At 65.7% G+C, this 55599-nt stretch carries 53 protein-coding genes, 1 tRNA gene and 1 pseudogene (1 of these 55 only partly in view); 26 read left to right on the plus strand and 29 right to left on the minus strand.

The annotated features are described in order from the left end of the window. Both dnaA and K3M67_RS00010 read left to right on the plus strand, forming a co-directional pair. Positions 1 to 1401 carry a chromosomal replication initiator protein DnaA gene (dnaA, locus tag K3M67_RS00005; RefSeq protein WP_066864598.1) on the plus strand — a complete coding sequence of 467 codons (1401 nt, stop codon included), beginning with the start codon at positions 1 to 3 and terminating at the stop codon, positions 1399 to 1401. A 42-nt stretch (positions 1402 to 1443) separates the two neighbouring features. Then, positions 1444 to 2052, plus strand: a complete 609-nt coding sequence (locus K3M67_RS00010; protein WP_285831948.1) for a peptidylprolyl isomerase — start codon at positions 1444 to 1446, stop codon at positions 2050 to 2052. 3 nt (positions 2053 to 2055) lie between these two features. Here the strand turns inward: K3M67_RS00010 and K3M67_RS00015 are convergent, their stop codons facing one another. Both K3M67_RS00015 and K3M67_RS00020 read right to left on the minus strand, forming a co-directional pair. Then, the gene (locus K3M67_RS00015) at positions 2056 to 3282 is read right to left on the minus strand and encodes a dicarboxylate/amino acid:cation symporter (RefSeq protein WP_285831949.1); all 1227 of its coding nucleotides are present in this window, start codon (positions 3280 to 3282) and stop codon (positions 2056 to 2058) included. A gap of 88 nt (positions 3283 to 3370) precedes the next feature. Beyond that, a complete protein-coding gene (locus tag K3M67_RS00020) occupies positions 3371 to 4531 on the minus strand; it encodes a penicillin-binding protein activator (protein WP_157102668.1) in 1161 nt (386 codons plus the stop codon). Positions 4532 to 4599: 68 nt separating this feature from the next. On the opposite strand from K3M67_RS00020, the gene rsmI reads away from it, so the two are divergent. The 4 genes from rsmI (at position 4600) to K3M67_RS00040 (ending at position 7504) form a co-directional block, all read left to right on the plus strand. After that, a complete protein-coding gene (gene rsmI, locus K3M67_RS00025) occupies positions 4600 to 5442 on the plus strand; it encodes a 16S rRNA (cytidine(1402)-2'-O)-methyltransferase (RefSeq protein WP_285831950.1) in 843 nt (280 codons plus the stop codon). Then, entirely contained in the window at positions 5439 to 5792 is a 354-nt protein-coding gene (locus K3M67_RS00030) for a YraN family protein (protein ID WP_285831951.1), read from the plus strand. The genes rsmI and K3M67_RS00030 overlap by 4 nt, the downstream gene beginning before the upstream one ends. Positions 5793 to 5846: 54 nt before the next feature. Further along, complete coding sequence (gene gshB, locus K3M67_RS00035; RefSeq protein WP_066864581.1) at positions 5847 to 6821, plus strand: glutathione synthase; 975 nt, start codon at positions 5847 to 5849, stop codon at positions 6819 to 6821. 83 nt (positions 6822 to 6904) lie between these two features. Beyond that, a complete protein-coding gene (locus K3M67_RS00040) occupies positions 6905 to 7504 on the plus strand; it encodes a DedA family protein (RefSeq protein ID WP_285831952.1) in 600 nt (199 codons plus the stop codon). Between the two features lie 4 nt (positions 7505 to 7508). Here the strand turns inward: K3M67_RS00040 and K3M67_RS00045 are convergent, their stop codons facing one another. After that, a complete protein-coding gene (locus tag K3M67_RS00045; RefSeq protein WP_285832957.1) occupies positions 7509 to 8411 on the minus strand; it encodes a tyrosine recombinase XerC in 903 nt (300 codons plus the stop codon). Between the two features lie 125 nt (positions 8412 to 8536). Between K3M67_RS00045 and K3M67_RS00050 the strand changes: the two are divergent. The 3 genes and pseudogenes from K3M67_RS00050 to nadA all read left to right on the plus strand — a co-directional run. Beyond that, positions 8537 to 9298, plus strand: a pseudogene (locus K3M67_RS00050) (MBL fold metallo-hydrolase); the annotation flags it as partial. 116 nt (positions 9299 to 9414) lie between these two features. Next, positions 9415 to 10074, plus strand: coding sequence for a DUF4230 domain-containing protein (locus K3M67_RS00055; RefSeq protein WP_502958908.1), 660 nt, complete (start codon positions 9415 to 9417; stop codon positions 10072 to 10074). A gap of 44 nt (positions 10075 to 10118) precedes the next feature. Beyond that, a complete protein-coding gene (gene nadA, locus K3M67_RS00060) occupies positions 10119 to 11105 on the plus strand; it encodes a quinolinate synthase NadA (protein ID WP_066864469.1) in 987 nt (328 codons plus the stop codon). Between the two features lie 6 nt (positions 11106 to 11111). Here nadA and K3M67_RS00065 read toward each other — a convergent pair whose 3' ends face one another. Further along, on the minus strand, positions 11112 to 11540 hold the full coding sequence (locus tag K3M67_RS00065) for a type II toxin-antitoxin system VapC family toxin (RefSeq protein ID WP_066864466.1): 429 nt from the start codon (positions 11538 to 11540) through the stop codon (positions 11112 to 11114). Then, positions 11537 to 11788, minus strand: coding sequence for a type II toxin-antitoxin system Phd/YefM family antitoxin (locus K3M67_RS00070; RefSeq protein WP_066864463.1), 252 nt, complete (start codon positions 11786 to 11788; stop codon positions 11537 to 11539). The genes K3M67_RS00065 and K3M67_RS00070 overlap by 4 nt, the downstream gene beginning before the upstream one ends. Positions 11789 to 11874: 86 nt before the next feature. Here K3M67_RS00070 and nadC point away from each other — a divergent pair, with 86 nt between their 5' ends. Then, entirely contained in the window at positions 11875 to 12723 is an 849-nt protein-coding gene (nadC, locus tag K3M67_RS00075) for a carboxylating nicotinate-nucleotide diphosphorylase (RefSeq protein ID WP_285831955.1), read from the plus strand. Continuing rightward, positions 12716 to 13423, plus strand: a complete 708-nt coding sequence (locus tag K3M67_RS00080) for a ribonuclease T2 family protein (protein ID WP_084439262.1) — start codon at positions 12716 to 12718, stop codon at positions 13421 to 13423. The genes nadC and K3M67_RS00080 overlap by 8 nt, the downstream gene beginning before the upstream one ends. A 3-nt stretch (positions 13424 to 13426) precedes the next feature. Here K3M67_RS00080 and K3M67_RS00085 read toward each other — a convergent pair whose 3' ends face one another. Both K3M67_RS00085 and K3M67_RS00090 read right to left on the minus strand, forming a co-directional pair. Further along, complete coding sequence (locus tag K3M67_RS00085; RefSeq protein ID WP_066864453.1) at positions 13427 to 13849, minus strand: DUF4112 domain-containing protein; 423 nt, start codon at positions 13847 to 13849, stop codon at positions 13427 to 13429. Positions 13850 to 13868: 19 nt separating this feature from the next. Beyond that, positions 13869 to 15365 carry an ABC transporter substrate-binding protein gene (locus K3M67_RS00090; protein WP_084439261.1) on the minus strand — a complete coding sequence of 499 codons (1497 nt, stop codon included), beginning with the start codon at positions 15363 to 15365 and terminating at the stop codon, positions 13869 to 13871. Positions 15366 to 15506: 141 nt separating this feature from the next. On the opposite strand from K3M67_RS00090, the gene K3M67_RS00095 reads away from it, so the two are divergent. The 3 genes from K3M67_RS00095 (at position 15507) to K3M67_RS00105 (ending at position 18866) form a co-directional block, all read left to right on the plus strand. After that, on the plus strand, positions 15507 to 16913 hold the full coding sequence (locus tag K3M67_RS00095; protein ID WP_066865263.1) for an OprO/OprP family phosphate-selective porin: 1407 nt from the start codon (positions 15507 to 15509) through the stop codon (positions 16911 to 16913). Between the two features lie 171 nt (positions 16914 to 17084). Continuing rightward, entirely contained in the window at positions 17085 to 18470 is a 1386-nt protein-coding gene (gene fumC / locus K3M67_RS00100; protein ID WP_285831956.1) for a class II fumarate hydratase, read from the plus strand. Between the two features lie 48 nt (positions 18471 to 18518). Beyond that, positions 18519 to 18866 (plus strand): hypothetical protein, encoded by a 348-nt coding sequence (locus tag K3M67_RS00105; protein ID WP_066864449.1) that lies wholly within the window; start codon positions 18519 to 18521, stop codon positions 18864 to 18866. Here the strand turns inward: K3M67_RS00105 and K3M67_RS00110 are convergent. Beyond that, complete coding sequence (locus K3M67_RS00110; RefSeq protein ID WP_285831957.1) at positions 18863 to 19435, minus strand: DUF2585 domain-containing protein; 573 nt, start codon at positions 19433 to 19435, stop codon at positions 18863 to 18865. The two genes, K3M67_RS00105 and K3M67_RS00110, sit on opposite strands and share 4 nt — an antisense overlap. A gap of 53 nt (positions 19436 to 19488) precedes the next feature. On the opposite strand from K3M67_RS00110, the gene gmk reads away from it, so the two are divergent. Then, complete coding sequence (gene gmk / locus K3M67_RS00115; RefSeq protein ID WP_066864444.1) at positions 19489 to 20154, plus strand: guanylate kinase; 666 nt, start codon at positions 19489 to 19491, stop codon at positions 20152 to 20154. A 44-nt stretch (positions 20155 to 20198) separates the two neighbouring features. Here the strand turns inward: gmk and K3M67_RS00120 are convergent, their stop codons facing one another. The 3 genes from K3M67_RS00120 to K3M67_RS00130 all read right to left on the minus strand — a co-directional run bounded on the left by K3M67_RS00120 (position 20199) and on the right by K3M67_RS00130 (position 23286). Then, positions 20199 to 21263 carry a class I SAM-dependent methyltransferase gene (locus K3M67_RS00120; RefSeq protein ID WP_285831958.1) on the minus strand — a complete coding sequence of 355 codons (1065 nt, stop codon included), beginning with the start codon at positions 21261 to 21263 and terminating at the stop codon, positions 20199 to 20201. Then, positions 21253 to 22155: a prolipoprotein diacylglyceryl transferase gene (gene lgt / locus K3M67_RS00125; RefSeq protein ID WP_198163017.1), complete on the minus strand. Its 903-nt coding sequence runs from the start codon at positions 22153 to 22155 to the stop codon at positions 21253 to 21255. Before lgt ends, K3M67_RS00120 begins: the two co-directional genes overlap by 11 nt. A gap of 72 nt (positions 22156 to 22227) precedes the next feature. Continuing rightward, a complete protein-coding gene (locus tag K3M67_RS00130; RefSeq protein WP_285832958.1) occupies positions 22228 to 23286 on the minus strand; it encodes a phytase in 1059 nt (352 codons plus the stop codon). 120 nt (positions 23287 to 23406) lie between these two features. On the opposite strand from K3M67_RS00130, the gene K3M67_RS00135 reads away from it, so the two are divergent. Continuing rightward, positions 23407 to 25737, plus strand: a complete 2331-nt coding sequence (locus tag K3M67_RS00135; protein ID WP_285831959.1) for a TonB-dependent receptor plug domain-containing protein — start codon at positions 23407 to 23409, stop codon at positions 25735 to 25737. A 67-nt stretch (positions 25738 to 25804) separates the two neighbouring features. On the opposite strand, the gene dmeF is transcribed toward K3M67_RS00135, so the two are convergent. Next, positions 25805 to 26815, minus strand: a complete 1011-nt coding sequence (gene dmeF, locus K3M67_RS00140) for a CDF family Co(II)/Ni(II) efflux transporter DmeF (protein ID WP_285831960.1) — start codon at positions 26813 to 26815, stop codon at positions 25805 to 25807. Beyond that, on the minus strand, positions 26812 to 27084 hold the full coding sequence (locus K3M67_RS00145; RefSeq protein WP_066864430.1) for a metal/formaldehyde-sensitive transcriptional repressor: 273 nt from the start codon (positions 27082 to 27084) through the stop codon (positions 26812 to 26814). The genes dmeF and K3M67_RS00145 overlap by 4 nt, the downstream gene beginning before the upstream one ends. 75 nt (positions 27085 to 27159) lie before the next feature. Between K3M67_RS00145 and crtY the strand changes: the two genes are divergently transcribed. The 4 genes from crtY to K3M67_RS00165 are packed head-to-tail and all read left to right on the plus strand — an operon-like array spanning position 27160 to position 31380. Continuing rightward, on the plus strand, positions 27160 to 28308 hold the full coding sequence (gene crtY, locus K3M67_RS00150; protein WP_066864428.1) for a lycopene beta-cyclase CrtY: 1149 nt from the start codon (positions 27160 to 27162) through the stop codon (positions 28306 to 28308). Next, positions 28308 to 29795 carry a phytoene desaturase gene (locus tag K3M67_RS00155; RefSeq protein ID WP_066865260.1) on the plus strand — a complete coding sequence of 496 codons (1488 nt, stop codon included), beginning with the start codon at positions 28308 to 28310 and terminating at the stop codon, positions 29793 to 29795. Before crtY ends, K3M67_RS00155 begins: the two co-directional genes overlap by 1 nt. Beyond that, on the plus strand, positions 29795 to 30376 hold the full coding sequence (locus K3M67_RS00160; protein ID WP_066864426.1) for an LOG family protein: 582 nt from the start codon (positions 29795 to 29797) through the stop codon (positions 30374 to 30376). Before K3M67_RS00155 ends, K3M67_RS00160 begins: the two co-directional genes overlap by 1 nt. A 53-nt stretch (positions 30377 to 30429) precedes the next feature. Continuing rightward, on the plus strand, positions 30430 to 31380 hold the full coding sequence (locus tag K3M67_RS00165) for a phytoene/squalene synthase family protein (protein WP_285831961.1): 951 nt from the start codon (positions 30430 to 30432) through the stop codon (positions 31378 to 31380). Positions 31381 to 31510: 130 nt separating this feature from the next. On the opposite strand, the gene K3M67_RS00170 is transcribed toward K3M67_RS00165, so the two are convergent. The 13 genes from K3M67_RS00170 to K3M67_RS00230 form a co-directional block, all read right to left on the minus strand. Then, positions 31511 to 32947, minus strand: coding sequence for an ammonium transporter (locus K3M67_RS00170; RefSeq protein ID WP_066864421.1), 1437 nt, complete (start codon positions 32945 to 32947; stop codon positions 31511 to 31513). A 13-nt stretch (positions 32948 to 32960) separates the two neighbouring features. Next, entirely contained in the window at positions 32961 to 33299 is a 339-nt protein-coding gene (locus K3M67_RS00175) for a P-II family nitrogen regulator (protein ID WP_037476545.1), read from the minus strand. 158 nt (positions 33300 to 33457) lie between these two features. Further along, positions 33458 to 34033, minus strand: coding sequence for a DUF924 family protein (locus K3M67_RS00180; RefSeq protein WP_285831962.1), 576 nt, complete (start codon positions 34031 to 34033; stop codon positions 33458 to 33460). Between the two features lie 54 nt (positions 34034 to 34087). After that, a complete protein-coding gene (tldD, locus tag K3M67_RS00185) occupies positions 34088 to 35530 on the minus strand; it encodes a metalloprotease TldD (RefSeq protein WP_285831963.1) in 1443 nt (480 codons plus the stop codon). 44 nt (positions 35531 to 35574) lie between these two features. Next, entirely contained in the window at positions 35575 to 35802 is a 228-nt protein-coding gene (locus K3M67_RS00190) for a zinc-finger domain-containing protein (protein WP_066864413.1), read from the minus strand. Between the two features lie 50 nt (positions 35803 to 35852). After that, positions 35853 to 36017 carry a hypothetical protein gene (locus K3M67_RS00195; RefSeq protein WP_157102651.1) on the minus strand — a complete coding sequence of 55 codons (165 nt, stop codon included), beginning with the start codon at positions 36015 to 36017 and terminating at the stop codon, positions 35853 to 35855. A gap of 115 nt (positions 36018 to 36132) precedes the next feature. Next, positions 36133 to 36208, minus strand: a tRNA-Val gene (locus K3M67_RS00200). A gap of 65 nt (positions 36209 to 36273) precedes the next feature. Next, a complete protein-coding gene (locus K3M67_RS00205; RefSeq protein ID WP_285831964.1) occupies positions 36274 to 37287 on the minus strand; it encodes a MarR family transcriptional regulator in 1014 nt (337 codons plus the stop codon). Positions 37288 to 37519: 232 nt separating this feature from the next. Further along, positions 37520 to 38371, minus strand: coding sequence for a D-amino-acid transaminase (locus K3M67_RS00210; protein WP_066864411.1), 852 nt, complete (start codon positions 38369 to 38371; stop codon positions 37520 to 37522). 485 nt (positions 38372 to 38856) lie between these two features. Beyond that, the gene (locus K3M67_RS00215) at positions 38857 to 39291 is read right to left on the minus strand and encodes a DUF7684 family protein (protein ID WP_285831965.1); all 435 of its coding nucleotides are present in this window, start codon (positions 39289 to 39291) and stop codon (positions 38857 to 38859) included. Between the two features lie 91 nt (positions 39292 to 39382). Continuing rightward, positions 39383 to 40915 carry an RNA polymerase factor sigma-54 gene (gene rpoN, locus K3M67_RS00220; RefSeq protein WP_066864408.1) on the minus strand — a complete coding sequence of 511 codons (1533 nt, stop codon included), beginning with the start codon at positions 40913 to 40915 and terminating at the stop codon, positions 39383 to 39385. A 150-nt stretch (positions 40916 to 41065) separates the two neighbouring features. Next, complete coding sequence (gene lptB / locus K3M67_RS00225; protein WP_285831966.1) at positions 41066 to 41851, minus strand: LPS export ABC transporter ATP-binding protein; 786 nt, start codon at positions 41849 to 41851, stop codon at positions 41066 to 41068. A 155-nt stretch (positions 41852 to 42006) separates the two neighbouring features. Further along, positions 42007 to 42480: an Lrp/AsnC family transcriptional regulator gene (locus K3M67_RS00230; protein ID WP_066864402.1), complete on the minus strand. Its 474-nt coding sequence runs from the start codon at positions 42478 to 42480 to the stop codon at positions 42007 to 42009. A gap of 95 nt (positions 42481 to 42575) precedes the next feature. Between K3M67_RS00230 and phhA the strand changes: the two genes are divergently transcribed. Genes phhA through fahA form a run of 4 tightly spaced genes read left to right on the plus strand, consistent with a single transcriptional unit; the run spans position 42576 to position 47104 of the window. Beyond that, positions 42576 to 43445: a phenylalanine 4-monooxygenase gene (phhA, locus tag K3M67_RS00235; protein WP_285831967.1), complete on the plus strand. Its 870-nt coding sequence runs from the start codon at positions 42576 to 42578 to the stop codon at positions 43443 to 43445. After that, positions 43442 to 44488: a 4-hydroxyphenylpyruvate dioxygenase gene (gene hppD, locus K3M67_RS00240; RefSeq protein WP_066864396.1), complete on the plus strand. Its 1047-nt coding sequence runs from the start codon at positions 43442 to 43444 to the stop codon at positions 44486 to 44488. Before phhA ends, hppD begins: the two co-directional genes overlap by 4 nt. A gap of 13 nt (positions 44489 to 44501) precedes the next feature. Beyond that, positions 44502 to 45806 (plus strand): homogentisate 1,2-dioxygenase, encoded by a 1305-nt coding sequence (gene hmgA / locus K3M67_RS00245; RefSeq protein WP_285831968.1) that lies wholly within the window; start codon positions 44502 to 44504, stop codon positions 45804 to 45806. Further along, the gene (gene fahA, locus K3M67_RS00250) at positions 45803 to 47104 is read left to right on the plus strand and encodes a fumarylacetoacetase (protein WP_285831969.1); all 1302 of its coding nucleotides are present in this window, start codon (positions 45803 to 45805) and stop codon (positions 47102 to 47104) included. Before hmgA ends, fahA begins: the two co-directional genes overlap by 4 nt. Positions 47105 to 47110: 6 nt before the next feature. Here fahA and K3M67_RS00255 read toward each other — a convergent pair whose 3' ends face one another. Further along, positions 47111 to 49138, minus strand: a complete 2028-nt coding sequence (locus K3M67_RS00255; protein ID WP_285831970.1) for a tetratricopeptide repeat-containing sulfotransferase family protein — start codon at positions 49136 to 49138, stop codon at positions 47111 to 47113. A 408-nt stretch (positions 49139 to 49546) separates the two neighbouring features. Between K3M67_RS00255 and K3M67_RS00260 the strand changes: the two genes are divergently transcribed. Continuing rightward, positions 49547 to 52210, plus strand: coding sequence for a TonB-dependent receptor (locus K3M67_RS00260; protein ID WP_285832959.1), 2664 nt, complete (start codon positions 49547 to 49549; stop codon positions 52208 to 52210). 326 nt (positions 52211 to 52536) lie between these two features. On the opposite strand, the gene uvrB is transcribed toward K3M67_RS00260, so the two are convergent. Together uvrB and K3M67_RS21915 are read right to left on the minus strand one after the other, a co-directional pair. Next, positions 52537 to 54720 (minus strand): excinuclease ABC subunit UvrB, encoded by a 2184-nt coding sequence (gene uvrB, locus K3M67_RS00265; protein WP_066864382.1) that lies wholly within the window; start codon positions 54718 to 54720, stop codon positions 52537 to 52539. Between the two features lie 141 nt (positions 54721 to 54861). Beyond that, positions 54862 to 55044, minus strand: coding sequence for a hypothetical protein (locus tag K3M67_RS21915; protein ID WP_353051161.1), 183 nt, complete (start codon positions 55042 to 55044; stop codon positions 54862 to 54864). A gap of 277 nt (positions 55045 to 55321) precedes the next feature. Here K3M67_RS21915 and K3M67_RS00275 point away from each other — a divergent pair, with 277 nt between their 5' ends. Then, a protein-coding gene (locus K3M67_RS00275) for a DUF3617 domain-containing protein (protein WP_285831971.1) crosses the window boundary here: on the plus strand, positions 55322 to 55599 show its start. 292 nt of this gene lie beyond the right edge of the window; the window shows 278 of its 570 coding nt (coding positions 1–278); it begins with the start codon at positions 55322 to 55324; its stop codon lies off the right edge, out of view.

Below are 55599 nucleotides of genomic sequence, written 5' to 3' on the forward strand. Positions count from 1 at the left end.
ATGAAGGACAGGGCAGCAGTGGTTGGTCGACGGGCATTGGAAACGCAGGATATGGCTGGCCTGGAGTCCGCCTGGACTGCCATCCGCGCCGGTTTGCGCCGCGATCTGGGTGCGCGCCTGTTCGACCAGTGGCTGAAGCCCGCCCGCTTGGGTGACTATTGCTCCGAATCGCAGACGCTCGACCTGTTCGTCGCGACCGACTTCAGCGCCAATTTCGTTTCGGGCCAGTTCGGCGATCGCCTGCGCATGGCATGGCGCAGCGCTGGCGTCGGCGTGCGGGAAGTACGCGTGCGGCGCGCACCCGACGCCACTGGCCCGCGCCTGCTGGAAGTCGTGCATCTCGAACCGGCCGCAACCGAGCCGGCCGAATCGCCGATCGCCTCCAATTTCCAGCCGCGCCATGGCTTTGCCGAATTCGTCGTGGGCGAAACCAACCGGCTCGCCTTTTCCGCGGCCCAGGCGATGGCGGGCGAAGCCCAGCCGCGCTTCACCCCGCTCTTCATCCATGGCGCCACCGGCCAGGGGAAGACGCATCTGCTCCACGCGATCGCGGCGGCCTTTTCCGCGCACTCGCCTTCGGAGCCGGTCCTTTACATGTCGGCCGAGCGTTTCATGGTCGAATTCGTGAGCGCGATGCGCGCCAACGAGACGATGGCGTTCAAGGCGCGGCTGCGCGCGGCGCGCCTGCTGCTGATCGACGATGTCCAGTTCATCGCGGGCAAGGGATCGACGCAGGAGGAGTTTCTGCACACGATCAACGACCTGATCGACACGGGCGCGCGGATCGTCGTGACCGCCGACCGGGCGCCGCAGATGCTCGAATCGATCGACGCGCGCATCCTGTCGCGCCTGGCGGGTGGTCTCGTCGCCGACATCCGTCCGGCCGATCTCGACCTGCGACTCGCCATCCTCGAATCGAAGCGCGCCGTCGCCGGCGATCCCCCGGTGCCCGATGCCGTGATCGACTTCCTCGCGCGCTCGATTCGCTCGAACGTGCGCGAGCTGGAGGGGGCCTTCAACAAGCTGGTCGCCTATGGCCAGCTGACCGGCCGCTCGATCGACCTCGACTTCGCGCAGGGGATGCTGGCCGACGCAGTGCGCGCCAACGCCCGCCGCGTTACCGTGGACGAGATTCAGAAGGCCTGCGCGGCCCATTTCAAGATCGATCCGTCCGAGATGCGCTCCAAGCGCCGCGCCCGCGCGGTCGCCCGTCCGCGCCAGGTCGCCATGTATCTCGCCAAGAAGATGACGCCGCGATCGCTGCCCGAAATCGGCCGTATCTTCGGCGGGCGCGATCACAGCACGGTGATTCACGCGGTACGCACGATCGAGGCGCTGCGCGAGAGCAATCCCGACATGGACGCCGACGTCCGCGCGCTGCTGCGCCAGCTGGAGGGCTGACGGCCCTCTGGCGCTGGCCACATGATCGGCTAGGCTGGCGCGATGATTCGCCAGTTCGCCCTTTTCCTGCTCGCCGCCCTCAGCCTGTCCCCTGCGATTGCGCAGTCGGAGCCAGCTGCGCCCAATCCCGCCGACGTCCGGGTCGCGCTCGATACCGAGAGGGGGCGGATCGTCGTCGCCGTCCACATCGACAGGGCGCCGATCACCGCCGGCAATTTCCTGAAATATGTCGATCAGAAGCGGCTCGACGGCACTCAATTCTATCGCGGCGTCGGCGCGGCGGACTATGGCTTCGTTCAGGGCGGGGCGCAGAATGATCCGAAGCGGATTCTTCCGCCCATCCGGCATGAGCCGACGACGCAGACCGGCCTCACCCATGATGAGGGGGCGCTGTCGATGGCGCGCTACGCGCCGGGCAGCGCGACCGGGGATTTCTTCGTGGTGCTGGGCAAGATGCCGGCGATGGACGCGCAGCCGCAATCCGCCGGCGACAATCAGGGCTTCGCCGTCTTCGCCCATGTGGTCGATGGGCTGGACGTGGTGAAGGCGATCCTGGTCGCGCCCAAGTCCCCGACCAGGGGGGAAGGGGTAATGAAGGGGCAGATGCTGGAGACGCCGGTCAAGATCCTCACCGCGCGCCGACTGCCCTGAATATTATTCTCTGTACCCTCGGTCGATGATTCGCGCCGCCGCCATGTCGGCGGTCACATTACCCACGGTGCGGAAGATGTCGGGCACCGTTTCCACGGCCAGCAACAGCGGCAGCGCCTCGACCGGCACCCCCATGGCCAGGCAGATCGGGCCGGTGGTGGTGAAGAAGGTGATCTGGCTGGGCAGGCCCACCGCCGCCAGGCTGACGATCGCCGCTACCGCCACGCCCATGACGAGCTGCGTCGGCCCCAGCGCCACGCCGTTCATGGCGGCCACATAGAGGGCCACGCCCAGATTGGCGGGCGGGCTGGTGATGCGGAACAGCGAGATGGCCAGCGGCAGCACGATGCTGCGGCTGGTTTCGCGCACCGCGAGCGGCCCGTCGCTCGCCTGGATCATGGCGGGCAGGGAGGCGATCGAGCTTTGCGTCGAGAAGGCTATAGCCTGCGCGGGGAAAGCGGCGCGGGCGAAGCGGCCGGGGGCGATGCGGCCCATGATGACGACCAGCGGATAGACCAGCAGCGTCACGATGACGCAGATCAGCACGATGAAGCCGATATAGTGGAGCAGCGCACCTGCCGTGGCCAGGCCCGATCGCGCACCCGCCACCAGCGCCAGTGCGAAGACGCCGATCGGCGCGAGCCACAGCACCCAGTTTACCACCACCAACAGCGCATCGGCCAGAGCGTCGAACAGGCCGGTGAGCTGGCCGCGTCGTTCCTCTGCGATGCGCGTCACCGCAAAGCCGAAGACCAGCGCGAACAGGACGACGGCGACGACCTGCCCATCGGCGGCGGATTTCAGCGGATTGACCGGGATGAAGCCCAGCAGCCATTCGGCCGAGGGCCGCATGTCGGGCACGTCGGTAACGGGCCCGGCGCCTGCAAGCGCGCCGACCGCGCCGGCCGGAACGGGCCAGAGGTGCAGCATCAGCGGTCCGACCAGCGCCGCAACGCCGGCCGACCCGACCAGCAGGATCGCGAACAGGCCGATCGCCCGGCCCGCCATGCCGCTGCTGCGGGCCGTGGTCGCCGCCTGGGCGATGCCCGTCACCAGCAAGGCGAAGATCAGGGGGATGAGCGGCATCTGGAGGCCGCCGAGCCAAGCCTTGCCCACCGGTTGGGCGATGGCCACTACATCCGCTTCCCAGGGTCCGCCCCATTCGGCGAGTGTGATGCCGCAGGCCAGCCCCGCGACGAGGGCGATCAGGATGCGGACGGTCAAGGACATGGACGGCTTTCCCCTTCTCTGGTCCGCATCGCTCAGGGCAGACGGACCGGTCCAGTCTAGGCCGCCATGTCCTTAGAACAACAGAAGATTATTCGCCGAAGCCACGCGGGGCAGGATCGACGACCGACAGGGCGCCCGCCCCCACTTCGCTGACTTCCAGCGCGCGTTCGGCAATGCCGCCACGGGTGAAGCGGAAGGCGCCGTCAATGCCGGAAAAGCCGCCCGCGTCGCGCAGCCGGGCATTGGGGAAGGGGCTGCCCGGCTTCCAGTCCTGCGCGATCCGCACTGTCAGCAGTACGGCGTCATAGCCGAGCGAAGACAGGCGGAAGGGCGCGCTGCCGTAGCGGGCGCGATATTTGTTGGCGAGTTGGCCATAGAGCGTGTCCGACACGCTGGCGAACCAGGCGCCGCGCAGCACTGGGCTGGACGCCAGCGCGGTGTCCGTGTTCCACAGTTCCGTGCCCAACAGCCGGGCGCTCGCGCCGCCATTTTTCCGGACGATCGGCGCGACCTGCAACGCCACCCGGCCGCTGTCGGCGATCAGCAGCGCGTCATAGCTGGACGAAGCCTGCAACTTCTTGACCGCCGCCGTGATCGACGCGGGCGACCGGTCGAAGCTCTGCATCGACACCACCGTTCCGCCGGCCTGCTCGACCGCGCGCAGCAGCGCATTGCCGGCGCGTTCGCCATAGGTGCCGCGCGGCACCAGCGCGCCGAACCGGCTCAGTCCCTTGCCGCGCGCAAAGCCGACGACCCGCTCGATCGACTGGTTGGGATTATAGCCCATGATGTAGACGCCGCTGCCGGCGATGCTGGCGTCGTTGGAAAAGCTGATCACCGGCACATTGGCGCGCGCCGCGATCGGTCCGACCACACGCGCATCCTCCGCCAGCAACGGGCCCAGGATCAGGCGATTGCCCTCGGCCAGCGCCCGGTTCACGGCCGCCGCCGCACCCAGCGCGGTGTCATAGGTGGTGATCCGCACCTTGTCGGTCCGGGTATCGAGCAGCGCCAGCGTCGTGGCGTTGGCGATCGACTGGCCGACCCCGGCATTGGGGCCGCTCATCGGTACCAGCAACGCCACGCGATGGCGGGTCGTGTCGGTGGGCAGGCCCTGCGTCACGTCCGGCCCGGTCGGCTGGGCAGGGCCGCTGGGGGCCGCCGGCGCCGGCCCCTTGGGCACGATCGACTGACAGGCGGCGAGGAACAGGGCTGCCCCCATGAAGGCGATCCGCGCGCCCCGTTTCATTGCGGCGAACACATGGGTTTGCCGGGGGGCTTGCCGGGCGGCATCCGTCTCTGTCATCTGGCGTCCTTATGGAAACTCGAAATTCAGGGCTTGAGCCGGGGCTTTACATTGTTGCGGGGCCGATCGGCAACCTCGGAGACCTTACGCCGCGCGGCGCCGAAGTCCTGCGGCTGGCCGATGTGATCGCCGTGGAAGATACACGGGTGAGCGCACGGCTGCTGCGTCATGCCGGGTCGGATCGGCCGATGATTCCCTATCATGACCATAGCGCCGAAAATGTGCGCCAGCGGTTGGTGGAGCGGATGGCGGGGGAATCGGTCGCGCTGCTGTCGGACGCGGGCACGCCGCTCATCTCCGATCCGGGCTACAAGCTGGTGCGCGATGCGCGCGCCGCCGGGCGCAAGATCACGACCCTGCCTGGTCCCAGCGCGGCGATCGCGGCGCTGACGCTGTCCGGCCTGCCGACCGACCGCTTCCTCTTCATGGGTTTCCTGCCGGCCAAGGCGAAGGCGCGGGGCGATACGTTGAACGAGGTGGCCGCATTGCGGGCGACGCTGGTCTTCTACGAAAGCGGCCCGCGCCTGTCGGAGAGCCTGTCCGCCATGGCTGCGCATCTGGGCGACCGGGACGCGGCGGTCAGCCGGGAGATCAGCAAGGCGTTCGAGGAAACGGCGACCGGCACCCTCACGGACCTGTCCGCCCGCTACGCTGACGCGCCGCCCAAGGGAGAGATTGTCGTCATCGTCGGCCCGCCCGGCGAGTCTCCGCCGCCCAGCCCCGAGGATGCGGACGCCGCGCTGCTGGAGGCGATGGCGCGTCTGCCCGTGTCGAAGGCGGCGGGCGAGGTGGCGAAGAAATTCGGCCTCGACCGTCGGACCCTCTATGACCGGGCGATGGAATTGAAGGGGTGAGCCGCCAACAGGCGGAAAGGCGCGGGCGGCAGGCCGAACGCATCGCCGGCTGGTGGTTGCGCCTGAAAGGCTGGCAGATTGTCGGCCGGCGGATGCGGACACCGGCGGGAGAGGTCGATCTGGTCGCGCGTCGGGGATCGATGCTGGCCTTCGTCGAGGTGAAGGCGCGCGGATCGACGGCGGAACTCGATCAGGCGATCGACGAACGGCGGCTGGCGCGGGTCGCGGCGGCGGCGGACATCCTCTGGCACCAGCTGGCAAAACCCGGTGACGACATGCGAATCGACGTCATCCTCCTTGCGCCGGGCCGCCCGCCACGCCATCTGGCCAATGTCTGGCATGGGGGGTGATCGTCTACCCCGTCAACCATCCCGAAATGTCGTCGTTAGTGGAAGGTTTTCTGAATGACCGAACTCAACCCCCTGACCGTCGCCGTGCAGATGGACCCGATGGAGGGTATCAGGATCGCGGGCGATTCGACCTTTCACATCATGCTGGCGGGGCAGGCGCGCGGGCATCGGCTCTATCATTATCTGGCGCCTGACCTGACCTTGTCCGACGGACGCGTACTGGCCAGGGCGCGGCCGGTGAAGGTGCAGAAGGTGGATGGCGACCATTTCGCTTTCGGCCCGGAGGAGGTGATCGACCTCGGCCGTGACGTCGATGTCGTGCTGATGCGGCAGGACCCGCCATTCGACCTCAGCTATATCACCGCCACCCATCTGCTCGAACGGGTGCAGGAAGAGACGCTGGTGGTGAACGATCCGGCCAGCGTCCGCAACGCGCCCGAAAAGCTGTTCGTGCTCGACTATGCGCGTTTCATGCCGCCGACAATGATCACGCGCGACCTGGCGCAGGTAAGGCGCTTCCTCGCCGAGCATGGCGAGATCGTGGTGAAGCCGCTCTACGGCAATGCCGGCAATGCGGTGTTCCATGTCGGCCAGTCGGGGGCGAACCTGTCCGCGCTGGTGGAACTGTTCAATGCTTCCTGGGTCGAACCCTTCATGGTCCAGGCCTTCATCCCCGGCGTCGCGGAGGGCGACAAGCGCATCGTCCTGATCGACGGAGACGTCGCGGGCGCGGTCAACCGCATTCCCGGCAAGGGCGAGATACGGTCGAACCTGGCCGTCGGCGGATCGGCCGCCAAGACGGAACTGACCGAGAAGGAACGCGAAATCTGCGCCGCGCTTGGTCCGGAACTCAAGGCGCGCGGGCTGCTCTTCGTGGGGATCGACGTGATCGGCGGGCAATGGCTGACCGAAATCAACGTGACTTCGCCCACCGGGATCGTGTCGATCGACGGTTTTGACGGCACCGATACCGGCGGCATGATCTGGGACGCGATCGACGCCCGGCTGGCGCTGCGCGCGGCGGACTAGTCAACGACCTGTATTGAACGGAGGGGGAGGACGCGCGTTATCACCACCGTTCGTGTCCCTGAGAACCGAGTGAGCATATATTCATGACCGACTGGGTTCTCCGCCTGATCGATGCGGGCGGTTATTGGGGCATCTTCGTCCTGATGATCCTCGAAAATGTCTTTCCGCCCATCCCGTCCGAACTCATCATGGGGATCGGGGGCATCCGCGTCGGGCAGGGGCGGATGGAGATGGGCTGGCTGCTCTTCGCCGGGACGCTGGGCACCACGGTCGGCAATTATTTCTGGTATCTGGTCGGCCATGTATTGGGGTTTGCGCGCCTGAAGCCCCTGGTCGACCGCTATGGCCGCTGGGCGACACTGGAATGGCACGATGTCGAGGCGCTCGACCGGCTGTTCGGCAAATATGGGCAGATCGTCGTGTTCGTCTTCCGCTTCATGCCCGCGCTGCGCACCATGATTTCGCTGCCAGCGGGCCTCTTCCGCATGGGCCATGTCCGCTTCCTGCTCTGGACCGCCGGGGGCGCACTGATCTGGAACATCATCCTGGCCTATGCGGGATTCATCCTGGGCCGCAACTTCCGTGAGATCGACGCCTATGTCGGCCCGGCCGCGACTGCCTGCGTCGTCGGCGCGATCATCCTCTATCTCTGGCGGCTGGCGACCTGGCGGCCCAGGGGCTGATCGATCACGCCCTGGGATGGGCGTTGCGATAGATGTCGAGCAGGTGGGCGGCGTCGACCTGGGTATAGATTTGCGTGGACGACAGGCTGGCATGGCCCAGCAGTTCCTGCAAGCTGCGCAGGTCCGCGCCGCGACCCAGCAGATGCGTCGCGAAACTGTGGCGCAGCGCGTGCGGCGTAGTCCGGTCCGACAGGCCCAGTCGCCCGCGTGCGCCCTGCACCGCGCGCCGGATCAGCGCGGGGGACAGCGGTCCGCCCCGCGCGCCCCGGAACAGCGGCTCGTCGCGGGCCATGGGATAGGGGCAGGCGTCGACATAGGCGTAGACCGCCTCGGCCACCTGCGGCAGTAGCGGCACGATCCGGGTCTTGCCTCGCTTGCCGGTGACGCGCAGCGTTTCGCCCAGTGGCAGGATGTCGCCCTTGAGGCCCATCGCCTCGCCGATGCGCAGTCCCGCGCCATAGAGGAGCAGCAGCACCGCCCAGTCGCGCGCGCCGATCCAGCCTTCCCGCGCAGTTTCGGCGATGTCCGCGGCCAGCGCCACCGCCTCGTCGGGGGATATGGGGCGGGGCAGGCCGCGCTTGACCCTCGGTCCCTTGAGCTGCGGCAGTTTCGCGTCCTGGCCGCCGATGAATTTCAGGAAGCCACGCACTGCCGATAATTCGCGCGCCGCCGACAGATTGCCGATCCCGTCCATCCGCCGGCTGGTCAGAAAGGCGCGCAGGTCCGCCTGGTCGAGACTGGCCAGTGCCGCCGCGGTGACGGCCGCGCCGCGATGCTCCGCCAGAAAGGCGATCAGCCGCTCCGCCGTCGCCACATAGGCCCGCACCGTATGGAGGGAGCGCCGCCGGTCGAGCGCCAGATGCTGGCGCCAGCGTTCGACGAGCGATGGGGAGAGGGTGGCGGACATCATGGCACAAGCCTATCAGAGCGTCGAGTGGCAGGACAACCCGCCCTTGAAATCCGCGCCGAAATGGGCACATGGGAAGCATGGCTACCCCCTTCGATCCGGCCGCCCTGCCGACCGGACTCCTGATGCCGCTCAGCCCTCTGGTGGCTCGCGTGCTGGCGCCCAATCCGTCGCCCTTCACCTACACAGGCACCCAGACCTATGTGGTGGGATCAGAAGCGCTCGCGATCGTCGATCCCGGCCCGGACGATGCGGATCATCTGGCCGCGCTGAATGCCGCCATTGCCGACCGCCCGGTCGTCGCGATCCTGTGTACGCACACCCATCGCGACCACAGCCCCGCCGCGCGTCCGCTGAGCGAAGCCAGCGGCGCACCGGTCATCGGCTGCGCACCCCTGACGCTGGAGGATGACGGCCCGCGCGCCGACGCCGCGTTTGACGCCGATTATCGGCCCGACCGCGTGCTGGCCGATGGCGAGCAGGTGCAGGGGCCGGGCTGGACGCTGGCGGCGGTGGCGACGCCGGGCCATACCTCGAACCATCTCTGTTTCGCGCTGCGCGAGGAAAAGGCACTGCTCACCGGCGATCATGTGATGGGCTGGTCGACCAGCGTCATCTCGCCGCCCGATGGCGACATGACCGCCTATATGCGCTCGATGCAGCTGCTGCTCGATCGCGACGACGCGGTCTATTATCCGGCGCATGGCGATCCGATCGACAATCCGCAGCGGCTGGTGCGGGGCATGATGGGCCATCGCAAGCAGCGCGAGGGGCAGATCGTGCGCTTCCTCGAACGAAACGGCGACAGCGCCATCCCGGACATGGTGGCCGAAATGTACAAGGGCGTCGATCCGCGCCTGCATCCCGCCGCCGGCCGCTCGGTGCTGGCGCATCTCATCGATCTGGATGGCCGGGGCATCGCCGCCCCCCTCGGGGACGGGCGATGGCAGATGCGCTGAAGCGCCATGCCGCGCCGGTCGCGCTGGCGCTGCTGATCCTGCTGATGGGGGTAGCGATGCTGGTCGGCTGGCAACGCTATAACCGCGATTATGTGGTGGCGGTCGAGGATGACGGATCGGCGGTGACGAAGATCATCGCGGAGAAGATCGCTGGCTCGGCCAGTCTGCGCGTCTCGCAGCTCAACGGCACGATCCAGAGCACGGCGCAGGACGTGCGCGGCTTTGGCTGGCTCAAGTCCGACCAGGTGGTGAAGATGCCCTATTCTGTCGATTATTTCATCGATCTGGGCGGCCTCTCGGCGCGTGATCTGGAATGGAACCCGCAAAGCCGCACCCTCATCGTCAATGCGCCCGATGTGAAGCCGGATCGGCCCAATCTGGACGAGGCGCGCCGGACCCTGGTGCGTACCAGCGGCCTGTTCGTGACGCGGGAGGCGGGTGAGGAACTGAGCCGTCGCACCTCTGCGCACGCGCAGGTCCGGGCCGAAGCCTCGGCCCGATCGCCCGAGCGCATGGCGCAGGCGCGCGAATATGGCCGCGCGGCGATCGGAAAAGTCATGGCCGCGCCGCTGGCCGCGATGGGCTATGATGATGCGCGGGTGATCGTCACCTTCCCGCCCGAGCGCAAGGAAGCGAACCGGGAGCGATGGGACGTGACCACGCCGATCAACGAGGTACTGGCCAACGAGCGGCGGCAGCGCTAGGGCGCGCGCAAAGGGCCAGACATGGGACCGAGGAGTATCAGGGTATGACCGCCGTCACCGCCATTCCGCAGGGCATTGACCTGCGCGCGGAAATCGATCGCCTGCGCAAGGAGCGCAACGCCGTCATCCTGGGCCACTATTACCAGACGCCCGAAATCCAGGACTTGTCGGACTTTGTCGGCGACTCCCTTGAACTGTCGCGCAAGGCGGCGGAGACGGACGCGGACGTCATCGCCTTTTGCGGCGTGCGCTTCATGGCGGAAACGGCCAAGATCCTCTCCCCCGAAAAGATCGTCGTGCTGCCGGACATGGACGCCGGCTGCTCGCTGGAGGACAGCTGCCCGCCCGCCCAGTTCAAGGCGTTCCGCGAGGCGCATCCCGATCATATCGCGCTCAGCTACATCAACTGTTCGGCCGAGGTGAAGGCGCTCAGCGACATCATCGTCACCTCCTCGTCGGCGGAAAAGATACTGGCGCAGATCCCGAAGGATCAGAAGATCATCTTCGGCCCCGACAAGCATCTGGGCGGCTACCTCAAGCGCAAGCTGGGTCGCGACATGCTGCTCTGGCCGGGGGTCTGCATCGTGCACGAGGCGTTCAGCGAAACCGAACTGCTCAAGCTCAAGGCCCAGCACCCGGACGCGCCGATCGCCGCGCACCCGGAATGCCCGCCCTATATCGTCGATCATGCCGATTATGTCGGATCGACCAGTGGCATACTGGATTTCGCCAAGACCATGCCCGGCGACACGCTGATCGTCGCGACCGAACCGCATATCATCCACCAGATGCAGAAGGCGGTTCCGCACAAGAATTTCATCGGCGCGCCCGGCGCCGACGGCAACTGCAACTGCAACATCTGCCCCTATATGGCGCTTAACACGATGGAGAAGCTGTATCTCGCCCTGCGCGACCTCCAGCCGCGCATCGAAATGGACGAGACGCTGCGGCTGCAGGCGAAGAAGAGCCTCGACCGGATGCTGGAAATGGCCAGCGGCACGGTGGGTCAGGGCGATCTGGGCGCGCGCTGAGGCGAATCAGCTGCGATAGGTGAGCCGCTTTTCGCTGAGCATCGGCTGGTGCCATAATGTCTGGCAGGGAAAGGCGGCGAAGGCCGGATCTCGCGTCAGCAAGGTCAGGCCTTCCAGTTCCGCCTGCGCCGCCAGCATCCGATCGAACGGGTCGCGATGCGGCGCGTCATAGGCGCCGGCGCGCAGGCCGTGCGCCATGGTCAGGTTCAACGGCTTGAAATCCGCATCCAGGACCGCCGCCTCATAGCGATCCAGATAGGGCAGGAGTTGCGGCAATTTGCCCAGGCGCGCCTTGGTCGCGATTTCCCAAGCATTGACGCTGCTGACGAAAATCCGGTCGGCCCCGCTTTCGATCATCTGATCGATCGTGTCGGGCAAAAGGCTGCGATCGGTCCACCACCAGATCAACACATGGGTATCCAGCAACAGTCTCAATCGCCATGCCCCTCCCACAGGCGCAATTCTTCTTCGGGCAAGGGATCGAAAATCTCGTCGCCGACCGTGAAGAGGCCAGCAAACTGGCCGCCCCGACGTTTCGGACGCACCTGTACTGCATCGATCGGAACCAATTTCGCATAAGGCTTGCCGGCCTTGGCAAGGATGATTTCCTCGCCGGCATGAGCGCGGTCCAAGAGTTTGGAAAAGTGCGTCTTGGCTTCGTGAACATTGACGGTGGCAGTCATGAGCTTAATATGGACTAAGTCCATGGACTAAGTCAAGTCCGGAAACGGGTTGCGGCGCGCGGTGCGACACGGCTAGAGAGGGCGCCATGACCTTCTCCCTCCCCGGTTTCGATCTCGATGCCTTCATCGCTGCCACCCTGGCCGAGGATCTTGGCCCGGGTGGCTGCGACGTCACGAGCGAGGCGGTGATCCCCGCGGACGCTGTCTTCGAAGGCGTGATGGACAGCCGTGACGCGGTGACGCTGGCGGGGCTGCCGCTCTCCATAGCCTTCTTCCGCGCGCTCGACCCGGACGTGACGATCGAGCCGTTGCATCAGGATGGCGATCGCGTCGCAGCCGGCACCGACATATTGCGCATCCGGGGCAAGGCGCGGGCAATGCTGACGGCGGAGCGATCGGCGCTCAACACCGTCCAGCACCTGACCGGCATTGCCACCATGACCCGCGCCTATGTCGATGCGATTGCGGGCACGGGCGCGACCCTGCTCGACACGCGCAAGACGATTCCGGGCCTGCGCGTCCTGGAAAAATATGCCACCCGCATGGGCGGGGCGACCAACCATCGCATGGGTCTGTGGGACGCGGCGATGATCAAGGACAATCATGTCGGGGTCGCCGGATCGGTCGAGGAAGCGGTGCGCCGCGCAGTGGCCGCAGGGGTCGATCGGATCATCGTCGAGGTCGACCGGGTCGACCAGATCGAGCCGGCGCTGGTGGCAGGCGCGACGCATCTGCTGCTCGACAATATGGACGCTTCCACCCTGCGCGGCGCGGTGGCCCTGGTCGCGGGGCGCGTGCCGACCGAGGCATCGGGCGGCGTGACGCTGGAGACCATACGCGCCAGGGCCGATACGGGCGTCACCTATATCAGCGTCGGCCGCCTGACCCAGTCGGCTCCGGCTGCCGACATCGGCCTCGATTTCGCCTGTGCTTAAAATGCTGCTGCCCCTGATCGCGCTTGCCATGCCGGGCGTCGCCATGGCGCAGGCCGGCCAATGCCGCCTGCCTGCGGTGATCGCCCGCCCGCATGTCGAAGGGCCAAGCGACAGCGAACCGAAGCGCGTCCTGCCGATCGGCTATTATACGCTGGCGGTCAGCTGGACCCCGCAATATTGCAAGACGTCGCGCGGCGGCGCGCGCGATGCGTTTCAGTGCCGGTCGGACAACAAATTCGCCTTCACGCTGCATGGCCTCTGGCCCGACGGCTATGACCGGGAATGGCCGCAATATTGCAAGTCCGCTGGCCCCCTGCCGCGCAAGGTGATCCGAGACCATCTCTGCGCTACGCCCTCGGTGCAGCTGATCCAGCATGAATGGGTCAAGCACGGCACCTGTATGCCGACGACCCCGACCAAATTTTTCGCCCTGTCGCGCAAACTCTACGCCGCCCTGCGCTATCCCGACATGGCGGCGCTAGCCGCGCGAACCATCCTGTCTGCGCGCGATTTCGCCAAAGCCTTTGCCGCGGCGAATGCAGGCATGGTCGAGGACGGCATCCGTCTGAACGTTACACGCGACGGAAGCTTGAGCGAAGTGTGGATCTGCATGGACCGCCAGTATCGCTACATCGCCTGCCCGCCGCAGCAGGGCGGGGTCAAGGACCGGGCGCAATTGCGGATCGAACCGTTCCGCTGACCGTCACCCGTCGATCGTCACCGTAGAGGGATGGTGGCGGTCGAGATGCTTGCGGATGATGCGCAGATTCTTGCTGTTGGACTTGTAGAGAAAGTCGAACAGGTCGCCCGCGAAGGGGATCGCGCCGATCAGCGTATCGACGCCGACATTGGCGGCCATGCGGGTGATCTGCCATTTCGACATGCCCAGATTGCGTGCTTCCCACACGATCCACGCACCCATGGCCGCCGTCGCGATGTCGCCGACCACCGGGATCAGGCCGATCAGGCTGTCGAGCCCCACGCGCCGGGTGGTGCCGGGAATGACGAACAGCCCCTCCAGCATCGCCTCCATCGCCTCGATCCGGCGGCGCACCGAGGCCGGATCGCGGCCAAAGCCCGGCAAGTCCCGAACCATGCGGTCGAACTGATCCTGCGAAAGCGCCATTATCCTGTCTCCTTGCCCCCTAATTGGGGCGGCGGAAGAGATGGTTCAATGGGTGGCGCGCGCGGGGCGAGGGCATGAAGCCGGTCAGCCGCCTGGACACCAGCGACCAGCGGACGGGCGCGCCCAGCGCGATATAACCGTTATGCGCCTGCATCAGCGCTTCGGCCTCGGCGATCCGCGCGCTGCGCTCCGCAGCCGTACTGGCGAGGCTGGCGGCCTGCAACTGGGCGTCGGCGGCGTCGCTGCAATGCACCTTTCGCGCGCAGCCGACCCGGCCCAGATACCAGAGCGCGCTGTCATAGGGTGCGACCTCGTCGATCAGGCGCAGGTCCGCAGGCGCCCCCGTATCGACCCGGCGCGCGTCGAGGCCGATGGCGGCCAGGTCGCGGCGCAGAAGGCCGAACAGCAGGGTCGCGCCCGGTCCGGTGGGCAGTGCGATACGCAGCGTCGGCGGTGCGCCATTGTCCGCGCGCCAGCGCGTGATGGTCGCGCTCGCCTGCGCGCGGCGATCCTCCATTGCCATTCCCGCCCAGGCCGGCGGGGTGGGATTGCGGCCCAGGTCCAGCGCAGACGGCACGATCTGTTCGGTCGTGGCCCATCCGCCCAGCGGGAAGACGGCCGGCAGCTGGCTGCGATCGATCGCCATGTTGATCGCTGCGCGGACATTGTCGTCGTCCAGCAGCTTGCCTTCGCCCACCATGGTGAGGCCCAGCAATCCCTGCACTGGGTCGGCGCGCACCGCATCCCGATCAATCCCGGCGGGCAGCAGCAGGGGCAGGTCCGAAAAGCGGCCGCCCAGCACCAGCGCCGCCTGCCTTTCCCGGAAACGGATGATGGCGAGCGCCGCGCCTTCGCTGCGCAACACGCGCAGTTGCGACGGGGGAACCGGACCTTCGGCCGATTTGTCATCGCCGGTCGATCGATCGATCGGCGTCAGCAGCAAGGCCTTGCCCTGTGCCGCGCGGCGATAGGGACCGGTGCCGCCCTCGCGCGAAAGCACGCCCATTTGCGGCTGGGCCAGCATCTGGAGCATGAAGGGGCGGGCTGCGGCCATGCGGATTTCAATCACCTCGCCGGTCATGGGCACCACGGTCTGCACCGCGTCGAGCGGCCCGTCCGGATCGAAGCGGCGCAAAGAGACGATACGCGCCATCACTATGCGCGCGACATCGGGCGCGGTTACGCGGGTGCCGTCCGCCCAGAAGGCGCGGCGCAGGCGGAAGATATAGCTGCGCCCGTCATCCTCGACGATCCATCGCTGCGCCAGTCCTGGCAGGATGTTGCCCGCGGCATCGAAGCCGACCAGCCCCTGCGCCGTGCTTTCCAGCATCAGCTTGGCGGCGGGGTTGGGGAGATTCTGGAGCGGCTTCGCGAAATCGTCGCGGTCGCCCACTATGCTGACCACCACCGGCCCGCTGCCTTCGCCCGAACAGCCGGCGAGCGCGGCGCCGATTGCGACGCTTGCTGTCAGCAGGCCGCGCCGGCCATGGCCGAGAAGGAGGGAGAGGACGCCCATGTCGGTCCCAGGATTAGCCGTTCATCGCCGTGCCGCCAACCGGGATCAGTTCAGAGCATATGTCATAAAAATGCCATCATACCTACGCCTGTTTGTAACAGAAAATTCATACGGGCGTCGCCAGACATGGAAGGGAAACAGATGACGCCCCGAATTCGACTGGCTGCCGGTACCGCGCTGGCGCTGCTGATGACGCCGGTGCCGGTCGCCGCCCAGGCGATCAGCGCCGCAGAGGCCGATGCGCTGCGGGCGCAGATCGCCGCGCTGAAGGCGCAGGTCGACCGGCTGGAGGCGCGACTGGACAGCGCACCCGCCGCGCCGCAGGCTGCCGCCGTCGCCCCGACGACGTCGCCGGTGCCCGCTCCGCCGGTCCAGGTGGCGCAGGCCAAGCCTGCCGGCGATACGGCGGTCAGTTGGAAGGGCGGACCCGTCTTCAGCAAGGGCGCGGCCAGCTTCCACGTCAAGGGACGCATCCAATATGATGCCGGGCTGCTGATGACCCCGGATAGCGTCAATGACCGGGCCAAGGGATATTCCAACGAACTGCGCCGGTTGCGACTGGGCGGTGAAGGGCAATTGGGCGGCGGCTTCGGCTATAAGCTGGAACTGGAGCTGTCCGACAACAGCGTCGACCTGGTCGACACCTTCATCACCTATGAAAAGGGGCCGTGGCTCGTCACCCTGGGCAATCACAACGCCTTCCAGTCGTTGGACGAACTCATCAGCGACACCGGCGGCGCGGTGATGGAGCGCGCGGCCTTCACCGATGCGTTCGGCTTCGAGCGGCGGCTGGGCCTGTCGGCGCAATATCGCTCCGGCATCCTGCTGGCCCAGGCGGGCATCTTTTCCGACAGCGCCGATTCGCTGACCAATGATTCGGATGGCGCCGATGGCGGCGACGAAAACAACAGCTACGGCGTCGACGGCCGCGTCGTGCTGGCGCCGAAGCTGGGCAAGACCCAGCTGCATTTCGGCCTGTCGGGCCATTGGCGCGATTTCCAGCGGTTGAGCGAAAATCCGCAGCGTTACCGCCAGCGCGCCTATCTCCACTCCGCCAACAGCCGCTTCCTCGCGACGCCCAACATTCCGGCCGATGGCGAGAGCCATTATGGGCTGGAGTTCGCTGGCGAGCGCGGGCCGCTCTGGTGGGCGGGCGAGGCGCACTGGCTGCGCGTGTCGCGGCCGGGCCTTGCCGATCCGACCTTCTTCGGCGGCTATGGCGAGGTGGGCTATGTCCTGACCGGCGAAAGCCGCGGATACAAGAATGGCATCTTCGGCATCGTCAAGCCCGACAGCCCGGTCGGCAGCGGTGGCTGGGGCGCGTTGCAGGCGACGCTGCGCTACGATTATCTCAGCCTCAATGACAAGGATATCGTCGGCGGTACCCAGAATGGCGTGATCGCGGCGCTGGTCTGGACCCCGGTCGAATTTCTGCGCTTCAACGTCAATTACGCCCATCTGCAATATACCGACGCGGCGATCCGTGCGGGCAGCCGGCGCGACTATGGCGTCGACGTGATCGGATGGCGCGCGGAACTGGATTTCTGACCCACGGCCATCGGCATCCGGCGCGGCGCTGAGTCGGCCCGGATGCCGACCCCGGTCATCGCGCCGGCAAGGGAGATGCGGGTCCGCTTCAATCACTAAGCCTTGGAATTTCACGCGCTCGCCCTACATCGGGATCAGTTTTTGCGATTGATTCTCAATTGGGAGTGTTGAATGTCCGCGACCCGCAGCGAAACCGACAGCATCGGCGCGATCGATGTCCCCGCCGACGCCTATTGGGGGGCGCAGACGCAGCGCAGCATCGAGAATTTCCCCTTCGGCGCGACCGAGCGGATGCCGATCGGCATCGTCCATGGCCTCGCCATCGTGAAGCAGGCGGCGGCGCGGGTGAACCGCCGGCATGGGCTGGACGGGGCGCTGGCCGACGCGATCGAGGCCGCCGCCGCCGAAGTGATCGAGGGCAGGCATGACGACCAGTTTCCGCTGGTCATCTGGCAGACCGGCAGCGGCACCCAGTCCAACATGAACGTCAACGAAGTGATCGCCGGTCGCGCCAACGAGATGCTGACCGGCCAACGCGGCGGGAAATCGCCCGTTCATCCCAACGATCATGTCAATATGAGCCAGTCGTCCAACGACAGCTTCCCCACCGCCATGCACATTGCCGCCGCGCTCGCCGCGACCCACCGGCTGCTCCCCGCACTGGAACGGCTGGAACGCGCCATGCTGGAGAAGGCGACGGCCTGGGCGCAGATCGTCAAGATCGGCCGCACCCATTTGCAGGATGCGACGCCGCTGACGCTGGGCCAGGAATTTTCCGGCTATTACGAGCAGTTGCGTCTGGCCCGCATCCGCACCATGCCGCTGGTCGAACATGGCCTGTCGCGGTTGGCGCAGGGCGGCACGGCGGTTGGGACCGGGCTGAACACGCCTCCGGGCTTCGCCCAGGATGTGGCTGACGAGATAGCGGCCATCACGGGCTTCCCCTTCGAAACCGCCCCCAACAAGTTCGAGGCGCTGGCCAGCCATGACACGCTGGTCGATTTCTCCGGCCGGCTGAACATGATCGCCGTCGCCCTGACCAAGATCGCCAACGACATCCGCCTGCTGGGGTCGGGGCCGCGGTCGGGCCTGGGCGAGCTGGACCTGCCAGCCAATGAACCGGGCAGTTCGATCATGCCGGGCAAGGTCAACCCGACCCAGTGCGAAATGCTGACCATGGTCGCCGCGCAGGTGATCGGCAATCACCAGGCCGTCACCGTGGGCGGGATGCAGGGTCATATGGAGTTGAATGTGTTCAAGCCAGTGATCGGTGCGGCCGTGCTGCGCTCCATCCATCTGCTGTCGGTGGGCATGGAGAGCTTCGCCGAGCGCTGCGTGGAGGGGCTGGAGGCCAACGAGGCCCGCATCGCCGAACTGGTCGATCGGTCGCTGATGCTGGTGACGGCGCTGGCGCCCGAAATCGGCTATGACAATGCCGCCGCCATCGCCAAGCACGCCCATAAGAAGGGGCTGACGCTCAAACAGGCGGGGCTTGAACTGGGGCTGGTCGACGAGCCGACCTTCGACCGGCTCGTGCGGCCCGAAAATATGGTCTGATCCAGATCAACTGGCGGAACCGGGCGCGCTCCGGTACATTGACCGCCTATGAAGAAGAAAGGCATCATCCCCGCCGCACCGCTGGTGACGATCCGTCCGCCCAGGAAGGCGGGACTGCTGCGCAAGGCGGCGCGCGTTGGCGCCACCGTGGTCGCGGCGCGCGTCGCGGCGGCGACCGGCAAGAAGGGCGTCATCGGCCTCATTGCCGGTGCGGGCGCCAAACGCATCATCATGCGCTATCCAGCCGGCGCGCTTTTCGTGACCGGCGCTTACATGGCTGGCAAGCTCTATGAGGCGAAGCGCGAGGCGGATCGGAAGAAGACGCAGAAGCTGCTGCCTGACAAGAGCGGCGATCCCATTCCGATCGACCATGCGCGCAAGGCGCGCCAAGGCTAAAGCGCGGCCTGCCATTCCCGGACCGCGTCGACCGGGAAGGTCAGCATCAGGACATTGAGCGTCAGATTGTCGCGTATCACCGCCAGCGCGAGCAGTTCGAGCGCGATGCCGAGCCCGATGGTCATACGGACCGGTGCGCGGGCGGCGAACAGGAAGCCGATCGCCATCATGCCGATATCGCTCATCGAATTGAGGATCGAATCTCCGGAATAGCCGAGCGCGATGGTCGCCGTGCGATAGCGGTCGATTATCAGGGGTGAGTTTTCGAGGATTTCCCAGGCCGATTCGACCGCCACCGCCACTGCCAGCCGGGCGCCCTGCGGGCGACGCGGTAACAGCCACCAAGTGCCCGCGTAGAAGAGGAAGCCGTGGATTACATGGCTCAGGCTGTACCAGTCGGCGATATGCTGGCTGTTGCCGCTGTCGAGCGCGCCATGCCAGAGTTCCACCCGGCCGCAGGTGCAGATCGGGGGACGGTTCATGAGGAATAGGATCGCGCAGGCCGCCGCCGCAATCAGCGCGGCGAGGATAAAGCCGCGCCGATTCATCCTTTTACGCGTGCGCCCCATGGCTCCTGTTCCCACCCCCTTGCAAAAACGCGTCTCTGGCGTCACTAGCGGCCATGGCTGACAGCATCCAGACCGAAACCCCCGATTTCAAGCGCCGGGGTGTCCTCTTCGTCCTTTCTTCGCCTTCGGGCGCGGGCAAGTCCACCATCGCGCGCAAGCTGCTCGCTGCAGAGCCGGACCTGTCCATGTCGGTGTCGGCGACGACGCGGCCGATGCGGCCGGGCGAGGTTGACGGCAAGGATTATCATTTCGTCGACCTGGAGGAATTTCGCCGGATGACGGCGGACCATGAATTCCTCGAATGGGCCCATGTCTTCGGCCAGCGCTACGGCACGCCCCGCGCGCCGGTGGAAGCCATGCTGAAGTCGGGCAAGGACGTGCTGTTCGACATCGACTGGCAGGGCGCGCAGCAGTTGCACCAGATCGCCGGCGGCGACGTGGTCCGGATCTTCATCCTGCCGCCCTCGATGGAGGAACTGGAGCGCCGCCTGCGCGGCCGCGCCACCGACAGTGACGAGGTGATCGACGGTCGCATGGCGCGCGCGGCGGGCGAAATCGCCCACTGGGACGGCTATGATTATGTGCTCTGCAATGTCGATGCGGAGGATTGCTTCCAGCGGGTGCAGACCATCCTGCATGCCGAGAGGATGAAGCGCAGCCGCCAAACCGGCCTGATCGGCTTCATCCGCAAGCTCAGCCGCTACCACCAGGAAGATTGAGCGCGGGACGCTCTCTCTCTCTCTCTCTCTCTCTCTCTCTCGGACTATCGCTCGAACCCCGCCGGGTCAGTCCAGTCCGGGTGCGTCCAGGCCATCGCCTTGAACAGCGTGCCCATCGCTTCCCCGTCGGTCAGCCGGGCGCGGGCCGCCTCCACCTCCGCCGCCCGCGCGGGCGCGGTGCGAGCCAGTTGCTCGGCGCGGGCGTCGATGCCGAGCTGGCGCAGGAAGTCGCCCTGGCCGACCGGACCATGGACCCGCAGCCCGGCCTGCCGCGCCATATTGCCAAGCATGGTGAAATCGACATGGGTGGTAAGGTCCGCCTCGCCCGGATCAGCGAAGGGATCGGCGAAGCGGTGCGCCTTCACCGCCTGCAACGTGTCGCCCAGCGCCGGCCCTTCATAGCCATAGTCGATCAGGATCGCCGCGCCGCCCTGTCGCGCGATGCGATGGGCCAGGGCATAGGCGATTTCCGCCCCGACGATCGGGGACTCGATGATCGCGCCCTCCGGCGCTTCGGCTGCCATTGGCGGCAGGCCCGATTCGATGCGGCGATAGCCCGCGACCGGAATGAAGCGCCCTTCTTCCTCACGCGCGATGACGACCCGCTCGCGCCATTCCTCCCCGACACGGATACACTGGCGCACGGGCAGGGCATCGAAAAACTCGTTGGCCACGACCAGCAGCGGTCCCTGATCGGGCAAAGTGTCGATGCGGTCGTGATGGACGACATGGGGGAGCAACGCGCGCTGCCGGTCGCGCAGGGTGGGGCTGGTTTCGACCAGATGGACCTTGGGCGCGATCGCCGCGCGCTCCATCGCCCGCAGCGCATCCGATGCCAGCGTGCCGCGCCCCGGCCCCAGCTCGACATAGGCCGCGTCCGGCCGCCGGCCCGACCGCATCCAGACATCGGTCAGGGCGAGGCCGACCAGTTCGCCGAACATCTGGCTGATTTCCGGCGCGGTGGTGAAGTCGCCGCCTGCGCCCAGCGGATCGCGGGTCGCATAATAATGCTGGTTCGCCTCGCCGATATAATGGGCGATCGAGATGGGTCCGCCCGAGGCGATCTGCCGCGCCAGCCGCTCGGCCAGCGACAGGGGTTCAGGCGACACTCTCGGTTCCCGCGATCGGCTCGACCCGCAGGCGGCGACCCTTGGCGGTGACGATCAGGTAAAGGCCGCCCAGGATCATGGGAATGCACAGCCACTGGCCCATGTGCAGGCCGGTGCGGGCGGCAAATTCCATCAGCTGGGCATCGGCTTCGCGGACATATTCGATCGCGAAGCGGAAGCAGCCATAGCCGAACACGAAGATGCCGACCAGCATACCCGGCTTGTAGCGGGCGCGGGTCTTCCAGAAGGCGAAGGCGAGGATCAGGAACAGGACCAGGCCTTCCAGCACGGCTTCATAGAGCTGGCTTGGATGACGGGGGAAGGGGCCGCCGGTGGGGAAGATGATCGCCCAGGGCACGTCCGTCTCCTTGCCCCACAGTTCGCCGTTCACGAAATTGGCGAGGCGGCCGAAGAACAGGCCGAAGGGCACGCAGCAGGCGACATAGTCGTGGATGCGCAGCCAGCTCAGCTTTTCCTTCCACGCCATGTAGAGGATGCCGAGCGAAACGCCGATCGCCCCGCCATGGAAGGACATGCCGCCATTCCACAGTTTGAAGATATCCAGCGGATTGCGCAGGATTTCGGGCTGGTAGAAGATCACATAGGCCAGCCGCCCGCCGATGATGATGCCCAGCGTCGCGTAGAAGATCATGTCGTCGGCATGACGGCGCGCCATCGGCGATCCGGGCTGGGCGACCAGTTTCAGCAGATACCAGTAGCCGATCAATATGCCCGCCAGATAGGCGAGGCTGTACCATTTCAGCGTGAAGAAGCCGAGGTCGAGGGCGACGGGGTCCAGCCCCAGATCTTCAAAGCGGATCGCGCTCGAAGCGGCGGCGGCAAGGTCCAGGATCAAATCGGCTTCCCTCTGGTTGGACAGGGTTGACCCCATAGAGCATGGGATTGCCAAGACCAAGGGGGTGTGAAGGGCGGGGCGCCGGGATGCGCCCCGCCCTTCTTCTCGTCATCGGGGCAGGCCGAGCGCCTTCACGATGTCATCCCAGGTCACCAGCTTGAAATTCTGCGCCGCCGCGGCGTTGTGGCCGTCCTGCGCGATGAAGAGGCCGCCGGGATAGGCGGGGCCGAAATCGCCCAGCATCAGTTCGATTCCATCGGTTTCCTCCGACCCGCCGATGCTGCCATCGACGACGCGGAAGCGGCCGACATAGCTATCGTCGGACAGGCGATAGAGGACATAGGCATTGTCGCCCTGGCTGGAGACGAGGACATAGCCGTCCTTCTCGCCGATGGGCGCAATGGCGACGCCTTCGGCATCCATCACCAGATTCTTGCCGTCCGCCGCCGCGATCTTCTTGGGTGTGGTGGCGCCGGTCGCGCGCGCGTCGAACCGCCAAAGCCCGACATCCTCCTCCGCGACATAGAGCGTGCCGGTGCGGTCGTCGACGGCGCAGCCTTCCGACTGGGTGCCCAGCTTCATGCTGCGGACGACCCTGCCGGTCGGCGTCGCGCCGGTCGCGTCGAGCGCGATCTGGTTGATCGTCCCGTCCTTCAGCACGATGAACGCCGACAGGCCGCTCGCGTCGCGACCGAGGCATATGCCATAGGCTTCGCCCTTGCCCCCGTCGATCTTGCCGATGGCGGTCAGCTTCGCCGTCGCGGGATCGAGCCGGAACAGAGCGACCTTCGCGTTGGCGATGTCGTTGCGGTCGCTGGCGGCGACCAGGATGCCGGGCGCGCCGTTGATGACCACGCCATCCTTCAGGTCGACATTGTTGACCCGACCCGCATCCAGAAAGTCCCGGTTCCTGCCGTCCAGGCCATAGACATGAAGGCCCGCCTTCTTGTCGGTGCCCACGATCAGGCTCTGCGCCGGATCGGCGGCGTTGCGCCAGATCGCCGGATCGTCGGCGGCGTCGGCATTGGGGGTGCCGACCGGCGTGGTCTCACCGCGCGCGGTGACGGAGACGGCGGGGGTGGCGTTGGCGATGCGGACCGCGACCGGAATTTCCTTTTGGCCAGTGGCGCAGCCAGCAAGTGTCACAAAAGTGAAACAGGAAATCATTGAAATGTAATATTTCTTTCGCGATCCGGTCATGAATAACTCCTAGCGGCGCATGGCGACGGGCCGAATACAAGAAATGGTCCGAAGGTCAATTTTTCTCTTCTAGGATTGGGGGCATATATGGTCGCGAATAAGTGGCTGATGCTTGGTTGCGCCTCGCTGGCGCTGATTTCTTCTCCTGCTCTTGCCCAGGCGCCCGCCGCCAATGATGAGGTCGCCCGGACCGACGGCCCGATCACCCAGGCGGCTGACATCGTCGTCATCGCCGGCATCGGCTATCGCGACCGCACCGACACGCCCGAACCGGTGCTGAAATATGGCACCGAATATTTCCAGCGCTTCGAGCCGCTGACCGCCGGCGACGCGCTCAAGCGCGTGCCGTCCGTCACCTTCCTGTCGGATGTGCTCGAAAGCGACGCGCCGCAGATGCGCGGCCTGCCGCCGGGCTATACCCAGATCCTCATCAATGGCGAGCGCGTGCCGGGCTCCTCGGCCGACCGCAGCTTCTTCATGGACCGCATCCCGGCCGAATTGATCGACAGCGTCGAGATCGTCCGCTCCTCCTCCGCCCGCCGCACCGGCGACGCGATCGCGGGCACGCTCAACATCAACCTGCGCGACGGCTATGAGCTGAACGGCGGCTATGTCCGCGCCGGCGGCCTGCTCTATGACGACAATGAACTGGAACCGAGCCTGGGCTTCGTCTGGGGCGGCGCAGTCGGTCCGGGCCGCCTGCTGCTGGGCGGCAACCTTCAGGGCCGTCACAATCCAAAGCAGAAGAAGAGCCTGCGCTACGGCGATTCGCCTGAAAACAACGCGGATTACGCCACCGACGATTTCGACAATCGCGAGGACCAGCGCGACACCCGCGACGGCAAGGATTACAGCTTCAACGGCAGCTACGAGATCGACGCGGGCGACACCAATTTCAAGCTCAACGGCTTCTATGTGAAGACCGACCGGACGGAGAATGAGCGCAGCTTCGAATATGACGACGCGACCGCCGTCACCGGCCCAGTGCCTGACGGCAACCTACTGAGCGACAATGCCAATGTGGCGAAGATCGACCAGGAGAATTTCTCGATCGACGGCAAGCTCACCCAGGACTGGGCGGCGGGCAAGACCTCGCTGCGCGTGGGTTACGCCAAGTTCGTCGAGGACCGGACCGAGACCGAATATGAGATCGGCTTCGATGTGGACGACGGCGACGACCCGGAATTCGAAGGCGCGCTGACGCAGACCGACATCAAGGACCAGGAATTTTCGGTCAAGCTGGAGCATGAGGTGCCGCTCGGCGAGACGATGAAGTTCGTCTTCGGCGGCTTCTACCAGGACAAGACCCGCCGCACCGGCATTTTCGAGGCGGATCAGGAAGGCACCGGCAGCTTCGACTGGGATCAGTTCAGCCAGAACCCGACCGACCTTGCCGGCGATTTCGAGGATCTGGAAGCGACCGATGGCGGCGACAGCCGCATCAGGGAAAAGCGTCGCGACGCCTTCGCTCTGGTCGAGGGCGACACGGGTAGCTTCAAGTGGGAAGCAGGCCTGCGCTACGAACATACCAAGGTGCGCGTGACCGACTATACCGTCGACGACGACATCGCCAATCAGTCGAACAGCTATGGCAAGTTCCTGCCGTCGGCGTCCTTCAAACTGTCGCTGACGGACAAGGACCGCATCATCGGTTCGGTCGCCCGCACGCTGCGTCGCCCGCAATTCGATTATATCCTCCCTGCGACGCTGGAAGAGGAAGTCGGCGACAGCGACCTGCTCGGCAATCCGCTGCTCGACCCGGAAAGCGCCTGGGGCTTCGACATCGGCTATGAGCATCGCATGGGGAGCCGCGGCATCGTCGGCGTCAACTTCTTCTACCGCGACGTCACGGATCTGATCGAGCTGACCAACACCGGCGAGGAAGGGTCCGAAGGCGCGGGCACCTTCGTCTACACGCCGATGAATGTCGGCGATGGCAAGGTCTATGGCATCGAATTCGACCTGTCGACCGACCTCGGCTTCATCGGCCTGCCCAATACCGGCCTGTTCGGCAACGCATCCTGGCTGGACAGCGAGATCACCGATGAACTGGGCAAGCGCCGGTTCAACAACCAGTCGAAATATGTCTATAATTTCGGCTTCATCCAGGACTTCCCGACCTTCGGTGCGGCGTTCGGCGCCACCTATCGCAAGCAGGGCGCGGCCTATAGCCGGGTGATCTCGGAAGAAGTCACCACCACCTATGGCGCGGAACTGGAAGTCTTCGTCGAAAAGCGCTTCGGCAAGAAATTCACCATCCGCGCCGTCGGATCGAACCTGCTGAACGGCGCCAAGCGCGAGACGTTCAACAAGTTCGACAATCTGGCCGACCAGCTGGACCGCGACTTCGACGAATATGAGCTGGAAAGCGAAAAGGCCGGACCGGTATTCCAGATCATGGCGCGCATGGCCTTCTGACCTCAGCGCAATATCGGAACGGGGAGGGGCCGCGCCATGCGCGGCCCCTTTTCCGTGGCGAAGGGGGTCAGGCGCACTCGACCGTGACATGCTCCATGCGGGGCAGCGCGCGCACCCGCCTGCGGACCGCCATGCCGTCCGCGCCGGGGGCCAGGCTGATGATGGCGGCATGGGCGTGCGGGCCGATGCGCCAGACATGCAGGTCGCGGATGGTTGCGCCCTCCGCCTCCGTTTCGCGCCGCACGGTCGCCATCAGCGCGGGCTCTGCGGTGTCGAGCAGGATGGCGGCGGTGTCCTTCATCAGCCCCCAGGCCCAGCGCGCGATGACTACCGCGCCCAGCAGGCCGACCGCCGGGTCCATCCACCACCAGCCCAGATAGCGACCGGCCAGCAGCGCCGCGATTGCCAGCACCGATGTCAGCGCGTCGGTCAATACATGGATATAGGCGGCGCGCAGGTTGTTGTCGGCATGGCCATGATCGTGGCCATGATCGTGGCCGTGATCATGGCCATGGCCATGGTCATGGCTATGGTCGTGGCCCAGCAGGAAGGCGCTGATGATGTTGATTACCAGACCCACGACCGCCACCAGCGTTGCCTCGCCAAAGGCGACATGGATGGGCTGGAGGAAGCGCAGCGCCGATTCGACGGCGATGAACAGGGCGGTGACGCCCAGCAGCAGTGCGGAGGCGAAGCCGGCCAGATCGCCGACTTTCCCCGTGCCGAAGGTGTAGCGCGGATTGCGGGCGTGCCGTTTGGCATAGCCATAGGCCGCCGCCGCCACCGCCAGCGCGCCCGCATGGGTCGCCATGTGAAAGCCGTCGGCCAGCAGCGCCATCGATCCGGTGATCCAGCCGAAGACGATCTCCACGACCATCGTCGCGGCGGTCAGCCAGACGACCCAGAGCGTGCGCTTCGCATTCTGGTCATGTCCCGCGCTCAGATAGATATGGTCGAAATAGTGGCTTTCGTCCGTGTCGTCCGAAACGGCGGCGGCAGGTTCATGGCCATGATGATGTCCATGGTCGTGTCCATGCTCATGCCCATGCTTATGGCGGTGATCGTCGTGCATCGTCATTTCCCGTAACGGCGGATCAGTGCCAGCATTTCCTCGGTCGCTGCCGCGCGGGCTTCATCGGTGAGGCCCGGCCTTGCGACATGCTCGCGCATATGCTGCTCGATCAGTTCCTCCATCAGGCTGCCGACCGCGCCGCGCACGGACGCCACCAGCTGGAGCGTCTCCGAACAGCCCGCGTCGCCCGCCAGCTGCCGCTCGACGGCGGCGACCTGTCCGGCGATCCGGCGCACCCGCGCCAGCAGCTTGTCTCGATCCGCAATAATGTGCATAGGGTACCCCCCTATACTATATTTGGATGCGCGCCAAGGGGTGGATCGTGGGGTGATTTGTCCTAACAGGGGCATATGGCAAAGGATCTGGATTGTGACCTGGTGATCGTCGGCGGCGGGCTGGCGGGTGGGCTGATCGCGCTCGCCTTCACGGCGCTGCGACCCGACGTGCGGTTGCTGCTCGTCGAACAGGGGGAGCAGCCGGGCGGCAACCATGTCTGGTCCTTCTTCGACGGCGATGTGGCGAAGAAGGACCGGTGGCTGGTCGACCCCATGGTCGCCCATCGCTGGCCTCAGGGGCATGAGGTCCGCTTTCCCGGCCAGGCCCGGCGTCTGGACACCCCCTATAACAGCGTCACAACTGTCCAGTTCGCTGTCCATCTTAGGACTGTGCTGGGGGATCGCCTGCTGACCGGGGCGCAAGCGGGCGGCATCGCGCCCGACCATGTCGTGCTGGCCGACGGACGGACGATCCGCGCCAGCGCCGTCATCGACGCGCGCGGGGCGGGGGATCTGTCCGCGCTGCGCTGCGGCTGGCAGAAATTCGTCGGCCACGCGTTGCGCTGCGATGCGCCACACGGCATCGATCGCCCGGTCATCATGGACGCGACCGTGGAGCAGGAGGACGGCTACCGCTTCGTCTATCTGCTGCCCTGGGACGAGCGGACAATCTTCGTCGAGGATACCTATTACAGCAATTCGCCAGCCCTGGACGTCCCGGCTCTGGACGCCCGAATCGCTGCCTATGCGCGAGACAAGGGATGGCGCGCCGACCTGGTCCATCGCGAGCAGGGCGTTCTGCCCGTCGTCCATGGCGGCGACTTCGATCGCTACTGGCCCAAAGAGGATAAGGTCGCCCGCGCCGGTGTTCGCGCCGGGCTGTTCCAGCCGATGACCGGCTATTCGCTGCCCGACGCCGTCCGATTCGCGCTCTGGCTGGCGGACCAGCCCCTGGACGGCCTTCCTGCCGCCACCCGCGTCCATGCGGCCGCGCATTGGCGGCGGGGCGGCTATTATCGGCTGCTGGGCCGGATGCTATTCGGCGCCGCCCGGCCCGACCAGCGCTGGCGCATATTCGCGCGTTTCTACCGCCTCGGCCCGGATTTGATCCAGCGTTTCTATGCTGGCCGTTCGACGCTGTCCGATCGCATCCGCATCTTGTGCGGACGCCCACCCGTGCCCATAAGGGATGCCATGCGAACATTGTGGAATGCGCCCGCCTGATGAACAGGACTGCGATCGTCATCGGCGCGGGCTTTGGCGGCCTGGCGCTTGCCATCCGCCTGCAATCTGCCGGCATCGACACGACCCTGGTGGAGGCGCGCGACCGTCCCGGCGGGCGCGCCTATATGTGGGAAAGGGACGGCTTCACCTTCGATGCCGGCCCGACCGTCATCACCGATCCCGATTGCCTGGCCGAACTGTGGCGCCTGTCGGGACATGACATGGCGCAGGATGTCACGCTGATGCCGGTGTCGCCCTTCTACCGGCTCAACTGGCGTGACGGCACCAATTTCGACTATTCCAACAATGAAGTCGCGCTGCGCGCCGAAATAGCGAAGCTCGATCCCGCCGATGTCGCGGGCTATGACCGCTTCTGCGATTATGCCGCCGGCGTCTTTGAGGAGGGCTATCGCAAGCTCGGCTCGGTCGCCTTCCTCGACTTCGCCTCCATGATCAAGGCGGCGCCCTCGCTTGCCAGATATCAGGCTTGGCGCTCGGTCTATTCCATCGTCGCATCCCATGTGAAGAACGAGAAGCTTCGCGAGGCACTGTCCTTTCACACGCTGCTGGTTGGCGGCAATCCGATGAAGACCAGCGCCATCTACGCCCTCATTCACAAGCTGGAAAAGGATGGTGGGGTCTGGTTCGCCAAAGGCGGCACCAACCGGCTGGTGCATGGCATGGCGACCCATTTCGAGCGGCTGGGCGGCACGCTGCGGCTGGGTGACGCCGTCACCCGCATCGAAACCTATGGGGACAAGGCGACGGCGGTCCACACCGCGTCGGGCTGGCGCGGGGAGGCGGACGCCATCGCCACCAATGCCGACCTGATGCACAGCTATCGCGATCTGCTCGCCCATCATCCGCGCGGCGCGAAGCAGGGGGAAAAGCTGGCGCAGAAACGCTGGTCGCCCAGCCTGTTCGTGCTGCATTTCGGCATCAAGGGCAGCTGGCCGGGCATCCCGCACCATATGATCCTGTTCGGGCCGCGGTATGAAGGGCTGCTCACCGACATCTACGATCATGGCGTGCTGCCGCAGGATTTCTCGCTCTATCTGCATCATCCCACCGTCACCGACCCGTCGATGGCGCCGGAAGGCCATTCGACCTTCTACGCGCTCGCGCCCGTGCCGCACATGGGCAAGCTTCCGATCGACTGGGACCAGTTCGCCCCGGCCTATGCCGAACGCATCCTGGACGAGATCCAGCACCGGCTGATCCCGGACATCAGATCGCGGATCGTCACCCGATTCCATTATGCGCCCAGCGATTTCGGGCGCGACCTGAACGCCCACATGGGCAGCGCCTTCAGCCTGGAACCGCTGCTGACCCAGAGCGCCTGGTTCCGCGCGCACAATCGCGACGATGTCATTCCCAACCTCTATCTGGTAGGGGCCGGCACCCATCCCGGCGCGGGCATCCCCGGCGTGGTGGGCAGCGCCAAGGCGACCGCAGCGCTGATGCTGGACGATCTGGGCAGGATATGATGAAGAGACTGGCGGTCTATTGCGGGTCGGCGACGCCGGCCGATCTCACTTATGTCGACGCGGCGCGCCACGTCGGGCGCACGCTGGCCGGGCGGGGCATCGGCGTCGTCTATGGCGGCGGACGCCTCGGCCTCATGGGCGCGGTGGCGGACGCAGCGCTGGAGGCGGGCGGCGAGGTGATCGGCGTGATCCCCGAGGCGCTGGTCGGCGCCGAAGTCGCGCACCGTGGCTGCACGGAACTGCACGTCGTGCAGACCATGCACCAGCGCAAGCAGCTCTTCACCGACCTGTCCGACGGCTTCGTGACGCTGCCCGGCGGCGTCGGCACGATGGACGAACTGTGGGAAGCGATCAGCTGGGCGCAGCTGGGCTATCATCAAAAGCCGGTCGGCCTGCTCAACGTCGCCGGCTTCTACGACCAGCTGATCGGCTTCAACCGCCAGATGGTGGAGGCCGGCTTCATTCGCGCGCAACATGCCGGCATCCTGATCCATCAGGACAGTATCGAGGCGCTTGTGGACGCGATGGCGGCCTATCAGCCGCACGAGACGATTTTCGCGATGAAGGCGGATCGGTTATGATCCGTTAGCCAAGTCCGGGTGACTTTCCGGGCCGGGCAGGGCATGGGACGGGTATGTCCACCGTTTCTCCAGACCGTGCCGCCCTCGTCGCTCATGCCCGCGACAGCATCGCACGCGGTTCCAAATCCTTCGCCATGGCGTCCAAGCTGTTCGACCGGCAGACCCGCGAACGCGCCTGGCTGCTCTATGCCTGGTGCCGCAAGTGCGACGACATTGCCGATGGGCAGGACCATGGCGGCACGCTGCGGGGCGTCGCCGACGGGCAGGCGCGGCTATCGACCATTCGGGTGCTCACCGACGCGGCGCTGCGAGGAGATCGGACCGGCGATCCGGCCTTTGACGGTTTCGGCGTCGTGATGCGCGAATGCGCGATCCCGGACCGCTATGCCCATGACCTGATCGAAGGTTTCGCGCTCGACGCGCGCGACTGGCGCCCGCGCAGCGAGGCCGACATGCTGCGCTATTGCTATCATGTCGCCGGCGCGGTCGGCTGCATGATGGCGGTGCTGATGGGCGTCGATCCGGCGGATGAGGCGACGCTCGACCGTGCCTGCGACCTAGGCCTCGCCTTCCAGCTCGCCAATATCGCGCGCGACATCAGCGAGGATGAGGCGGCGGACCGCTGTTACCTGCCCGAGGAGTGGCTGGTGGAGATGGATATTCCGCCGGGCGAGCATATGAAGCCCTGGGCGCGACCGCGCCTCGCGGTCCTTGCGCGCCGGCTGGCCGACATGGCTGCCGCTTATGAAGAAAGCGCCCGCCACGGTACGGGTGTCTTGCCGGCGCGCGCCGCCTGGGCGGTTCTGGCCGCCGCCGGCATCTATGGCGACATCGCCCGTGAGGTCGCACGCCGGGGCGAACAGGCCTGGGACCATCGCGTGGTGACACTCAGGCGCGAGAAGCTGGGCTGGGTGATCCGCGCCGGGCTTCAGGTGCCCGGCCGGGCCGGGCACTGGCCGGCCGCCAGCCCCCGCTCCGCCGATCTGTGGACCCGGGCCCGCTGATTTCCGCGGGGCCGATGGCCTCCCGACGAAAAAATGGGCCGGTACTTTCGTACCGGCCCGAGGCATGTTCGCAGGAGGAACAAGGTGAGGCGGGCGGCCCTTGCCCGTCTGGCGGGCCGCCCTGCCAAACTCAGTAGTTGTAGGCGCGTTCGCCGTGGCTGGAGAGGTCGAGACCTTCCTGCTCGGCATCGGCGCTCGGACGCAGACCCATGGTCTTGTCGATCACGAAGTAGAGCACCGCGCTCAGCACGCCCGAATAGACCAGGGTGAAGAGCACCGCCTTGATCTGCGTGACGACCTGGGTCGCGATCGAGTAGCTGTCGGCGTTGAAGCCGGCCGGGAAGACGGTGTAGTCGAACACGCCCTGGCCGCCCAGCGACGGCGCCGCGACGATGCCGGTGGCGATCGCACCGACGATGCCGCCGATGCAGTGGACGCCGAACACGTCCAGGCTGTCGTCATACCCCATCTTGCCCTTCACGAAGGCGACGAAGATGTAGCAGATCGGCGAAACGACCAGACCCAGCACGATCGAGGTCATCGGCGCGCCCAGGCCAGCGGCCGGGGTGATCGCGACGAGGCCGGCAACCGCACCAGTCACGGCGCCCAGCAGCGAAGGCTTGCCATGGTGGAACTGTTCGACCAGCGCCCAGCTGACGGCCGCCGCGCAGGTGGCGAGCATGGTGTTGATGAAGGCGACGCCGGTGACGGCATTGGCTTCCAGGTTGGAGCCGGCGTTGAAACCGAACCAGCCGACCCACAGCAGCGAGGCGCCGATCATGGTCATGGTCAGCGAGTGGGGAGGCATGGGTTCCTTGGGGAAGCCGATGCGCTTGCCGATGATGAGGCAGCCCACCAGGCCGGCGATACCGGCATTGATGTGGACGACGGTGCCGCCCGCGAAGTCGAGCGCGCCCCAGCCCCAGAGCAGGCCGGCGTCGGTCGGTGCGTCAGCCAGGAAGTCCGGGCCGGCCCAGTACCATACCATGTGCGCCATCGGGAAATAGACGATGGTCAGCCACAGCACGACGAAGACGATCAGCGCCGAGAACTTCACGCGTTCGGCGAAAGCGCCGACGATGAGGGCTGGGGTGATCATCGCGAAGGTCATCTGGAAGACCACGAACACCAGTTCGGGCAGATACAGATTGTTGCTGAACGTCGCGGCATAGGTCGAACTGCTGACGTTCATCAGGAATGCCTTGTCCAGGCCGCCGACCAGCCACGGCACTGGAGTGCTGGTGGAGGTGAAGGCCATCGAATAGCCCCAGCAGGCCCAGACCAGACCCGCGACGGACACGATCATGAACACCTGCATCAGGACGCTCAGCATATTCTTGGTGCGTACCAGGCCGCCGTAGAACAGGGCGAGGCCAGGGACCGACATCATCAGCACCAGCGCGGCGGAAATCAGCATCCAGGCGACGTCGCCCTTGTTGACCATGCCGGCCATGGCCGCAGCATCCGGCGCCTTGATCGGGCCTGCGGCGGCAAGCGCCGGAGATGCGGCGAGCAGGGAAAGGCCAAGCGCCCCCGCCACCCCGCAGAGTTTCTTGGAAAAGGTCATTATTTCCCCCTTCTTACAGCGCGGTTTCGCCGGTTTCGCCGGTGCGGATACGCACCGCCTGACCGACGTCGAGGACGAAAATCTTGCCATCGCCGATGGCGCCCGAATTGGCCGCGGCCTGTGTCGCTTCCACGACGCGCGGCGCGAGATCGTCGTCGCAGACCACCTCGACCTTGATCTTGGGAACCATGTTGGTCGAATATTCGGCGCCGCGGTAGATTTCGGTCTGGCCCTTCTGGCGACCAAAGCCCTTCACTTCGCTGACCGTCATGCCGGCGATGCCGAGCGAGGAAAGTGCCTCGCGGACATCGTCCAACTTGAACGGCTTGATGATAGCCATGACAAGTTTCATGTCGCCCCCTGTTACTGGTGTGCGGACCACTACCAGCAAGAGGCGTGCCAAATTGTCAAAGGCGGGTTAATGCGGGGCTTCGGTGCGACGGCACATGTTGCAGCGCCAAAAAATTGGGCAGCAGATGGATGCTGCCTAAAAAATGGGCAGGACAGGCGCTACCAGTGCAGGCCGTGTGAGGCCGCTTCCCGTTCCTCTGGTCGTGTTTCGCGCCCTAGCGCGTCATTGCGATGCGGAAACCGGCCGAAACGGGCGATGATCGAATGATGCTCGCGGGCGAACTCCAGCGACTGCGGGTCTCCGGCGCCTTCGAACAGGGTCAGCGACAATTGCTGATCCTCCAGCGCCTCGCTGTGCTGGAAAGGCATATAGAAGAACAGGCGCCCGGCGCCGCCGATCTGGATGTCATAGCCCTGGGCAATCGCGCCGCGCGCCACGCCCCGTGCGAGTGCGTCGGTGGCGAACGCCTGCGCCGCGCCGCGGAACATGTTGCGGGGGAGCTGGTCGAACAACAGCACGGCGGCGAGGGCATCGTCGGCCCGGTCGAGAAAAGCATCCGGTGGCAGCGCCTGCTTTTTCGCCCAGAGCGTCTCGAAGCGGGCGGCACAAAGCTTGTCTAGGGCGGGATCGTGGCTCCACCATCCGGCTTCCCCGACCTGGTTGAACCAAAAATCGAGCAACGCCGCCGCCCAGTCGGCCGTCACTGCATCGTGGCTGTCGGTAAGCATGTTCATGCTCCCTCAATCGTTGGACGGCGAGGCGGTTCCGCCATTCGTGCCGCCCAAGGCTCAGGTCGCCGTGCCGCCGACGGTCAGCCCCTCCAGCAGCAGGCTCGGCTGGCCGACGCCGGCGGGCACGCTCTGCCCGCCCTTGCCGCACATGCCGATGCCTTCGTCCAGTGCCCAGTCATGGCCGATGCCGACCACCTTGGTGAGCGCGGTCGGCCCGTCACCGATCAGGGTCGCGCCCTTGATCGGGTCGCCCAGCTTGCCGTTCTCGACCTTGTAGGCCTCGGTGCAGGAAAAGACGAACTTGCCCGACACGATGTCGACCTGACCGCCGCCGAAGCTCTTGGCGAAGATGCCGGACTTCATCCGGCTCAGCAATTCTTCGGGGTCGTCCTTGCCGCCCTTGATGAAGGTGTTGGTCATGCGCGGCATGGGCGCATGGGCATAGCTTTCGCGACGTCCGTTGCCGGTCGGCGCGACGCCCATCAGCCGGGCATTGAGTCGATCCTGCATATAGCCCTTGAGGATGCCGTCCTCGATCAGGATATTTTCCTGGGTCGGCGTGCCCTCATCGTCGATCGACAGCGAGCCGCGGCGATCCATGATGCTGCCGTCGTCCACGACCGTGACGCCGGGCGCGGCGACGCGCTGCCCGATGCGACCGGAAAAGGCGCTGGTACCCTTGCGATTGAAATCGCCTTCCAGGCCATGGCCGATGGCTTCATGGACGAGCACGCCGGGCCAGCCCGAGCCGAGCAGCACGGTCATCTCGCCCGCCGGCGCGGCGACCGAGCGCATGTTGACGCGCGCCTGCGCCAGCGCTTCGTCGATCGCACGGTTCCAGATCCGGGCGTCCATCACCTGATCGTAGAGATAGCGGCCGCCAATCCCGAACACGCCGGTTTCGCGGCGGCCATTCTCCTCCAGGATGATGGAGACGTTGAGGCGCACCAGCGGGCGGATGTCGGTTGCGATGAAGCCGTCGGCGCGCACGATCTCGACCACCGACCAGCTTCCCGCCAGGCTCACCGATACCTGAGCGACCCGCGGGTCGCGGGCGCGGGCGGCCGCGTCGATCTCGGCGCAGAGCGCGACTTTCTCGGCGAAGGGCACGATCTCAAGCGGGTTGGCGTCGGTATAGAGGTGACGATTGGTGCGCTGCGGCGGCGGTGCGGGCTGACCCTTGGCCGGATCGAGCAGGGCAAGCGTCTGGGCTGCCTTGCGGATCGCCGCCTCGCTGATGTCGTTGGCGTGAGCGAAGCCCGTCATCTCGCCCGACACGCCGCGCAGGCCGAAGCCCGCATCGGTCGAATAGTCGGCGGTCTTCAATCGTCCGTCGTCGAAGCCGAAGCTCTCGCTCGCCCGATATTGCAGATAGAGTTCGCCGTCGTCGCACGCGGCCAGCGCCTGCGCGGTCAGGCGGCGCGCGCCATCGGGATCGAGCAGGCCCGGACGATAGAGCAGGCCACGGGCGTCAGTGAATTGCGAAACAGGATCGGTCATGCCGCCCGATATAGGGACGGCACGACCCAAGCCCAATGGAAAAATTAGAGGCTGGCGCCCGAGGCGATGTCCGGCTTGGTCGCGACATCGGCATTGTCGGCGACTCCGCCGATCAGCACGAAGCGGCGGTCGCAATAGCCGCAGTCGACATAGCCATGCTCGTCAATCTCCAGGAAGACGCGCGGGTGGCCGAGGGCGGCGGGAATGTCCCCCGATCCGTCGCAGGAAACGCGGGACTTGGAGACTCGGATGATTTCAGGGGGCTGGATCATGGAAAGCGGCGTTAGCAGCGGCGAAGGTGCGCTGCAATATGCGGCGGTGCCTACATCAGCCGCCAGCGCGGCGGCGTGCAGGGCGTCTTGTCGTCCGTTACCGCCAGGGATGCCGGTTTCCCGTCGGTACAGTCCGTGGCGGCCATCACCGCGAAAGGTGACAGCATCAGCAGGACCGGGGCCAGGGTGCCGCCAAGGAAAACCGCGAATTGCATTGCGTAACAATGGCGCATCCATGCTTGCTGCATGATGAATGTTACGGCTGCGCATCGGGAGATGGGGCCGGGGTCGCCGGTACGGTCCCCCGGTAGGCTTCTTAAGCGAGGAAGATGGTGGGCGATGACGGGCTCGAACCGCCGACATTCTCGGTGTAAACGAGACGCTCTACCAACTGAGCTAATCGCCCCCGTGGGGAAGGGGCCTATCTAGGGCAATCGGGCCGTGGGTCAAGCGGTCAATCGGGCAGAGCGATCATCGGGCCAGCAGGCGGCGGCTGGCGCCGAACCAGCGCATCAGCGCTTCGGCCGTCTCCTGCGCCAGGGCGATGAAGACGCGGCGGCCATCCTGCGGGTCGGCCTGTCGTTCGACCAGTCCCTTGTCGGTCAGGGTGCGAATCCAGCGCAAGGCGGTGGTCGGCGGCACGGCGGCGGCGATGCACAGGCTGGAGACGGACACGCGCTCCTGCTCCAGCCGGGCGGCGAGCAGGTCGAGCAGCATGTCCCAGGCCGGGTCGGCGAACAGGTCGCCGGGCAGGAAATCGGCGCGGATGCGGCGCGCGCGGAGCAGGTCGCGCACCTGCTGCGGGGCGATGGCGGGCGCATCCGTCGGGCGCGGGGCGGCGCTGATGGGGGCGAGCGCGGGCATCCCGATATAGTCGCTCGGCCGGTCGGAGATTCGCGGGCCGAGGTCGAAGGAGGGCGTGGCCAGGCGGTTGCGCTGGGTCAGCGCGTCGATGGTGCGGGCGAGGCGGCCCACTTCCTCGCTCAATTGCTGGAGGCGGGCGCTTTCCCGGTCGATCTCATGGACATGGCCGGGCATCGGCCGGCGCTCGCCCGCCGCCACCAGCGCGGCGGCGAGTTCGGTGCGGTCCGGGTCGCACAGCAACTGGGTATAGGGGCTGCGGACACAGGCAAAGGCGAGTTCCACCGTGTCCCAGCCCGCGACGAGGATCACGGCCGTGCCCGACTGGATCGCCTGGGTTTCGACCTGGACCAGCAGCCGCTCCAGCGTGGGGGTGGCCGAGGGACAGAAGAGCAGCAGCGTGTCGCAATGGGTCTGGTCATCGAGCCGGGCGGGGGCGTCAGCCAGACTGGTCGTCCCGAGCAGGCGCAGGCCGGCCGCGTCGGCCACCGGCAGGATGTCATCCCGGTCCACCCGGTCGCCCACCACCAGCAGGCCGGCGCGATCGTCCCGCACTGCGATCGGGTCCGCGTCGCCGACAAAGGCGCCACTGGCAGGCAAGGCGTAGGAAAAATCTTCCGTCATGTCCGAATCCCGTTCTAGCTTCGTTCCGGAGACTAAAGCAAGAACGGATCGGTTCAGCCGGATATTCGGCCGTTCCGGACATAAGCTGGCGGCATGTCCCGGAGCCCGCCTTGCCGCCTTGCCCGGATCGATCCGATTTTCGTCCGACCTGGCTTCATTGTCCGCCCGCTTTGGAGGAAGTTTCCTATCCTGTCGGGCCTGGGCGCTTATTCATCCATTATGGAGTCAATCGTTACACGCCCGTGGCGCGCGCGAAATCGATATAGAGGGCGCGCAGCCGCATCGCGATCGGGCCGGGCGCGCCGTCGCCGATCGTCTGCCCGTCGATCATGACCACCGACTGGCAGAGGGTCGACGCGCTGGTGATGAAGGCTTCCCTTGCGGCGAGCGCCTCGGCCACGGTGAAGGGGCGGCGGATGACGGAGAGGCCGCTCTCCTCCGCCAGCGCGGCGAGCGCCGACCCGGTGCAGCCCGCCAGCACCGCCTGGCTGTAGGGGCGGGTGATGATGCCTTCGTCGGTGACGATGAAGGCGGTGGAGGAGGCGCCTTCGGTCACGAAGCCGTCCTCGACCATCCAGGCCTCCTGCGCGCCGGCGTCGCGCGCGGCCTGCTTGGCCATGGCCTGGGCGAGCAGGCCCACGCTCTTGATGTCGCGCCGCGCCCAGCGCTGGTCGGGCATGGTGGCGACGGCGATGCCGGTCCGGACGGCGGGGGTGTCGAGGAAGGGCCTGTCCTGCACGAACATGAACAGGGTCGGTTGCAGGCCGGCGGGGGCGATGAAGTCGCGGGTCGTATCGGCGCCGCGGGTGATCTGGAGATAGACCAGCCCTTCGGTCAGTGCGTTGCGGGCGACGAGTTCCTGCTGCGCCGCCTCGATCGCTGCCAGCGTCATCGGCAGGGCGATGCCGATGGCGGCCGTCGACCGATCCAGCCGGGCGAGGTGGCTGGCGCTGTCGACCAGCTTGCCGTCAATCACGGCGGCGACTTCATAGATGCCGTCGGCGAAGAGGAAACCGCGATCGAGCGGCGAGATGCGGACTTCGTCCAGCGGCAGGTAGCTGCCGTTCAGATAGGCGACGGACATGGGCGATCCTTGAGACTGGCGTTGGCGGCTGCTTTTGCCGCTGGGGCGGGCGGGGTCAAGCCGGGCGCCGGGTGATAGACGACGCAATTTCGGGAATAGGAGGTCACGGTTGGTGATCGCGCCGAAGTTCACGGTGTCGCAGGGAATTTTTCCGGGGCGATCGGCGGCGTTTTTGGCGGAAAAAGCGGAGGCGATGCGCGGACAACGCGCCAGCGACGCGACGCCTGCGCGTCATCCCGGCCACGCCCGCGCGTCGCGGACGCGTCCCCCGAGTCACGCCTGCGCGCCAGGGACGCGCCGCCAGGGTCACGGCTGTTCGAATGGTGGGCGGAGCAAGCGGCGGATTCATCCCCAAGGGTAAATCAGAGAAAATCCAACATTGAAAGCATGACGTGATGCTGTTGTTGAGCGAACGGGAATGAAGTGAGACGACCATTTATTGCCGCTTATGTCACGCTCCAGCACGCCACAAACCGGACAGTGGACTAGGTCCCATTCTCTGCGTCTTGGCTATCTCGATAGAGGGCTAATATTTCTGCCCTGCGCTCGACGGCCGAGACATGCACGATCACTGTTTCTGTCAGATCCACATCAGGATGAGAGGCACAGTTCCCGGCAAACCATAGAGTCTCGGACAATGGTTCTTTATTGTGCCACGTCGTCATCACAAACTTGTCGTCCGGTATCTCCCCGAAATCGAAAGCTTTCAAGGCAGCCCAATCCACTGCATCGTGCCATCCTTCGCAGGCTTCGCCCCAAGTGACAAAGTAGAGGCATCCGCTGCTAACGAGCCATGCGGCGACGTCATCACGCCAAGCTTGGCTTACTGGCCTTTCGGCAATCAAAATTGCTCGATAGGGTCGAGCTTTTATGTGAGGCATAGGCTGATCAGGCGAGACGTGCAGATAGTCCAGCTTCATCAAGCGAGCCTATGTCCGCAATGCGATAAGCTCAACTTAAAAGCTGTCCGTCTTCTTCCCACCCGTCCCCGGCGCCCGACCGCGTACCGTTTCAGGCTGCCTTGCCCTTGAGCGCCTTCTGCCGCCGGCGCTGCACCGACGAGCCGATGCCCATGGCCTCGCGATATTTGGCGACGGTGCGGCGGGCGATGTCCATGCCCTTGGCGCGGAGCAGGTCGACCAACGTGTCGTCGGACAGGATCGCTTGGGGGTCTTCGGCCGCGATCAGCGCCTTGATGTGGCTTTTCACCGCTTCGGCCGAAACCGATCCGCCATCGCCGCCCGACGCCGCAACGCCGCTGGTGAAGAAATATTTGAGTTCGTAGAGGCCGCGCGGGCAGGCCAGATATTTGTTGGAGGTGACGCGGCTGACTGTGGATTCGTGCATCCCGATCGCGTCGGCCACGGCCTTGAGCGTCAACGGCTTCAAGTGCGCGACGCCTTGGTGGAAGAACGCCTCCTGCTGGCGCAATATCTCGCTCGCCACCTTGATGATCGTCTTCTGCCGCTGGTCGAGCGCCTTCACCAGCCAGTTGGCGCTGGCGAGGCAGTCGGCGAGCCAGGCTTTGCCGGCCTTGTCCTGCTTGCCCGTGGACAGCTCGATATAATAGCTGCGGTTGATGAGCAGGCGAGGCAATGTGGCGTTGTTGATCTCGATCGCCCAGCCGTCGCGGGTGGCGCGCACGAACAGGTCCGGCGTGACCGGGGCCGCGCGATCGCCGGAAAAGCGCAGGCCGGGCTTGGGATCATAGCCGCGCAATTCGGCGATCATGTCGGCCATGTCCTCCTCGTCCACGCCGCAGATGCGGCGCAGCTGCGGCAGGGCGCCCCTGGCGAGCAGGTCGAGATTGGCGAGCAGCCGCGCCATGCAGGGATCGTGGCGGTCCGCCTCCTTCGCCTGGAGCGCGAGGCATTCGGCGAGCGAGCGCGCGCCCACGCCGGTGGGATCGAAGCTGTGGATGACGCCCAGCACCCGCTCCACATCATGGAGCGGCACGCCCAGGCCATGGGCGGTGGCCAGCAGGTTCGCCTCCAGATAGCCCGCCTCGCTGATCTGGCCGATCAGCTGGCTGGCGATGAGCAGGTCCATGCCCGACAGGGCGGCGCGCGCCTGGTCCATCAGATGTTCCTGGAGGCTCGCGTCGGGCGCGGCGAAGCTGTCGAAGTCGGGCGCTTCGTCGCCATAGCCGCCCGAGAGCGCGTCCATGCCGCCGCCGCCCGCGCCTCCCATCGGCCCGGCTTCGCCTGCCATGCGGTCGCCGGGGCCATCGTCGATGAAGATGTCGGCGCCATGGTCGACATCGAGCGGGCTGTCCGCGCCGCCCAGCCCCTGCGCGATCAGATCGTCACTGGCGCCGGTTTCGGCGGCGAGCGCGGGACGGTCCAGGTCGCGGTCGATGCCGTCGGGCGCGGGCATTGCGTCATCGCCGCCGGTTTCGAGCAGCGGGTTCTTTTCCAGCTCGCCCGCGACGAACGCCTCGATCTCCAGGTTGGAGAGCGCCAGCAGCTTGATCGCCTGCTGGAGCTGCGGCGTCATCACCAGAGACTGGCTCTGGCGGATGTCGAGGCGTGGGCCGAGCGCCATTATCGTTCTCTTTCGCCAAAATGCGCGGAAGGGCGCATTTTGGAGCCGCACCGGCCCCCATCCCCACCCGGCCGCCCATAGGCTACTGACATAGAACGACCGGGTGGGGGTGCGAGCCGGTGCGGCATGAAAGGAGCGCCCCCTCGCATCTTACAACTGGAAATTCTCGCCCAGATAAAGGCGGCGGACGTCGGCATTGGCGACCAGTTCGGTCGGGTTGCCGGCAAAGAGCACCTGACCACCATAGATGATGCAGGCCCGGTCGACGATTTCCAGCGTCTCGCGGACATTATGGTCGGTGATGAGAACGCCGATGCCGCGCGTCTTCAAATCCTTCACCAGGTCACGAATGTCGGCGATCGAGAGCGGGTCGATGCCAGCGAACGGCTCGTCGAGCAGGACGATCGAGGGATTGGCGGCCAGCGCGCGGGCGATCTCGCAGCGGCGGCGTTCACCGCCCGACAGCGCCATGGCGGACGAATCCCTCAAGCGGGTGAGGCCGAATTCGTCGAGCAGCTGTTCGAGCCGGGCGGCCCGCGCACACTTGTCCGGCTCCGCCAGTTCCAGCACCGCGCCGATATTCTGCGCCACGCTGAGGCCCCGGAAAATCGAGGTTTCCTGGGGCAGATAGCCCAGCCCCAGGATCGCGCGGCGATACATGGGCAGGCCGGTGATGTCCTGCCCGTCTAGCACGATGCGGCCGCGATCGGGGCGGACGAGGCCCATCACCGAATAGAAGCAGGTCGTCTTGCCCGCGCCGTTGGGGCCGAGCAGGCCGACCACCTCGCCCTTGCCCACGGTCAGCGAGACATCGGACAGAACGACGCGCTTGTCATAGCTTTTGGCGATCGAGATGACCGACAGGCCGTCGCCCACTTCCTGGGGCGCTGGGGGATAGGCCGAGTTCGGCCGGTCCTGGGTCGTCACGTCGTGCATCCTGTCATTCCTTACGCGCCATGGAGGCTCGCGGGGGTAAATTGGCAGCCCAAGGGCGATTGGCAAGCTTTGTGCATGGTAACGTCGTGGGAGCAAGGAGAAAATGGGCGTGGCGTGGCGGGAGCGCGTCCGGCGCGGCTGCTCCGTTACCGGAGTTACCGGACCGGCAGGGCGGTTTCATATTTGGTGGTGGAGAGGGCGAACTGGGACGAGGCGCCCGCCACCGAGGGATGTTTGAGCAGGGTACGCATCAGGAAATGCTCATAGTCGGCGACGTCCGACGCGACGACGCGCAGCAGATAGTCCCACTCGCCCGACATCGAATAGCATTCCATCACCTGTTCGTGCCCGCGCACGAAATGCTCGAAGGCGGCGATGGCCTCGCCCGAAAATTCCTTCATGCGGACATGGCAAAGGACGGTGACGCCCTGGCCCAGCCCGCGCGGGTCGGCGAGCCAGACAGCGCGGCGCAATATGCCCTGTTCCTGAAGCGCGCGGACGCGGCGCCAGCAGGAGGGGCCGGTGCTGCCCACCCGTTCGGCGAGGTCGGCATTGCTGAGCGTCGCGTCGCGCTGAAGCTCGGTCAGGATGCGGCGGTCGAGTGCATCGAGCGTGAGAAGATCGGTCATAAAATTTGTATATCATGAAAGATATAGTCGATCATCAGGCGTGATTTCATCATTTTGAAAAGCATTTTCAGGGATTCTTTGCGACCATCCCGGTCATGGAGAAGGACGCAGCCGATCGTCCCGCCCACGCGGCGGAGGACTGGACCATCCCGCAGGACTGGGGCCGCTATGACGCGGCCGACCATGTCATGTGGGACCGGCTGTTCGAACGGCAGGCGCACATGCTGGAAGGGCGGGTCGTCCCCGAATTTCTGGCGGGGCTCGACATATTGCGCATGGACCGGCCGGGCATTCCCGATTTCCGCGCGCTCAACGAACGGCTGATGCCGGCGACGGGGTGGCAGGTGGTCGCGGTGCCGGGGCTGGTGCCCGATCGGCTCTTCTTCGATCATCTTGCCAATCGCCGCTTTCCCGCCGGGCGTTTCATCCGCACGCCGAGCCAGGAAGATTATCTGGAGGAGCCGGACATCTTCCATGACGTGTTCGGCCATGTGCCGCTGCTCGCGAACCCGGTCTTTGCCGATTATATGCAGGCCTATGGCCGGGGCGGGCTGCGCGCGGACGGGCTGGGCGCGATCGAGAAGCTGGCGCGGCTCTATTGGTATACGGTCGAGTTCGGGCTGATCGACACTCCGCAAGGGCTGCGCCTCTATGGCGCGGGGATCGTCTCCTCCAACGCCGAATCGCATTTCGCGCTGGAAGATCCGTCGCCCAACCGGATCGGTTTCGATCTCAAGCGCATCATGCGTACCCGCTACCGGATCGACGATTTCCAGCAGAGCTATTTCGTGATCGACAGTTTCGAGCAGCTTCTGGCGCAGACGACCGGTGCCGACTTCGCGCCGCTCTATGCCGATCTGGCGGGGCTGCCCGATCTCGACACCGACGCCATCCTGCCGGGCGACCGCGTGCTGACGCGCGGCACCCAGGCCTATGCACAGAAGAAGGAAGAGGAGCTTTCATGACCGCCGATAATCCGCCCGCCAATCCTCTGGGCCTCAACGGGTTCGAGTTTGTCGAGTTCACCTCCCCCGACCCGGAGGCGATGGCGGCGCAGTTCGAACAGCTGGGCTTTACCGCGACGCACCGTCATCCGGTGAAGAACATCACCCGCTACAAGCAGGGGCGGATCAACCTGATGCTGAACCGCGACGATGCCGGCCGCGTGGCGGCGTTCCGGGGCGTGCACGGGCCGTCGGCGAGCGCCATGGCCTTTCGCGTGGCGAACCCCGAAGCGGCGCTCAAATGGGCGTTGGACAATGGCGCGAAGGCGACCGAGGAGGACGACACCGTCATCGAGGGGATTGGCGGCGCCTATCTCTATTTCATGCCGGACGGGGGCGATCCCTATGCCGACTGGGCCGAGTTTCCCGGCTGGCGGGAAAAGGAGGCGGCGAACAATGTCGGCCTCGACCTGCTCGACCATCTGACCCACAATGTCCGGCGCGGGCAGATGCGGGTGTGGAGCGAATTCTACCGCACCCTTTTCGGCTTCGAGGAGCAGAAATTCTTCGACATCAAGGGCAAGGCGACCGGCCTCACCAGCCAGGCGATGATTGCGCCGGACCGGGCGATCCGCATCCCGCTCAACGAGAGCCAGGACGACAGGAGCCAGATCGAGGAGTTCATCCGCGATTATCATGGCGAGGGCATCCAGCATCTGGCGCTGACCACCGACGACATTTACGATACGGTCGAGCGGCTGCGGGCGCGCGGCGTGCGGCTCCAGGACACGATCGAAACCTATTATGAGCTGGTCGACAAGCGCGTGCCCGGCCATGGCGAGGATCTGGAGCGGCTGAGGAAGAACCGCATCCTGATCGACGGCGATGTCGAGCGGGAGGGGATATTGTTGCAGATATTCACCGAAAACATGTTCGGGCCGATCTTCTTCGAGATCATCCAGCGCAAGGGCAATGAGGGCTTTGGCAACGGCAATTTCCAGGCGCTGTTCGAAAGCATCGAACTGGACCAGATCCGGCGCGGCGTCGTGACGGTGGATGCGTAGGCGAGGCGGCGACATGGCCTGTTCCCCCGGACCCTATCTCTCCGGCTTCGCCAATCATCATGCCAGCGAGGCGGTGGCGGGCGCGTTGCCGCAGGGGCGCAATTCGCCGCAGCAGCCCGCCTTCGGCCTCTATGCCGAGCAGCTGTCGGGCACGGCCTTCACCGCGCCGCGCGCGGAGAACCGGCGCAGCTGGCTCTACCGGATGCGGCCGAGCGCGGGGCATCCGCCGTTCCGGCCCTATGCGCGTGAGACGTTGATCCGGTCCGGGCCGTTCGAGGAAGTGCCGCCTTCGCCCAACCGGCTGCGCTGGAACCCGCTGCCCGACGCGGCGGGGGAGGGTGTGGATTTTATCGACGGGCTGGTGACGGTCGCGGGCAATGGCGACGTGGCGGCGGGCGCCGGCTGCGCCATCCATCTCTATGCCGCGAGCCGGTCGATGGTCGATCGCGCCTTCTTTTCCGCCGATGGCGAGATGCTGATCCTGCCGCAGCAGGGCGCGCTGCGCATCGTCACCGAAATGGGGGTGATGGATGTAGCGCCCTTGCAGGTGGCGCTGGTGCCGCGCGGGGTGCGTTTCCGCGTCGAACTGCCCGACGGGGCGGCGCGCGGCTATGTCTGCGAAAATCATGGCGCGCTGTTCCGCCTGCCCGAACTGGGGCCGATCGGGTCCAATGGGCTTGCCAATGCCCGCGATTTCGAGACGCCGGGCGCGGCGTTCGAGGATGTCGAGCGACGGACGGAGGTCGTGCAGAAATATATGGGGGCGCTCTGGACGAGCGCGCTGGACCATAGCCCGTTCGACGTGGTGGCGTGGCACGGCAATCTGGCGCCCTGGCGCTATGACCTGTCCCGCTTCAACGTCATGGGGACGGTGAGTTTCGACCATCCCGACCCGTCCATCTTCACCGTGCTGACCAGTCCCAGCGACACGCCCGGCACCGCAAATGCCGACTTCGTGATCTTCCCGCCGCGCTGGATGGTGGCGGAGGACAGTTTCCGGCCGCCCTGGTTTCACCGCAATATCATGAGCGAATATATGGGGCTGCTGCATGGCGCCTATGACGCCAAGGCGGGCGGCTTTGCGCCCGGCGGCGGGAGCCTGCACAATATGATGGGCGCGCATGGGCCGGACGTGGACAGCTGGCGCAAGGCAAGCATGGCGACGCTGGCGCCACAGAGGATAGAGGAGACGATGGCCTTCATGATCGAGAGCCGATACCCCCTGCGCCCGACGCGCTGGGCGATGGAGACGCCGTTGTTGCAGGATGACTATGACGATTGCTGGCAGGGTTTCCCCAAGGCGGAGCTGCCACGATGAGCTGGTGGACGATCGACGCGACGCACGCCCCCAGGCGGACCAGCTGGGTCGCGAGCGCGCAGGGCCATGGCGATTTTCCGGTGCAGAACCTGCCCTTCGGCATCTTCTCGACCGAGGGGACGTATCCGCGCGCCGGCGTGGCGATCGGCGACGCGATCCTAGACCTGGTCGCCTGCGCGGGCGAGGGCCTGCTGCCCGCCGACGTCGCGCCGCTGTGCGTGGGCGAGACGCTGAACGGGCTGATGGCGCTGCCGGCGGCGGAACGCGGGGCATTGCGGCACCGACTGAGCGACCTGCTGTCCGATCAGGCTCATCGCGCGCGGATCGAGCCGATGCTGCATGACGCGGCGGACTGCACGCTGCATCTGCCCGCGCGGATCGGCGACTACACCGACTTCTATGTCGGCATCCATCATGCCAACAATATCGGCCGCCAGTTCCGGCCCGATAATCCCCTGCTGCCCAATTATAAATATGTGCCGATCGGCTATCATGGCCGGGCCTCGTCGGTGCGGCCGTCGGGCGAGCCGCTGGTGCGCCCTTGCGGTCAGCGCAAGCCGCCGGAGGCCGACGCGCCGCTGTTCGGCCCGACGGCGCGGCTCGACTATGAGCTGGAGCTGGGCGTGTGGATCGGACCGGGCAATGATCTTGGCACGCCGATCCCGATCGCGCAGGCGGCCGACCATATCGCCGGTTTCTGCCTGCTCAACGACTGGTCCGCGCGCGATTTCCAGGCCTGGGAATATCAGCCGCTGGGGCCGTTCCTAGCCAAGAATTTCCATTCGACCATTTCTCCCTGGGTGGTGACGCCCGAAGCGCTCGCGCCATTCCGCATCGCCCAGCCGGCTCGGCCGGAGGGCGATCCCGCGCCCTTGGCCTATCTGGGCGATGCGGACGACCAGGCGCATGGCGCGCTGGGGCTGGTGCTGGAAGTGGAACTGACCAGCGCGGCGATGCGCGACGCGGGGCTGGCGCCGCTGCGCCTCAGCCGGGGGCCGGCGAGCAACATGTATTGGACGGTGCAGCAGATCGTGACGCACCACGCATCCAATGGCTGTAACCTCCAGCCGGGCGACCTGCTGGGCACCGGCACCATCTCGGCGCCGGAGCGGGCGGGCTATGGCAGCCTGATGGAGCTAAGCAGCGGCGGGCGCGAGTCGATCGCGCTGCCGACCGGCGAGACCCGGACCTTCCTGGAGGACGGGGACGAGGTGACGCTGCGCGCGCGCGGCGAAGCGGTGGGTGCGGTGCCGATCGGCTTTGGCGCGTGCCGGGCGCGGGTGCTGCCGGCGCGGTGACGGGCGTCAGGGCGCGTCGGACCAGGTGGCAAGCGCCGGTCCCAGCGCTTCCTCCAGCGGCCCCAGCCAGGGCGCGAAATTGCGCCACTGGTCGATGCCGTCGGTGAAGATGGGCTGGCGCACCTGTTCGGAGCTGGCGGTGCGGACCGCCCGCTTGTTGCGCCAGAAGGCGAGGCATTCCTCCTCGAACGGCAGGCGCAGATGGTCGAGCAGGCGCGCCACTTCCCCCGGCGTGTCGGCGACCATGCGTTCATAGAGGACGCGATGGACGCGGCCGGGCAGCGCGGCGTCGATGGCCGCCATATGGTCGACATAGGTGCGATAATAGAGGCCGATGTCGGTGAGATCGTAGGTGAAGGCCTGACCGCGCGCGAAATGCTGTTTCCAGCCCGAAAAGCAGCAACCCATCGGATGGCGGCGCGCGTCGATGATGCGCGCGTTGGGCAGGATGAGATGGATGAGGCCGACATGCTGCCAGTTGTTGGGCATCTTGTCGATGAAATGGGGCGTGCCGCTGTGGCGGTGGATGCGGGTGCGGTCGAGATATTCCTCGCCCAGGCGCAGCCGGTCGGCGGGCGAGAGCGCGGCGACCATCGCCCGGAAATTAGGAAATTCGCCTTCGTCCACGCGCGACTGGAGCCGGCTGGCGATAATCATCATCTCCGGCAGTTCCATCGTGCCTTCGACCTGGCTGTGGCTGGCGAGGATCTGTTCCACCAGCGTCGACCCGGCGCGCGGCAGGCCGACGATGAAGATCGGGTCGGCCGCGGGACATCCGCCTGCGCTTCGTTCGGCGAGGAAGGGGGCGGTGAATGTCGATGTCGCCGCCTGCACCTCGGCGGCGAAGGCGTCCGCATCGTGCAGGATCATGGCGCGGCGCAGTCGGTTGCCCCGGTCATAATGGGCGAAGGCGGCGGCGTGGGCCTTCGCATCCTCATGCGCCTTGCCCAGCGAGAAATGGAGGTGGAATATATCCTCCCGTCGGCTGGCGGCGTCCGGTTCCAACGTCGCAAGCGCGCTTTCCATCGTGGCGATGTCGTCGGCGCCGAGCGTCACCGTCTTGAGGTTGGCGAGGCTCCACCAGGGCTCCCCCATGGTCGGCTGATGCGTCACGGCCTGCCGGTAGGCGTGGATGGCGTCGGCCTGGCGTCCCAGCGTCTTGAGCGCATGGCCCAGATTCTGCCAGACCTGCGGCTGGTCGGGCTTTTGCGCCAGCAGCCTTTCATAGAGGGCGCAGGCGCCCTCCTGATCGCCGAGGCGCACCAGCACGGACGCCTTGATGAGGTCGTAGCCCGGATGCCTGAGCGGGGATTGGGTCAGTATGTCGGCATGGGCTAGCGCTTCGGGCAGGCGGTTGTTCTGGAGCAGCAGGCGGATCAGGAAATCGCGCGCCAGATCGAAGCCGGGGGCGAGGGTCACGGCGCGTTCGACCAGCGCGAGCGCCTGGTTCATGTCGCCGCGCCGCCACTGGATTTCGCCGCCGAGGCGGATGGCGGGGGGATCGTCGCGCCCGGCCAGCCGGGCTTCGGCGTCGTCAAGGCGGCCTTCATTCATCGCCATCGCCGCTTCGAGCAGGGTTGGGTCGCGCGAGGCGGCATGGACGCCCGACAGGTCCGCGCGCCACGCCTGCTCGTCGCGGCCGGCCTTGCGCAGTTGGGCGGCAAGCAGGAACCAGCCGCCAGCCACGCCCGGCTGCTGGCGCGCCAGTTCTTCCAGCGCGGCGATGGCGCCGCCGGTGTCGCCTGCTTCGCTGGCGGCCTGCGCCAGTTCCCACAGGATGGCGGGCACGCGCGGCTGGCGGCGGGCGAGAGTGGCGAGGCGCGCGAGTGCGACCTGTGGTTGACCGAGGCGTCGCAGCGCCTGGCCGGCGATGAGTTCCGCCGGCGGCAGGCCTCGGGCCTGGCGCAGGATCGCTTCGGCCTCCTCCAGCGCGCCGGCCGGGTCGGTGTCGAGCCGCCGCGCCGCACTGGCGAGCGCCCGGTCCAGCGGAAGGGGCCGGGTGGCAAGGCCGGCGGCGCGCGGAGCAACATCCATATGGCTGTCCTATTTCCTTTCGTGAACGCACAATGACCGGCATTGTGCGACTGCGCAATGATGATCCGGAAATCTGTGTAACGAAGGAGTAACTAAGCTGTTGACTCCTGCTTTCGTTGTCGCATTATCAAAGCTGGACAACCGTCCTGAATGACCGAAGTCCAAGGGGTAGTTGCATTTATCGAGGATGCCGCATGGGTCCGCGGCAGGCTCCGGGCCGATTGCAGGTTCCGGTCGCGGAGTTGTGTGTGCTTGCGAAGGTCAAGGTCGCATGTGCCCGTCCGGGCATGATGCAACGCGTCATAACAACACGGGCGAACCGTGGACGGGGAGAGGAAAACGGGAGGCTCGTTTCTACAGGGGGAGTCGAACAGAATGAAAAGCCAGTCTCATCGCCGGTCGCATTTGATGAAGATACTGGGCGTGACCACCATCCTGGCGGGGCTTGGTTCCCCCGGCATGGCCCTTTCCGCCGAAGCGGCCGATCAGGCGGCCGTCGATCCGGCCATATCGACGCCCGGCGACGAGCAGGGCCTGGGCGAGATCGTGGTGACCGCGACGCGCAGCGCGCAGAGCATCCAGAAGGTGCCGATCTCCATGCAGGCGCTGGGCGCGGAAAAGCTGGCGGAACGGCAGGTCAAGGGGCTGAGCGATTTCGCCGCGCTGCTGCCGTCGGTGTCGTTCGAGGGCATCGGACCGGGTCGCAACACCGCTTTCTTCCGCGGCATCGTACCGGCGGGCGGCGCCTATGCCTCGGTCGGCTATTATCTGGACGACATCCCCATCACCGGCACCGAAGTGCCCGATATCCATGCCTATGACATGGAGCGTGTCGAGGCGCTGTCCGGGCCGCAGGGTACGCTCTATGGCGCCGGATCGCTGGCCGGTACCATCCGCCTGATCACCAACAAGCCGACGCTGGACAAGTTCGAGTTCGGCTATGACGTCGAAGCCAATAAATATGGCAAGGGCGATTTCGGTGGGCAGCTGGAATCCTTCGTCAACGTGCCGTTGAGCGACACGCTGGCGGTGCGCGCCATGGGCTATTATCGGCGCGAAGGCGGTTATATCGACAACACGCCCAACAACGGCCTGCTCAACGACGGGTCGCCGGCGGTCTATAATCTGGGCGACAACAACCCCAACACCTTCCTCAATCTCGACAATAGCGACATCGCCAAGGACGATTACAACACGATCAGGGAATTTGGCGGGCGGCTGCAACTCTTGTGGGAGCCGGTCGACGGCTGGTCGTTCAACCCGTCGATCACCGCGCAAAAGCAGGTGGCGCGCGGCTATTTCGGCTATGACCCGCGCGTCGGCGACCTGGAAGTCCATGACTATGACCAGACCAAGAATGACGACCGCTGGTATCAGGCGGCGATGAGCATCCACGGGCATATCGGCGACTGGGAGGTCGTTTCGGCGACCGGCTATTTCAAGCGCCGGACGCGCACGCTCAACGACTATACCTATTACACCGTCACCTATGACGGGTTCGGGCCGGGCTATGAAAGCTATCTGCAATTTTTCGACAATTGCACCGGGTCGGGCGCGTCGCAGCAATGTTCGCTGATCGACCCGACGCAATATTATCATGCCGACACGCACCGCGACAAGTTCACCCAGGAATTGCGGATCAGCACGCCCAAGGACTGGCCTTTCGACGTGACTATCGGCGGTTTCTACCAGCGGCAGAAGAATGAGCTGAACACCTATTATGCCATTCGCGGGCTGGACACGATCACCGGCTACACCGCGACCGGGGGCGGCGATGTTCCCGGCGGACTGATCGGCGTGCCGGCCATGTACGGCATCGCCTATGATGACGACGGCAATCCCTATTTCGACACCAGCGACGTCATCAATCCGAACGGCAATCCGCTCGGCACGATGTTGCTGGGAACGCAGGCGGTGAAGAGCGACGGCTTCTACATCGTCGAGCAGGACCAGCTCTATCATGACAAGGCGGTCTTCGCCGAAGGCCATTACAACATCACCCCGGCGCTGAAGCTGACCGGCGGCATCCGCTATTTCTGGACCGACTATAAGGTGAAGGGCTTTGCCGGCGTAGCGGGATCGGCGGCGGGCGTGGGCTGCACGACGCCGCTGTCGGCCACGCAGCGCCTGACCTGCCTCAACACCAACGTCAACGCCGCCGATGGAGCCGGGCGATACAAGGAGGATGGCGAAACCCACAAGGTCGCGCTTGACTGGCAGTTCCAGCCCGACAAGATGGTCTATTTCAACTATTCGACCGGCTTCCGCCCCGGCGGCTACAACCGTCCGCTGCGCATCCGCAGCCTTGGCAGGATCGTCGACGTGGCGCCGTTCGAGTCCGAGACGCTGACCAATTTCGAACTGGGCGTGAAGACGACCTGGAACAACGTCTTCCGGTTCAATGCCGCCGTCTATTACGAGAAATGGAACAATATCCAGTATAGCGTGGTGGTCGCGGGCGCGCAGGGTGCGGGCATGACCGGCAATGCCGGCAAGGCCGTGGTCAAGGGCATCGAATATGACGCCGACCTGAAGCTCGGCCGCTTCACCATATCGACATCGGGCGCCTATAATGATGGCAAGCTGAAGGGCGATTTCTGCAATTTCGCGCTCAACGCCGCAGGAACCGCGATCAGTCAGCTGACCAGTTGCGCGCCCGGCGTCGATGTCGGCGCGAACCCGCCGATCCCGTCCGTCGCTGCCGATGACGGAACGCGCCTGCCGCGTCAGCCCAAATTCAAGGGCACGACCTCGGTCCGCTATGACACGGATTTCGGCGACTATCGGGCCTTTCTGCAGGGCGCCGCCCTCTACCAGACGGGAGCGACGCAGGATCTGAATGTCGACAGCAACGCCTTGCTGGGCAACACCAAGGGTTTCGTCAGCTTCGACTTTTCCGGCGGCCTCAAGAAGGACAATTGGAGCCTGACCCTGTTCCTGCAAAACGCCTTCGACAAGCGCGGGCAGCTGACCAAAAACACCTTCTGCTCGATCGACTTCTGCGCGGGATCGTCACGCACCTTCACGATCCGGCCGCAATTTTTCGGCATCCGCTTCGGCCAGAAATTCTGAGCCTGGAGCACGGACGACGATGCGCCGCCCGGTCGAGAGGCCCGGCGGCGGTCGGCTTTCCGGGGGCGTGAGAGCGGGGCGCGTCTGATGTTGCCCACTGGCCCGGCCGATTGTCGACGAGGTCATGCGAACGGAAATCCGATCCGGCAGCGGCCAGAAGTGCCCCTGTAATATCAAGGCGCATCAATCAGAACCCATGGCCCATTGTCGCGGTCCAAGGGACATGATGCGCCGGGGCTGCTCGGCGAGCGTCTGCCATGAGCGGGGAAGCCGATCGAGCCGGGCTCAAGGCAAGGGATGATGAAAGGCTTGAATCCAGCGCGCCTCTACCGTCCGAACTTCTTCTGCACCTTGCCGTATCGCAGCTTCCGCGTGCCCGGCTTGCCCTCGGTCGCGCGGCCGCGTGGGGCGGCCACCTGCTGCTCCGCCGGCAGGCCCAGTTCCTCCGCCTCCAGCTTGCGGATCTCGTCCCGGATGCGGCCGGCTTCCTCGAACTCCAGGTCGGCGGCGGCGGCGCGCATCTTCTTTTCCAGATCCTCGATATAGGCGCGCAGATTGTGGCCGACGAGGTGGGGGCGATCCTCCAGCCCGGTGTCGACCGTCACCTGATCCTTGGACGCGACATGGGCGATGATGTCGCCGATGTTGCGCTTGATCGTGGTCGGCGTGATGCCATGTTCGCGGTTATAGGCTTCCTGCTTCTCGCGGCGGCGGCTGGTTTCGTTGAGCGCCCGCTCCATGCTGCCGGTGATTCGGTCGGCATAGAGGATCACGCGCCCCTCGACGTTGCGGGCCGCGCGGCCGATCGTCTGGATCAGCGAGGTTTCGGAGCGCAGGAAGCCTTCCTTGTCCGCGTCCAGGATCGCCACCAGCCCGCATTCGGGAATGTCCAGCCCCTCGCGCAGCAGGTTGATGCCGATCAGCACGTCATAGACGCCGAGCCGGAGGTCGCGGATCAGCTCGATGCGCTCCAGCGTCTCGACGTCGCTGTGCATGTAGCGGACCTTGATCCCGGCCTCGTGCATGAATTCGGTGAGGTCTTCGGCCATGCGCTTGGTCAGCGTGGTGACGAGCGTGCGATAGCCCTGCGCGGCGACCTTGCGACATTCGTTGATGAGGTCGTCCACCTGGTCCTCGACCGGCTTGATCTCGACCGGCGGGTCGATGAGTCCGGTGGGACGGATCACCTGCTCGCTGAACACGCCGCCGGTCTGCTCCATTTCCCACGGGCCGGGGGTCGCGGAGACGCTGACCGTCTGCGGCCGCATCGCGTCCCATTCGTTGAAGCGCAGCGGGCGGTTGTCGATGCAACTGGGCAGGCGAAAGCCATATTCGGCCAGCGTGATCTTGCGCCGATGGTCGCCGCGCGCCATCGCGCCGATCTGCGGCACGGTCTGGTGGCTTTCGTCCACGAACAGCACGGCATTTTCAGGGAGATATTCGAACAGGGTCGGCGGCGGCTCGCCGGGCAGGCGGCCGGTCAGAAAACGACTGTAATTCTCGATCCCTGCGCAGCTTCCCGTCGCGGCGATCATCTCCAGGTCGAAATTGGTGCGCTGCTCCAGCCGCTGCGCCTCCAGCAGCTTGCCCTCCGCCACCAATTCCTTGAGCCGTTCGGCCAGTTCATGGCGGATCGCCTCCATCGCCTGCTTGAGCGTCGGGCCGGGGGTGACATGGTGGCTGTTGGGAAAGACTTTCACATAGTCGAGGCTGGCGACCTTCCTGCCGGTCAGGGGATCGAATTCGACGATCTCCTCTATCTCGTTGCCGAAGAAGCTGACACGCCAGGCGGTATCCTCATAGTGGGACGGGAAAATCTCCAGATTGTCGCCCTTCACGCGGAAATTGCCGCGCGCGAAGCCCGCGTCATTGCGCTTATACTGGAGGGCCACCAGCTTGCGGATGATCTCGCGCTGGTCCTCGATCCCGCCCTTCTTCATCGAGAAGGTCATCGCCGAATAGGTTTCGACCGATCCGATACCGTAGAGGCAGGAGACCGACGCCACGATGATGACATCGTCCCGCTCCAGCAACGCGCGGGTGGCGGAATGGCGCATCCGGTCGATGCTCTCGTTAACGCTCGATTCCTTCTCGATATAGGTGTCGGAGCGCGGCACATAGGCTTCGGGCTGGTAATAATCGTAATAGCTGACGAAATATTCGACCGCATTGTCGGGGAAGAAGCTCTTGAACTCCCCATAGAGCTGCGCCGCGAGGATCTTGTTGGGCGCCAGGATCAGCGCAGGGCGCTGCAACGCCTCGATCACCTTGGCCATGGTGAAGGTCTTGCCGGAGCCGGTGACGCCGAGCAGCACCTGGTCCTTCTCCCCCGCCAGCGCCTGTTCGACCAGTTCGGGGATCGCGGTGCGCTGGTCCCCCGACGGCTCATAATCGCTGACCAGGGTGAAGGGCCGGCCACCCTCGCTTTTTTCAGGGCGGGCGGGGCGATGGGGCACGAAGCCTGCGCCGGTTTCCGGTTCATCGAGCGTGGTGCGGATCTGAATCGACATGGGGGCGAATATGGGGTCTTTGGCGGGCGACGCAATCCGCGTCGCGATGGTCAGGGTTTCAGTTCGAACGCGCCCCTGGGCGGTGGCGGATAGACGACCGGCTTGTCGCCGAAGCGCGCGCGCAGGGCGGCCTGGCGGCGTTCAGTCATCGACCACTTCCACGTCAACTTCGTCGGGATATTCGAAGATGGCGTCGCACTTGTTGTCTTTGACGTCATATTCCATGATCGACCAGCGCTTGATCCCACCTTCCCCGGACTCGGCGTGCCACGCATCCCGGAGAAGATTCGCAAGCTCTTCGCTGTCCCGTATGGAACGAACCACATCGCCTGCATCCTTGAAGACGCTCGTATCGATCCACCGGTCGCCGATCTCGACATAGAGAAAGACGCCATCAGGATCGCCGCCGACGATGTGGGCAGTTCTCCCCCGATGTCGTTGAGCAGTAGCCCCAGCAAATCAAAGCCCCAAAGTTTCACGACACCGATAACAGTCTAATAAGAACAAATAAAGAACATTTGCCGCATGTGTCCCATGTCATTGAACCGGCGCGCGACGCTGTTATGGTCGGGTCCGGTCAGGGATGCAGGGAGGGATGATCATGCGCCGGACAGTCTTGATGCTCGCGGTTCTGACGGGCGCGCTGGCCGCCTGTGGTGACAAGCCCGGCGACAAGCCGGGGGACATCGCCGCCACCGACGCCATGAGCAAGGCGGAGGTGAAGGCGCAGGTCGACAAGGTCCAGCTCAGGCCCGGCCAGTGGGAAGGCCGCTTCACCATCCAGGATATCGACCTGTCCGCCATGCCCGGCGCGCCGGCGGGGATGAAGGAGCAGATGAAGAGCATGATGAGCCAGACCTCGCTCAAATATTGCGTGAC

Source organism: Sphingobium sp. V4, assembly GCF_029590555.1.
In the GTDB taxonomy this organism is placed as follows: domain Bacteria; phylum Pseudomonadota; class Alphaproteobacteria; order Sphingomonadales; family Sphingomonadaceae; genus Sphingobium.

Bases quoted from the DNA above. Each gene is read 5' to 3' on its own strand.
- dnaA (WP_066864598.1), top strand. From the start codon at position 1: ATGAAGGACAGGGCAGCAGTGGTTGGTCGACGGGCATTGGAAACGCAG.
- K3M67_RS00010 (WP_285831948.1), top strand. From the start codon at position 1,444: ATGATTCGCCAGTTCGCCCTTTTCCTGCTCGCCGCCCTCAGCCTGTCC.
- K3M67_RS00015 (WP_285831949.1), bottom strand. From the start codon at position 3,282: ATGTCCTTGACCGTCCGCATCCTGATCGCCCTCGTCGCGGGGCTGGCC.
- K3M67_RS00020 (WP_157102668.1), bottom strand. From the start codon at position 4,531: ATGAAACGGGGCGCGCGGATCGCCTTCATGGGGGCAGCCCTGTTCCTC.
- rsmI (WP_285831950.1), top strand. From the start codon at position 4,600: ATGGAAACTCGAAATTCAGGGCTTGAGCCGGGGCTTTACATTGTTGCG.
- gshB (WP_066864581.1), top strand. From the start codon at position 5,847: ATGACCGAACTCAACCCCCTGACCGTCGCCGTGCAGATGGACCCGATG.
- K3M67_RS00040 (WP_285831952.1), top strand. From the start codon at position 6,905: ATGACCGACTGGGTTCTCCGCCTGATCGATGCGGGCGGTTATTGGGGC.
- K3M67_RS00045 (WP_285832957.1), bottom strand. From the start codon at position 8,411: ATGTCCGCCACCCTCTCCCCATCGCTCGTCGAACGCTGGCGCCAGCAT.
- K3M67_RS00055 (WP_502958908.1), top strand. From the start codon at position 9,415: ATGGGGGTAGCGATGCTGGTCGGCTGGCAACGCTATAACCGCGATTAT.
- nadA (WP_066864469.1), top strand. From the start codon at position 10,119: ATGACCGCCGTCACCGCCATTCCGCAGGGCATTGACCTGCGCGCGGAA.
- K3M67_RS00070 (WP_066864463.1), bottom strand. From the start codon at position 11,788: ATGACTGCCACCGTCAATGTTCACGAAGCCAAGACGCACTTTTCCAAA.
- nadC (WP_285831955.1), top strand. From the start codon at position 11,875: ATGACCTTCTCCCTCCCCGGTTTCGATCTCGATGCCTTCATCGCTGCC.
- K3M67_RS00085 (WP_066864453.1), bottom strand. From the start codon at position 13,849: ATGGCGCTTTCGCAGGATCAGTTCGACCGCATGGTTCGGGACTTGCCG.
- K3M67_RS00090 (WP_084439261.1), bottom strand. From the start codon at position 15,365: ATGGGCGTCCTCTCCCTCCTTCTCGGCCATGGCCGGCGCGGCCTGCTG.
- K3M67_RS00095 (WP_066865263.1), top strand. From the start codon at position 15,507: ATGACGCCCCGAATTCGACTGGCTGCCGGTACCGCGCTGGCGCTGCTG.
- fumC (WP_285831956.1), top strand. From the start codon at position 17,085: ATGTCCGCGACCCGCAGCGAAACCGACAGCATCGGCGCGATCGATGTC.
- K3M67_RS00105 (WP_066864449.1), top strand. From the start codon at position 18,519: ATGAAGAAGAAAGGCATCATCCCCGCCGCACCGCTGGTGACGATCCGT.
- K3M67_RS00110 (WP_285831957.1), bottom strand. From the start codon at position 19,435: ATGGGGCGCACGCGTAAAAGGATGAATCGGCGCGGCTTTATCCTCGCC.
- gmk (WP_066864444.1), top strand. From the start codon at position 19,489: ATGGCTGACAGCATCCAGACCGAAACCCCCGATTTCAAGCGCCGGGGT.
- lgt (WP_198163017.1), bottom strand. From the start codon at position 22,155: ATGGGGTCAACCCTGTCCAACCAGAGGGAAGCCGATTTGATCCTGGAC.
- K3M67_RS00130 (WP_285832958.1), bottom strand. From the start codon at position 23,286: ATGATTTCCTGTTTCACTTTTGTGACACTTGCTGGCTGCGCCACTGGC.
- K3M67_RS00135 (WP_285831959.1), top strand. From the start codon at position 23,407: ATGGTCGCGAATAAGTGGCTGATGCTTGGTTGCGCCTCGCTGGCGCTG.
- dmeF (WP_285831960.1), bottom strand. From the start codon at position 26,815: ATGACGATGCACGACGATCACCGCCATAAGCATGGGCATGAGCATGGA.
- K3M67_RS00145 (WP_066864430.1), bottom strand. From the start codon at position 27,084: ATGCACATTATTGCGGATCGAGACAAGCTGCTGGCGCGGGTGCGCCGG.
- crtY (WP_066864428.1), top strand. From the start codon at position 27,160: ATGGCAAAGGATCTGGATTGTGACCTGGTGATCGTCGGCGGCGGGCTG.
- K3M67_RS00155 (WP_066865260.1), top strand. From the start codon at position 28,308: ATGAACAGGACTGCGATCGTCATCGGCGCGGGCTTTGGCGGCCTGGCG.
- K3M67_RS00160 (WP_066864426.1), top strand. From the start codon at position 29,795: ATGAAGAGACTGGCGGTCTATTGCGGGTCGGCGACGCCGGCCGATCTC.
- K3M67_RS00165 (WP_285831961.1), top strand. From the start codon at position 30,430: ATGTCCACCGTTTCTCCAGACCGTGCCGCCCTCGTCGCTCATGCCCGC.
- K3M67_RS00170 (WP_066864421.1), bottom strand. From the start codon at position 32,947: ATGACCTTTTCCAAGAAACTCTGCGGGGTGGCGGGGGCGCTTGGCCTT.
- K3M67_RS00175 (WP_037476545.1), bottom strand. From the start codon at position 33,299: ATGAAACTTGTCATGGCTATCATCAAGCCGTTCAAGTTGGACGATGTC.
- K3M67_RS00180 (WP_285831962.1), bottom strand. From the start codon at position 34,033: ATGAACATGCTTACCGACAGCCACGATGCAGTGACGGCCGACTGGGCG.
- tldD (WP_285831963.1), bottom strand. From the start codon at position 35,530: ATGACCGATCCTGTTTCGCAATTCACTGACGCCCGTGGCCTGCTCTAT.
- K3M67_RS00190 (WP_066864413.1), bottom strand. From the start codon at position 35,802: ATGATCCAGCCCCCTGAAATCATCCGAGTCTCCAAGTCCCGCGTTTCC.
- K3M67_RS00195 (WP_157102651.1), bottom strand. From the start codon at position 36,017: ATGCAATTCGCGGTTTTCCTTGGCGGCACCCTGGCCCCGGTCCTGCTG.
- K3M67_RS00205 (WP_285831964.1), bottom strand. From the start codon at position 37,287: ATGACGGAAGATTTTTCCTACGCCTTGCCTGCCAGTGGCGCCTTTGTC.
- K3M67_RS00210 (WP_066864411.1), bottom strand. From the start codon at position 38,371: ATGTCCGTCGCCTATCTGAACGGCAGCTACCTGCCGCTGGACGAAGTC.
- K3M67_RS00215 (WP_285831965.1), bottom strand. From the start codon at position 39,291: ATGAAGCTGGACTATCTGCACGTCTCGCCTGATCAGCCTATGCCTCAC.
- rpoN (WP_066864408.1), bottom strand. From the start codon at position 40,915: ATGGCGCTCGGCCCACGCCTCGACATCCGCCAGAGCCAGTCTCTGGTG.
- lptB (WP_285831966.1), bottom strand. From the start codon at position 41,851: ATGCACGACGTGACGACCCAGGACCGGCCGAACTCGGCCTATCCCCCA.
- K3M67_RS00230 (WP_066864402.1), bottom strand. From the start codon at position 42,480: ATGACCGATCTTCTCACGCTCGATGCACTCGACCGCCGCATCCTGACC.
- phhA (WP_285831967.1), top strand. From the start codon at position 42,576: ATGGAGAAGGACGCAGCCGATCGTCCCGCCCACGCGGCGGAGGACTGG.
- hppD (WP_066864396.1), top strand. From the start codon at position 43,442: ATGACCGCCGATAATCCGCCCGCCAATCCTCTGGGCCTCAACGGGTTC.
- hmgA (WP_285831968.1), top strand. From the start codon at position 44,502: ATGGCCTGTTCCCCCGGACCCTATCTCTCCGGCTTCGCCAATCATCAT.
- fahA (WP_285831969.1), top strand. From the start codon at position 45,803: ATGAGCTGGTGGACGATCGACGCGACGCACGCCCCCAGGCGGACCAGC.
- K3M67_RS00255 (WP_285831970.1), bottom strand. From the start codon at position 49,138: ATGGATGTTGCTCCGCGCGCCGCCGGCCTTGCCACCCGGCCCCTTCCG.
- K3M67_RS00260 (WP_285832959.1), top strand. From the start codon at position 49,547: ATGAAGATACTGGGCGTGACCACCATCCTGGCGGGGCTTGGTTCCCCC.
- uvrB (WP_066864382.1), bottom strand. From the start codon at position 54,720: ATGTCGATTCAGATCCGCACCACGCTCGATGAACCGGAAACCGGCGCA.